Genomic DNA, 56,855 nt, shown 5'->3' on the forward strand with positions numbered 1-56,855 from the left:
ACCCGGAGCCAAGCCTGCGTCACCGGCGAGCGATCGGTCGATCACGATCTCGCCGACCGCGGTCGGTGGTCGCCCGCTCGTGAGCCGGAACGGATTGAGCGCCGGGTCGGTGACCCAGTTGCGACCGACATCGCTCGCCGTACCGGTTCCGACTGATGATCCGTCGACGACCAGCTTCGCGAAGCCGACCCATTGCGCCGCGGCGCCGTCGACGCCATCGACCGTAGCCACCCGCTCGGTGATGTCGGGATCCAGTGATCGCCGAACCGACCTTTCCGGATCTCCCGGCCCTCCGCCAGGCTCGCCGAGGACGACGCCCTGCACGACGGCATCCGTCCCGGCCAACGCCTCGGCGATGTCACCGGCCGCTCGGCCACGCATCGAGTCGGACAGCACCAGCGTCGCGACGAGAAACGCCACCGACAGCATGATCGCCGTGCCCGTCAGCACGAAACGGCCCCGACTCGCGAGCACGCTGCGAGCCGCACTCCGCATCATCTGGCTCATCGCCCCAGGCCCTTCATCACGTCGATCACCGAATCGACCGAGGGGTGATCCATCACGTCGTGCACTCGGCCGTCGACGACGAACACGACGTGGTCGGCCCAGGCAGCGGCGTTGGGATCGTGCGTGACCATCACGATCGACTGGTGATGCAGATCGACTGCTGATCGCAGGAATCCGAGGATCTCCTGTCCGGACCGGGTGTCGAGGTTGCCGGTGGGCTCGTCGGCGAAAACCACCTGCGGCTGGGCGACCAGCGCCCGGGCGACCGCAACTCGCTGTTGCTGGCCACCCGAGAGCTCCGTCGGCCGATGATGCAGGCGATCACCGAGGCGCAGCAGCGACACGACCTGATCGAGCACTGCGACACTCGGCCGACGACCCGACAACGTCATCGGCAGGCAGATGTTTTCCTCGGCCGTGAGCGTCGCCACGAGATTGAATGCCTGGAACACGAACCCGATCCGTTCTCGGCGCAGTCTGGTCAACTCGCGATCGTTGAGCGTCGACAGATCGGTGTTGCCGACGAATGCGCGGCCCGACGTCAGTTGATCCAGCCCGGCGGCACAATGCATCATCGTCGACTTTCCCGAACCCGACGGGCCCATCACAGCCGTGAACTTCCCCGCCGGGAACGCGATGGTGACGTCGTCGAGCGCGACGACGGCCGACCGATCGGAGCCGAATCGCTTTACGGCGCCGACCAGCATGGCCGCGGCGTCATCAGCGTTTGCTGACAGCGCGCTCCCGGACTGCCGATCGACGACCGTGGAACCTGGACGTGCGGACACGAGACCTCCGATGAGTGGTTGATCAGGGTTCTGCCGGATGCGGCAGCTATCGGCCTACCAACCGGGCGGCACCTCCCCGGACGGCGCTACGTTGGCCGCCATCACTACGTAGCTCCTACATACGGATTACATCGCTTGTCTGATGCCAACTTTCATACCGAGCGAACCTGAGACGACCGTTAGAACGGCGGTCGGTCCGGTTGGCCGAACAGGGCCCAGGCGACACAGAGCACCAAGCCCTGCTGGTGCCGGTGGGAAGATCGTCCCGGTCCACCCAGACATATGGGAGTACGACGTCGGCGGCATGCGCACCGTACGTCACGGGTTTTAACAGTCGTCTCAGGTTCGCTCGGTATGAAGGGCGACGCGGGTCTCGGCCTCGCCGGCATGGCCGAACGCCGCCCTCTACGACGGCACGGTCAGCGCCGGCCCCGCACCGGACGGCGGCTGGACCGCCCACGCGCCCCTGAAAGGCAGCAATTCATGATCACTGTGCTCGTGGCGGACGCCCAGCCGCTGCAGCGCTTCGGGTTTCGCATGCTGCTGGAGAGCACTCCCGACACCGAGATCGTCGGCGAGGCCGAGAACGGCGCCGAGGTCGTTCGTCGGATCACCGAGCTGCATCCCGACGTGGTGCTGATGGACACCCGCATGCCGGGCGTCGACGGGATCGAGGCCACCCGGCGCATCGTCGCCGCCGGTGGGCGTTCGCGGATCCTGATGCTGACGACGTTCGACTCGGACCGGTACGCGCTCGCCGCGCTGCGGGCCGGGGCGAGCGGTTTCCTGCTCAAGGACACCCGCCCGGAGGAACTGCTCGCCGGCATCCGGGCCGTCGCCGCCGGGGACTCGGTGATCGCACCGACGCTGACTCGGCGGCTGCTCGACGCGTTCGCCGACCAGCTCGACGTTGACCTCTGCGGGCCCGCGCGGGAGGATCCCCGGCTGGACTCCCTGACCGGCCGCGAGCGCGAGATCCTCGTCGCCATCGGCCACGGCCTCACCAACGGCGAGATCGCGCAACGGTTCACGCTGTCGGAGTCGACGGTGAAGACCCACGTCGGGCGGGTCCTCGCCAAGATCGGCGCACGGGACCGGATCCAGGCCGTCATCTTCGCCTACGACCTGAGGCTCACCCGGCCGATTTAGCGCTTCGTCTCGCGCGTCCGTCGGGGACTCGATCGTGTTCTCCGCCCGCGTCACCGCCGGTCCGACCGCCACCACGCTCGCACGGGTGTGAGTTCAGTGCGGACGTGTGTGAGTTCAGAGCTGTTTCTCGGCTTCTCAGGTAGCTCACACACGTTCGGCGCTTCGTCAGGACTTGCGGGGAGAGACCGTCATGATGCCAATGCACATCTCGTCGCTGGTGCCGTCGCCCCACACCACGTAGCGCGGCGGCAGCTTGCTCAGTTGCGGCAGACGTTTGCGCAGCCCCGCGTCGTGCCTACACGTCACCCGCAGCGTGTCCCCCGGACCGATCTCCACCGGCGACGGCAGCTTCATCAGCCGCTGGTTGTCGAAATCGAACTGCGGCACGTCCAGCACGACCTTGGCGTTCGGCGTGCCCGGGTTGAGTTCGACCTTCATGGCCCGCCCGAGCATGTGCATGTGGCCGAAACCGGCGAACAACGTCATCGGCGCCGCCACCTTGTGGTCGCAGGTCTGGGTGTCACCGGGCTTCGGCGCGCCGCCCTGGTTGCACTCCTCCACCTGGCGGTCCGCCATCTCGCCGACCTCCGCCCCGAACCGCTTTGTCACGTCCGCGATCGAGGCCGCCCGGTCACAGAGCGGACCCGACTCGTCTGCGGCGCAGGGCAGGTCGGTCGGCGCGTCGAGCGACCACGTCTCGAGTTCCCGGGTCTGCGGCGTGCCGTCCGTCAGCCGCAGCCGCACCGCCGATCGGTCCGACCCCGCCGGCTTGCCGTCGGTCGCGAGCAGGTTGTAGTGAATCTGGAGGACAAGCAGGCTGCCTGGCTCCAGCTTGTGGCCGGCGTCCTGGTCGAGCAGCGTCTCCGTGGCACCCGGCGCCCAGGTGTCCACCCACGCCGCGTCCCCCTCTTCCACCTCGGCGCCGGCCACGCCGGTCCCGCCGAAACACTGCCAGCCGAGACCAGGGGTCTTCGCGTCCTGCTCGCGCACTGCGGCAGCGCCGCCCGGCGGCACCGCGTACACGATGGCGTGGTGCGCGATGGCGACGTTCTCCGGCGTGAACTGGGCCCCGGTCAGGAACGCCGGCTTGGTCAGGCCCGGATCGATCATCTGGCACCGGTACTCGTCGGTGCCGCCCTCCGGCGGCGCGGGCGTGTACGCCTCGGCCATCTTCAGGTCGACGAACCGCTCGCCGACGCGCAGCGGCTGCGGTGGAGCCGACGACCCGCCGACGTGCGCGCCGTGCGATCCGGTCGCGGCGGGCGCCGAACTGTTGTCGGCGTCTGACCCGCAGGCGACGACTGCGCTCGCTGTCGCCAGCGCCACGGCGGCCGTCCCGACCCTCCACAGTGGGCGTTCAGGTTTCCTCATGGCCTGAGGCTAGGCCTGATTCTGTCGCATTTCGTCGTACTGCGGTCTTCATTCTCGGCAGAGAGGCGGTACCACGGTGCCACTTCACCTTCGCTGCCCGCACGTCCATTTAATCCTCGTCCAAGATTCGCTCGGTACGAAGTCGGCATCGGACAAGCGATGCAGCTCGTACCTGGAGGCCATTGGTGGCAGTCAACGCGGCGCCGTCCCGGGAGTCGCCGCCCGGTCGGCTGGTCGGTCGGTGGGTGCCGCTGCTGGTCGTCGCGATCGGGCTCGGGTTCGGGCTGCTGGTGCTCCTCGTCCGGTTGCACCTGGAGCCGGTGACGAACGTCGACCGCGGTGTCGCCCGGGAGCTCAACGAGGTCGTGTCGCCCCGGCCGTACCTGGTGAACGCGCTCAATGGGACAACCCGGCTGGGCGGGCGGACGGTAATGCTCTGGCTGGTCGGCGTCGCCGCGCTGCTGCTGCTGGTACGCCGGCGGGTCCGCCTCGCCGTCTACCTGCTGGCCACCACCGTCGGCGCGCTGCTGCTCGACCCGTCGGTGAAGTCGCTGGTCGGCCGATTGCGCCCGGTGGTCGAGGCACCGGTGGCGATCGCGGCCGGCAACAGCTTCCCGAGCGGGCACGCGCTCGGGTCGATGGTGGTCTACGGCGCGCTGCTGCTCGTGTTCCTGCCTGCGGCGCGCTACCGGAAGCTCTTCACGGCGGCTGTCGCGCTGCTGGTGGCCGCGATCGGGGTCACCCGGATCGCGCTCGGCGTGCACTACCTGACAGACGTGCTGGCCGGCTGGCTGCTCGGCGCGCTGTGGCTGAGCGTCACGGCGTACGCGTTCCGGCTGTGGCGGCGCGAGGCGGGGCACCCGGTGGCGCCGCTCGACGACGGCCCGGAGCCGGAGGCCGCCAAGGCGATCGAACCGGCGCCGGAGTCCAGCCGCCCGATCCCGCACCGGTGGGTCGAGGCCACCGAGATCCTGACCGGCTGGGTGTTCACGTTCGGCATCCTGTACGTGGTCGGCTACCTGTTGACGAACCACACCGAGGGCACCTGGCTGGGACGTTTCGACGACGGCGTGGTCCGGTGGCTGCAGACGCTGCGCACACCCACCCTGGACCACCTGAGCTGGGTGTGGAGCAAGGCCGGCGACACCCGCGCCATCCTGGCCATCTCGCTGGTGTGCTGCCCGATCGCGTTGGCCGTGTGGCGGCAGTGGCGACCGGTGGTGTTCCTGGTGCTCACCATGGTCGGCGAGCACGCCCTGTTCCTGTGTACCGCGGTCAGCGTCCAGCGGGACCGCCCGCCGGTGCCGCAGCTCGACAGCCCGATACCCACGTCGTCGTTCCCGTCGGGGCACAGCGCCACGACGATGTGCATCTGGGTGGCGATCGCGGTCCTGATCATGAACTGGGTGAGCAGCCGGTGGCGCTGGTTGGCCGTGGTGCTCGCGGTGGTCATGCCGGCTGGTGTCGCGCTGTCCCAGATGTACCGCGGCATGCACCACCCGACCGACCTGCTCGGCGCCGCGATCCTGACCGCGCTCTGGGTCAGCCTGCTGTGGTGGGTGCTACGGCCGAACGTGCGGGCGGCGCCGGCCGAGGTGCGTACCTGACGCTGCGCTTCGGCCTTGTCTGCCGGGCAGGATCTCGGCGCCACCACGCTGGCGCGTGCGCTGGGCACCTGGTCGGGCCACCCCGCCTGGGCGCCGCATTAATGGTCACCTCAGGTTCGCTCCGTAGAACTAGGCCTCAGACAAGCGACGTAACCCGCATGTAGGGGGCTAGTGATGGCAGTCAACGCAGCGCCGGCCGGTCGGTTGGCAGGCCGGTGGGTGCCATGGTCGGTGGTCGGACTCCATACCACGGAGCTACATCGGTGCGCCCCGCAGCGGGACGATCGGTGCGGAACCTTCGGCCGAAGCTTCCCGCCATGGATCTGACACAGGCCGTGCTCGAGCACCCCTACCTGGTGCTCGGTCTCTTCGTGCTCGTCGAGGGGCCGGCCGCGACGATCACCGCGGGCACCCTGGTCGGCGCCGGCGCTGCGGCGTTCTGGCCGATCTGGGTGATCGTCGCGCTGGCCGAGATGGTGGGCGACAGCCTGCTCTACCTCGTCGGCCGGTCGGCCCGGCGGCCCTGGGTGGCGACCCTGCTGAGCAGGCTCAAGGCGACGTCGCTGCTCGACCGGCTGGCCGGGATGTCACTGCCTCGGCTGGTGATCACCGCCAAGCTCGTCGACGTCGTCGCCCTCCCGGCGTTCGTGTTGGCGGGGCTCGCCGGGCTCCCGTACCGCAGATTCGCCGCCTGGGTGGGTGCCACCGCCGCCGTACGCGGCCTGGTGCTGATCGGTCTCGGCGCTCTGCTCGGCAGCCAGCTGTCCGGTCTGCTCGCGCTACCCGGCGGCATCTTCCTGCTCACCGCGGCCGTCGCCGTGCCGGTCGCTGTCTTCCACCTCGTCATGAAGCGATACCACCGACGAAAGGTAGTTGTCCCATGCGCATCCTCATCGGTGCCGACACCTACGCCCCGCACGTCAACGGGGCGTCCTACTTCGCCCAGCGCCTGGCCGTGGCACTGACCGCCCGGCACGAGGTGCACGTGGTCGCGCCGTCGAGGGACACCCGCAACCATGCCGGCATGTCCAGCGACGGCGTCATCGAGCACCGGGTGCGGTCCATGCCGGTGCCCGGCCACTCACGTTTCCGGTTCTGCCCGCCACTGGGGCTACGCGCGGCAGCGCGCCGGATCCTCGACGAGGTCCAGCCCGACGTGGTGCACGTGCAGAGCCACTTCCCGCTGTGCCGGGCGCTGGTCGACGCGGCGCACGAGCGCGGCCTGTTCGTCATCGCCACCAACCACTTCATGCCCGAGAACCTGATCCACTACCTGCCCATCGGCAAGGCCGGCCGAACGAGGGCGCACGAGTGGGCATGGCGCGACGCCGCCCGGGTGTTCGCCAAAGCAGACATCGTCACGGCTCCGACCCCGTACGCCGCCACGCTCGCCGTCGTCTCCGGTGTGTCCGGGCCGGTCCTGCCCATCTCGTGCGGCATCGACCTCACCCGCTTCCGCGAGCAGGCGCCCGCGGCCGAATTCCGATCGGCCTACCGCCTCGCGCACAAGCCCACCGTCACGTACGTGGGCCGGCTCGACGTCGAGAAGAACCTCGACGTCGTGATGCGGGCGTTCGCGCTGGCGCGGCGCTCCCTCGACGTCCAGTTGCTCCTGGTCGGCACCGGGACCGAGGACCGGGCGCTGCGGTCGCTCGCCGGGGAACTGGGCGTCGCCGAGCATGTCACGTTCACCGGCTTCATCCCTGACGAGGACCTTCCCTCCGCATACGCAGCGTCGACGGTCTTCGTCAACGCGGGCACCGCCGAGCTGCAGAGCCTGGTCACGCTCGAGGCGATGGCCAGCGGAAGGCCCGTGGTCGGCGCCGATGCCGCAGCCCTGCCCCACCTCGTACGGGACGAGGAGACCGGCTACCTGTTCCCGCCCGGCGACGTTGTCGTGCTCGCCGAGCGACTGCTCACCGTGCTCTGCGACCCGAAGCACGCGGAGGAGCTGGGGCACCGGGCGCGTGCCGTGGCCGAGCAGCACGACCAGACCCGCACGGTGTGCGCGTTCGAGCAGCTCTACCGGATCCGTCCGGCCCGTGAGGCGCCCGCGCCCGCCGAGGTCGCCGCATGACAGCGACGATCGTCCGAGCGGGCACCTCCCGCTGGTACCGCAACGTCCAGCTGAGCCTGGGCCTGGGTACGGCGGCCGGGACGGGCCTGCTGCTGGTCGGCGACGTCGACCCGGTGGACCAGATGGTCAGCGAATCGATCCGGACCGTGCCGGGCGCCGTCCTGCTGGCCCTGGCGGCGTGCGGGCTCGCGGCAGCCGGCGCATGGCTCCTGGCCGGCGCCCGGCGCGTGCTGCCACCGGCCTGGCCCCTCACCGTGCTGCTGTCGGTGTGGTGCGTGTCCCTGGTCGCGGTGGTGGTGTTCCCCACGAACCTGCCGGGGACCGAACCGGGCGTCGCCGCCGGGGTGCATCGCCTCGGCGCGGCGCTGATGGCGGCGCTGCCACCGCTGTTCGCCCTGCTCATCGCCAAGCGTGCCGGGCGCGAAGTCGACCCGCCCCGGGTCCGCTGGCTGCGCGCGGCCGGGTGGTCCGGGTTCGCCGCGTGCGTCGTGTTCGCTGCGGTGAACGGGCCGGCGGTGCTGCTCGGCCAAGGCCTCCCCCCGTTCGCGGGCCTGGCCGAACGGGTTCTACTGGCGCTCATGCTCGTCGTAGTCGGGCTCTGCGCCTGGGTGCTCGAAGGCGAGGAGCGGTCCAGATGGACCTGATGGCCATGATCGAGAACGCGATGACCTCTCCGGTCATCTATGCGGCGATCCTCGCGCTGGCGATCCTCGACGCGTTCCTGCCGTTCCTGCCGTCGGAGTCGGTCGTCATCACGGCGGCGGTCTTCGCCGTGTCGGGCATCCCGTCGCTTCCGCTGATCATCGTGCTCGCCGCGCTGGGCGCCTTCGTCGGTGATCACATCGGCTTCCTCATCGGGCGCTTGTTGCGCGAGCGCCATTCGGGCGGCCGCCTGATCCGCGCCGCCGACAGGATCGCCCCGCACCTGCACCGCCGGGGCGGCGCCCTGATCATCGCGGGCCGGTTCGTCCCCGGCGGCCGCACCGCGGTCGTGACCGCCAGCGGTGCCACCGGCTACCCGCTTGCCCGGTTCACCCCGTTCACCGCCATCGCCGCCGTCACCTGGGCCGGCTACTCCGGCCTGATCGGCTACCTCGGCGGCGCCGCCGTCGAATCCAATCCGACACTGGGCCTGGCGGTCGGCCTCGGTCTCGCCCTGTCCATCACCGCGCTCGGCGAACTGGTCCGCTACGTGTTGCGCCGCCGCCGAGCGGCGACCGCGGCCGGATGACGTCGCCGGGCATCGGCCGCCGTCCCTCGTCCTACGCCGCGCCGCCGGAACGAGGGGCGGGTCAGCGCACCGTGTCCTCCCCGGCGGCGCGGCGCGCGATCGGGGCGGGCGGCGTCGCGGCCGGAAGGTCGACCCGGAGCAGCGCGCCACCGCGCGCGGAGCGGGCGACGGTGGCCCGGCCGCCGTGGGCGTCGACGACCCGCTGCACGATCGACAGCCCGAGACCGGATCCCGGCAACGCCCGGGCGCTGTCGGCACGGTAGAACCGGTCGAACACCCGCGGTACGTCGGCGGCGTCGATTCCCGGCCCGGCGTCGTCGACCTCGAGCACCGCCGACGCGCCCTCGGCACGGAGCCGGACCTGGACCGGCTGGTCCGCGGGAGACCACTTGCCGGCGTTGTCGATGAGGTTGAGCACCGCCCGCTGGAGCGCAGCCGGACGGCCGCTCACCCACACGGAGGTGACATCGAGCGCGATCTCGATGTCGGGCACGCGGGAACGCGCTCGGGTCGTGGCGGCCACCACCACGTCGGCGAGGTCGAGCAGCTCGGTGTTCTCGTCGCTGACGTCACCGCGGGCCAGGTCGGTCAGCTCGGCGGCAAGGGTGCTCAACTCGGCCACCTGGGCGCCGAGATCGTTGAGCAGCCGGGTCAGGCTCTCCGCCGGCAGTGCGCCGTCCAGGGTGCCGCGCCGATCGAGCCGGATCAGCAGCTCGACGTTGAGGCGCAGGCTGGTGAGCGGGGTCTTGAGCTCGTGGGCGGCGTCCTCGGCGAGCAGCCGCTGGGCCTGCCGGGAGTCCCGAAGCGCGGCGAGCATGTCGTTGATCGACTGGATCAGCCGCCGGATCTCCCCACCGCCTTCATCCGGAATGTGGGCGTCGAGGCTCCGGGTGTGCGCGACACGTTCCGCGGCGGCGGTCAGCCGGTCGATCGGTGCCAGCCCGGTCCGCGCCACGGTCCGCCCGACAAGGGCACCGCCGACCACGCAGAGCAGCCCGATCAGCAGCATCCCGAACCCGAACTGGTTGATCGGGCTGTCGTCGACGACGCGGGCCGCCTGGACTGCGCCGTCGCCCACCCGGAGCGTGTAGATGAGGTAGCCGTCCTCGTCGCTGTCCTTCGACTCCATCAGGTCGGCCAAGCCGCCCTGCGCCACGCGCCCGGCGTGCTCGCTGACCGGAGGCAGCGCGGGTTGGCCGGCCGGCGTCCGGGCCGAGCCGTCGGGCAGGATGACCCGCACCAGCGGACCGGATCCCGGATACGGCGGTAGCGGAACCTGCGCCAGACCGGCACGCTCCGCGGTCGCCGCCAGGACGCGGGAGTCGGCGCGCAGCTGATTCTCAGCGGTGTCCCGCAGCTGCCAGTCCAGCAGCTCACTTGACACCTGGAAGGCCATGAACACGCTGACGGCGATGGCCGTTGCCGCGATCACCGTCAGCCTGGTCCGAAGGGACCGCCGGCGCCACCATCGGGTCAGCCGGCGCGGTTCCCGGCCGGCGGGCCTGCTCACGGAGGAGTCTCCCGCAACGTGTATCCCAGGCCGCGCAGCGTGTAGATCAATCGTGGCTCACCCTCGGCCTCCATCTTGCGGCGCAGGTAGCTCACATACACCTGAAGGTTGTTGGCGGTGGCGCTCATGTCGAACCCCCAGATCGCCTCGAACAGCGCGTCGCGGGTCAACACCCGCGTCGCGTTGCGCACGAGGACCTCCAGCAGGGAGAACTCGGTCCGGGTCAGGCGCAGCGGTCGCCCGCCCCGCCACGCCTCGAACCTGTCGGGATCGAGCCGGACATCGGCGAACGACAGGACCTGCGAGTCGCCGTCCCCCGGCGCACGCCGGCGCAGCAGGGCCCGCACCCGGGCCAGCAACTCCTCGGTGGCGAACGGCTTGGGCAGGTAGTCGTCGGCACCCGCGTCCAGCCCCGCGACCCGGTCGGACACCTGGTCACGGGCGGTCAGCATCAGCACCGGCAGATCCCGACCCGCGGCCCGCAACCGCCGACACGTCTCCAACCCGCCGAGGCGGGGCATCATCACGTCGAGGATCAGCAGATCCAGCGTGTCACCGCCGGCCCCACCGACCTCGTCGAGCACGGCGAGGCCGTTGGCGACGGTGCTGGTGTGGTAACCCTCGACCTGGAGCACCCGCTCCAGCGACTCACGGATGGCCGCGTCATCATCCGCGATCATGATCCGCACGCCGGCCCGCCCCCTTCCGGTCGATGCCTTGTTGCTCATTGTTCCCGACCAAGCTGAGACCAGGATTAGGCTTCGTAGCCACCCGCCGTGAAGCAGATCAAAACCGCCGCCAGACTCCGCCCGGCCTCAAGGGTTAAAGATCAAGTTAGGGCCGGCGTCGTCGAGGCTTATGCCACGTTCGGCAGCAAGGAGCAGTTGTTCGAGCGTGCCTTCGCCCGCTACCGCGAGACCCAGCCGACCGCGCCGCAAACGAGCAGGCCGTCGAGCAGCGGCTGTCCCGCGCGGCGCAGGACGGGGACCTTCCCCCCGACGTCGACCACCGGGCACTGGCACGGTTCGCGATGGCGCTGAGCGAGGGACTAGTCGTCCATGCCGCAGCCGGCGCCAGCCGCGAAGACCTTCAAGCCCCCGTCACCGTCGCCCTACGAGTCCTCGCCCGGGACGATTGAGAAGCAGCGCCACGGAACGATTCTTCCGTGGGGTAAATGGATCGGGGCGCTCGTGCGTAAACCTCGCGTGGAACGAGAACGGAAGGACTTCGCGGACTTCTATCAGCGCTTCCGAGACAACTGCCTGCGTGCCGTACTAGCTGGTACGGGCGATCGCACGCTGGCCGAGGATCTGGTTGCTGAGGCGTTCGCGCGAGCCTGGGCCTCCTGGCCACAGCTGAGCCAGCATCCGGCACCGGCGGCGTGGGTGGTGCGTACCGCCCTCAACATCCGGGTCTCCTGGTGGCGGCGACGCCGGCGGGAGGTGGCCCTCGACGGCCACGAGCGGGCGTCCCTCATCGAGGACGACCTCGACATGAACGACGCTCTGCTGGCTGCCGTCCGCCGGCTGCCGCAGCGGCAGCGTGAGGTCGTCGTGTTGCGGATCTGGCTCGACCTGGACACCAGGTCCGTGGCTGCAGTGCTGGGCATCTCCGCCCAGACCGTAGCCGTCCATCTGTTCCGTGCCACCGCAACCCTGCGGGCGCAGCTCGCGCCCGCAGCCCGTTAGGAGACTCGACAATGGACGACGATGAGGTGTGGGACGCGGTGAAGCAGACCCTTTCCGACGTACAGATGGATCGCCCGGTCGAGGCGATCGAGCAGCGCGGCCGAGCTCGGCGGCGCAACCGCAATCTGCTCGGCCTGGCCGCCGGCGGTGGCGTCGCGGCCGTGGCCGCGCTGGCGCTGGCCCTGCCGATGGCCACGGGAGCCGGCACGGCCCCGGCTCCGAGCGGTCCGGACATTCAGGCCGGGGCCGCCTCTCCGGCATTGGCCGGCAATACCAGGCTCGTGTCCCTGGCAGCCAACCTGACCGCCGACAACGCCTCGCTGCCGGGTGATGCGTCACTGGTCATCGAGAAGGTCGATGTCCGTCGGGGCACGGTGCCGTCTCGTACCCGGTACCACCTGTACACCGACAGCGGCGAGTACTACTACACGGAGGCCAGGAACGAACTCCCACGGGTGATCGCTCGTGGCGAGAACCTCGGCAACGGCTTCCACACCCGTGGGGTGACGGCGGCACGCTACGCGGCAGCCGGTGACCTCGCCAAGGCCCGCGAGCAAATGATCAACTCTGTCTACGACGACGGAAAGCCCCCCACCGATGCCGAGCAGGACCTACCGGGGAGCCTTCGGCAGAAGGGGATCGAAAGTCCGTCGCCGCTCACCGATGAGGACCGGGAGAACATCGCCGACAACCACCTCTGGGTCACCAGCGTCGATGTGCTCTCCGCGGGGGGAGGCGACCCGAAGGTACGGGCGGGCGTGCTTCGCCTGATCTCCACCATCGGCGATGTCACCGTGGCGGATTCGACGACCGGTGGGCAGCCCACCCTGACCATCACGGCGACGGTGTTCGGGGATGACACCGAACACGTGCTGACCATAAACGCTCAGAACGGGGTGCCGGTCAGTTCCAAGGTGAACTCCCCGGAGACGGGAGCCTCCTTTGCGGGAACCTTCGAGGTCTCTCGGGTGACGGTGGCCGACGTCGGCGCCGGCAGGTTCTGACCCTCGATCCGCCGCCGTGGGCGCCGCCCACGATAGTGCCGGGTCCGAGCTGCGGAAACGCGGTTCGGACCCGGTACTTGTTCCGGCTGGCCTCCGCACTCCTGCGGCGGACTTGACCTGCCGCTGAGTGGTGACCGCAGGTGCTCAGGCACGTGGTTGGACCAGGCCGTTGTCGTACGCGAAGATGACTGCCTGGACGCGGTCTCGCGCTCCGATCTTGGCTAGGACGCGACCGACGTGCTTCTTCACGGTGGATTCGGTGAGGGCGAAGCGTTCGGCGATCTCCGTGTTGGTGGCGCCGTGGCCGATTGCTTCGAGGACCTCTCGCTCGCGTTCGCTCAGGCTGCTCAGGCGGGGGTCCGCAGGTGCGGTCGGTGCTGGCTCCTGGAGGTAGGCGTCCATCAGCTTGCGGGTGAGGCTGGGGGCTACCACCGAGTCTCCGCTCGCGACGGCGCGGATGCCGGCGATCAGTTCCTCGGGGCGGGCGTCCTTGAGCAGGAAGCCGCTCGCTCCGGCGCGCAGTCCGGCGTAGACGTATTCGTCCAGGTCGAATGTGGTCAGGATCAGGACGTGGGTGCGGGAGCCGGCCGCAGTGATGCGGCGGGTGGCTTCGATGCCGTCCATGCCGGGCATGCGTACGTCCATCAGCACCACGTCGGGCCGGGTCTGGTCGACTTTCCGTACTGCCTCGGCGCCGTTTGCGGCCTCGCCCACCACGGTCATGCCGGGCGTGCCGTCGAGCAGCATCTTGAAGCCCATCCGTTGCAACTGCTGGTCGTCGGCGATCAGAACGGTGGTCATGCGGGCTCCTTGAGGACTACGTCGACGAGCCAGCCGTGCTCCGTCGGGCCGGCGGTCACCACCCCGCTGTACATGGCGGCGCGTTCGCGGATGCCGAGCAGGCCATGGCTTGGGGCGGCCGGTGTGGCGACCCCGTTGTCGCGGACGTGTACTCGTACCTCTCCGTTGTCTGCGGCGAGGGTGACTGTCGCTGCCGCGCCGCGTCCCGCGTGTTTGAGGGTGTTGGTGAGCGCCTCCTGAACGATCCGGTAGACCGCGAGCTGCACGCCCCGGCCGAGGGTGTGCAGCTCGCCCGAGGTGGAGTAGGTCACCGGCAGCCCGGCCGCCCGCACGCTCGGCAGCAGCCGGTCCAGATCGTCGATGCCCGGCTGCGGGCTCAGCTGCGGATCGTTGTCTCCTTCGCGCAGCACCCCCAGCACCCGGCGTAGCTCGGACAGCGCCTGCCGACCGGTGTCACCGATCAACCGGAGCGGTTCGGCGGTCTGCTCTGCCCGGGAGGTCGCGAGCGCGGCGCCGCCGTCGGCCAGGCCCACGATCACCGAGACGTGATGGCCGACGATGTCGTGCATCTCGCGGGCCACCCGGGCCCGCTCCTCGGCGACGGCGAGGCGGGCCCGCTGATCCCGCTCGACCTCCAGGCGGGCGGCGCGATCCTCGAGAGCGATGAGGTAAGCCCGGCGGGTGCGCACCGCGATGCCGGACGCGACCGCGGCAGTTGACGTGCCGATCACCAGGAACAGCGTGATGGTGCGGTTCTCCGTCACCGGAGCGATCACATAGATCTCGGCCACCAGCAGCGCGAGGGCGATCCCCGAGGCCCAGGCGAGCGCACGCCAAGAACCGCGGGAGGCCACGCCGAACAACATCACGAGCAGGATCACGCCGGCGCCGACGCCGACGCCCAATAGTCCCTCGATCAACTCGATGGCCGCGGTGACCAGGAAAGCCGGGAACGGGTACCGCCGTCGCCAGTACAGCGGCGGTAGCAGAACCAGGGTCGCGATCGTCGCCGACCAGGGTTCCTCGATGAGATTGGGGATGCTGAAGAGCACGATCGGGATGGCCACCAGGGTGTCCATCACCCACGGGTGGTGCCGGTCGAAGGCTCGTAACCGTGCCTGCCGGTCCACCAGCCATCCCTGGTTGCTCATCACCAGATTCTCCCGCTACCCGCTCACGCGTCGGTCGTCTTCAGCCGGTACGCCGCCGCGGCGAGCGTCACGACCACGTACCCGGTGAAGACCGCGAGGCCGGCCCACGGGGCCAGGATGCCGTCCGCGTGGGTAAGCGTCATCACGGCGCTGCCGGCATTGCTGGGCAGGTACGGGGTGATGGCCTCGGAGATCGAGTCCGGCAGCAGAGCGGCCAGACCGGGCACGATCAGCAGCAGGCCGGCCAGGATCGTGATGGCGCCGGCGCTGGAGCGGACGAGCATGCCGAGCGCGACCCCGAGCACCGCGACCAGGCCGAGATAGAGGCCGGCGCCGAGCAGGGCGCGCAGCACGCCGTCGTCGCCGAGGCCCAGGCCGCCGATGTCGTCGTTGAGTACGGCCGACCCCGCCACGAAAGCGGCGAAGGCACCGGCGGTCATCGTGACTAGGGCAGCCGACCCCGCCACGAGGCTCTTCGACCAGAGCACCGGCATCCGGCGCGGCACCGTGGCGAGGGTCGCCCGGATCATGCCAGTGGTGTATTCGCCGGCACCCAGCAGCGCACCGAGCACGCCGACGGAGAGCGCGGCCAGGGCGCTGCCGGACAGAGCCAGGTCGATCGAGGTCATGTTGTCGCCCGAGAAGGAAGCCGAGGCGATCATGCCGAAGGCGATCAGGAGGAAGACGGAGATGCCGGTCGTGATCCAGGTGGAGCGCAGCGAGGAGAACTTGGTCCATTCGGCGGCGACGACGCCACCAGGGGTGATCTTCATCGGGATGCCTCGTATTCGACAGCGTCGCGGGTCAGGTCCATGAACGCCGCTTCGAGCGAGGCGTTCTGCGGGGTGAGTTCGAACAGCGGGATGCCGCGGGCAGCCGCGGCCAGCCCGATCACGCGAGCGGAGGCGCCGGCGACGACCAGTTCCTCCGCACCGGTCGAGGTGACCGTGACACCCGGGCCGGCGATCGTCGTGCGCAGCGCGTCAGGGACGGGAGTGACGACCCGGACCCCCTCGGCCGTCACGAGGTCGGCCACGGTGGTGTCGGCCAGCAGCCTGCCCCGGCCCACGATGACCAGATGGTCCGCTATCAGCGAGACCTCGCTCATCAGGTGCGAGGACAACATCACGGTGCGGCCCTCGGCGGCCAGGCCGGTGAGCAGCTTGCGCACCCAGAGGACACCCTCGGGGTCGAGGCCGTTGACCGGCTCGTCGAGCATCACCACGGCCGGGTCGCCGAGCAGGGCGGCGGCGATGCCGAGCCGCTGGCCCATGCCGAGGGAGAACGCGCCGACCCGCTTGTGGGCGACGGCCGTGAGGCCGGCCAGGTCGAGCACCTCGTCGACGCGAGAGCGTGGGATGCCGTGCGTACGGGCCAGAGCCAGTAGGTGGCTGACCGCTGTCCGGCCGGGGTGCGCAGCCTTCGCCTCGAGCAGCACGCCGATCTCGCGCAGCGGCGCCTTCGACGACGCGTACGGCTTGCCGTTGACCAGAACGTCGCCGGAGTTCGGCGCGTCGAGGCCGACGATCATCCGCATGGTCGTCGACTTGCCGGCACCGTTGGGGCCGAGGAAGCCGGTGACCTGTCCGGGCTTCGCGGTGAACGACAGACGGTCGACGACCGTCTTCGCTCCGTACCGCTTGGTTACTTCGCGTACTTGAATCATGCTCACAACGCTAGGTGTGGCCGGCGCCAGGATCGTGGTACCGCAGTCGACGCTTCCCGGCCGCCCCTGGTACCCAGGTACCACCGGCAATCCTTCAGCCGGCGCCTCAGTTGAGGACAGCGGTTGCCTCGATCTCCACGACGAGCTCGGGGGCGAAGAGCGCTTGGACGCCGATGACGGTGAGGGGCGGAGTCGCGGGCAGACCCTCGTCCTGCTGCGCCCGCGTGATGCCGGCGAGCACCTCGTCCCACTTCTCCGGTCCGCCGCCGCCTTCGCCCGCAGGCAGGTCGTCGATCGCGACTGTCGTCGCCATGCTGGCCGGGCCGGCCCGGGGAAACCGTCCTGGCGGATATTCGGCCGCCAGCCTGTCTGGTGAGCGGCACGGCACTGCCTCAGGTGCCGCCAAGCGAACCGCCGATACCACCGACACTGAAGTACTTGTTGAGCGTGGCGAACACGATGACCGGCGGCAGCAGCATGACCACCGCCAGCGCCATGACCGAGCCCCAGTCGGTGCCGTTTTGCTGGAAGAACGACTGAATGCCGATCGGCAAGGTGAACCGCTCCTGCGAGCGCAGGAACACGATGGCGACCAGGTAGTCGTTCCAGGAGACGAGGAACGTGAAGATCGCGGTGGACAGCAGCCCTGGCAGCGAGTTGCGCAGCACTATCCGGGTGAAGCCGGTGAACAGCGACGCCCCGTCGATCCAGGCCGCCTCCTCCAGCGCCACCGGGATCGAGTCGATGTACGCAGCCATCATCCAGATCGCCACTGACATCGACGCGCCGACGTAGACGATGCCCAGGCCGACCAGGTTGTCGACCAGCCCGACCCGGGCGAACAGGATGAACAGCGGGATCACGGCCGTGATCACCGGCAGCGACTGGACGAAGAACAACAGCAACGAGTACGTGGAGACCGCCCGGCTGCGGCCGCGCGAGAGCACGTACCCGGCCGGAGCGGCGACCGCGACCGAGACGGCGACCGTGGCCAGCGTGACGCCCAGGCTGTTGGCTAGCCAGGTCAGGGTCGGGATGTCGCTGAAGATATGGACGAAGTTGGCGAGGCCGAAGGCGGCGGTGCTGCCCGAGGCCACGCCGGGGCGCAGGGACAGGATCAGCACGGCCGCCACCGGCACGAGAACGATGCCGGTGATGAGCAGGACCGCTGTGAAGCGCCACCACTGGCCGCGGGTGCCCTCGGACGTCATACGTGCGCCTTTCTGATCTGCCGGTACAGTGCCACGGACACCACAACCAGGCTGACGGTCATCAGGAAGGCGATAGCCACGCCCGGGCCGACCTGGAAGTTCTGGAACACCGTGCGGTAGGACAGCACGACCAGCGAGGTGGTGGCGTCGACCGGGCCGCCACCGGTGAGCAGGAAGATGGTCGGGAAGTCGTTCACGCAGAAGATCGTCATGAGGATCCACGAGATGTACGTCGACCGGGAGATCATCGGCAGCGTGATGTGCCGGAACTGCTGCCACTTGGTGGCTCCATCGACGCCTGCGGCTTCATAGACGGTGTGGTCGACGCCGGCCAGGGCCGCACCGATCAGCATCATCATGAACGGCACGCTGATCCACACTTTGAACACGCACACCGTGATCTTGGCGAGCGTGGGGTCAGCCAGGAATAGAGGTGTGCCGAACCCGAGCGCCTCGGCAAGACTGGGCAGCGGGCTCTGCGGGGTGGCGACCAGCCAGTTCCAGGCCGTGGAGGAGACCACCACCGGCACCACCCACGGCAGCAGAAGCAGAGTCTTGAAGACCGTACGGCCGGGAATGCGAGTGCGCAGCAGCAGCGCCAGTCCCAGGCCGCCCAGCCAGCTGCCGAACACCCCGACCACGGTGAAGATCAGCGTGAATTCGACCGCTCGCCAGAAGGCGGGGCTGGTCAGCGTCGCCCGGTAGTTCTCGAGGCCGACGTACTCCCCCGCGTTGATCAGTGTGCCGTCGCGGACCGACTGGAGCGCGGCGTAGACCAGCGGGTAGGCGTTGATCAGGAGCAGCAGCACCAACGACGGCGCCACCAGAAGCAACAGGGTCCGCCGGGCCCGGCGAGATTTCCGCGTACGGGAAATCTCGCTCAGTGGCGAAGCGCCCCGCCGGAGCGTGTCCCGCTCGGAGGTGACCGTCACTTGACGATCGCCTCGAGCGCCTGCTGCAGGGTGGTCAACGCTGGCCGTGGGTCCTTACCGGCCAGCACGGTCTGCGCGAACTGGGTGATCGGCTGGCTGGAGTCCACCGAGGCCAGTCCACCGAACAGGCTCTTCGAGTTGGCCGCGAAGGTCCTGGCCACCGGCGCCCACTCGGCGATGATCTTCGCCTTCTGCTGCTGCGCCTGGAACTCGGGCAGGGCGACGATCGACTTCAGCACCGGCAGGCCCGCCACCACGTTCTGCTGCCAGAAGGTCTTCATGTTGCGGATGTAGTACGACAGGAACGCCTCGGATCCCTCCTGGGACGGGGTATTGGCGTACATCATGATGTTGTTCTGGAACACCAGGCCTGCCTTGGCGCCGCCGGGGCCGGTAAGCGGGCCCATCACCCGCAGGTCGCCGTCGGTCTCGCCGGTGTCGGTGTCCAGCCCGGCGGTGTGGATGCCCATCGCGACCTTCTTGTTCTTCCACTGCGTGATCAGGTTGTCGGTGGTGTAGCTGATCGACGCCGGGTCGACCGCCTTCGCCCTGACCAACTCCTGCACGAATCGCATCGCCTCGAGGTTGGCCTCGGTGACGACGTCGACCTTGCCGTCGGGGTCGAACAGGCCGCCACCGTTGTTCAGCATCATCAGGTGCAGGCCCTGGCTGCCGAGGTTGTTGCCAGCGCCCGCACCGGTGCCGAACCCGAACAGGCCCCGCCCGGACAGTGTCCGGCAGGCGGTCAGCAGCTCGTCCCACGTGGCCGGCACCTTGACGCCGGCCGCGTCGAGCAGGGACTTGCGGTACCACCACACCCGGAAGTCGAGCTGCCACGGCACCGCCGCGTAGCCGTTGGCGGTCTTCATCGCGTCCAGCTGACCAGGCAAGAAGTCGTCGGCCGTGCCGTCCTGGCGGAATTGGTTGATCACACCGTCGGCGTACGCGATCGCCCCCTGCTCGGCGAACTGGAAGGCCTGGAAACCACCGCCGGTGCTGACCGCCGGACCGGTCTTGGAGGCGATGGCCGATGAGAAGGTCTGGCTGAAGTTGGCCCACTGGATGCCCTGGTAAGTCGCCCTCGGTAGGTCGCCAGCCGGCCGGTAGCCCTCGGTGAGCTTCTTCGCGGCGGCCGTGTAGTTCGATTGGCCCCACGGCATGTCCCAGAACTTGAGACTGCCCCCGCCCGAGGCGGACCCGCCACCGCACGCCGACAACAACATTCCGCCGCCGACAGCGGCGCCCAGACCGAGGAAGCCACGGCGAGAGAAACGGCCAGGCACGGACGGGTCGATCGTGTTCATGGTTGCTCCTTCGATCCCAGACCAGCTGGGAGATGACCGCTCAGTGGCAACGGCCGGTCGGCAGCGCCGCGCGACGGACCGGAGGGTCGGACGAGGACGACGCTAGGTGGCGGCGCGATGTCCAGGTTCGGGGCCAAGCGCTGAACAACAAAAGCCGAACACCGCCGCCCGACGGCACGAGGGACAACGCGGCTGGAATGCGTCGGATATACAGCAGATTGGTAAACCACGATGGGAGGTACGGTGCCCAGACGGGAACAACCACTGGCATCCGAGGACTCGCCATTGCTGCGATTCGCCGGCGATCTGCGGCGGCTGCGCCGGCGCGCCGGCGAGCCGACGTACCGGGAGCTCGGGCGGCGGACCAACTATTCGCCGGCCGCGCTGTCGGAGGCGGTGTCCGGGCGCCGGCTGCCCAGCCTCGCCGTCACCGTGGCCTTCGTCCGGGCCTGTGACGGTGACGCCGACGAATGGACCGAACGGTGGCGCGGCCTAGCCGTCGGTCAGCCCGGCGCCCCCGGCGCCGCGCCGCCACCGTACATCGGACTGGCGGCCTACCAGGTCGAGGACGCCGACCGCTTCTTCGGCCGCGAGGCCCTGACCGACACGTTACTGACGCTGGTCGACGAGCGGCCGTTCGCCGGGGTCTTCGGCGCCTCCGGCGCCGGCAAGTCGTCGCTGCTGCGCGCCGGGCTGGCCGCCCGCACCCGGCGGACCCCGATGATCGTCACGCCGGGGGCCGACCCGATCGCCGAGCTGGCCGTGGCCGTCGCCGGTCTGGCCGACGAGCCGGCCGACCGGGTCCGCGAGGAGCTGGCCGCCGACCCGCAGGCGTTGCGGGGCTGGCTGACCAGGGCCGCCGACGACCTTCTGCTGGTGGTCGACCAGTTCGAGGAATGCTTCACCCTGTGCGACGACGACGGCCGGCACTGGCTGGTCCGGGCGTTGACCTCGGCCGCCGGCGCGCACAGCCGGGTGGTGGTGGGTGTCCGGGCCGACTTCTATGGTCATTGCGCGCGCCATCCCGAGTTGGTGGCCGCCCTGCACCGCGCGCAGGTGCTGGTCGGGCCGATGTCGGCCGAGGAGTTCCGGGCGGCGGTCACCGAGCCGGCCACGCGGGCCGGGGCGGCACTCGAGACGGCTCTGGTGGCCCGGCTGGTCTCGGACGTCGCCGGCCAGTCGGCCGCGTTGCCGCTCGTGTCGCACATTCTCGCCGAGATGTGGCGCCGGCGGCGTGGCATGCTGCTCACGCTCACCGGTTACGAGGACGCCGGCGGCATCAAGCACGCGCTGGCGCGGACCGCTGAGCAGACGTTCGACGAACTCGGCGAGCCGGAGCGGGCGGCGGCCCGGCAGCTGTTCCTGCGGCTGGTGGCGCCCGGCGACGGCACCGAGGACACCAAACGACGCGTCCGGCGGGCTGACCTGGACGTGTCGGAAGCCCTGCTCGATCGGCTCGCCGCCGCCCGCCTGATCAGCATCGGCCGGGACAGCGTGGAACTGATCCACGAGGCGCTACTGCACGCCTGGCCCCGGTTGGTTGGCTGGATCGACCGCAGCCGCGACGACCTGCGCACCCAGCACCGGATCAGTGAGGCCACCACCGTCTGGGAGGCGCACGGCCACGACCCCGACACCCTCTACCGCGGCGCACGCCTCGAGCAGGCGGTCCGGCTGCGGGACCGGCTCAACCGACGAGAGCGCGCCTTCCTCGACGCCGCGTCGGCCGCCGCGCAGGCTCGGGCGGCGGCCGAGCAACGCACGACCCGCCGTCTGCGCCGGTTCGCCGCGGTGCTCACCGCCCTAACCGTCCTGCTGACCGGCGCGGTGGTCGTCGCGGTCACGGCTCAGCGTGAGGCCACCCGCCAGCGCAACGAGGCGATGTCACTACGGGCCATGGACGCCGCCCGCGGTCTGCTGGCCGCACGGCCGCGTGACGCCCAGGCGCTGGCCATGGCCGCCCACCGGGTCGCGCCGAGCGACGAGACGCGCAGCATGCTGGTGCTCGCGCACGCCGCCGCGACCGCCACCTCACTCGGCGGGGGCTACGTGACCACGCCCGGACGCTTCGCGACCACCAACGAAGCCGGCGGGGCCGGCGGCCAGCAGCTGTGGCGGCCGGACGGTGACTCGTGGCTGCAGGCGGCCGCACTGCCGACCGGTGACAGCTTCCGCTATCTGACCAGCGCTGACGAACGCCGGGCACTCTATCTGGACGGAACGCGCAGCGTCCTGTGGGACCTGGCCGACCTCGACCGGCCCCGCCGCCTCGCGGTTCCCGCCGAGCTGCCGCTGGCGGAGAGCATGGATCAGACCGGATCGCTCGTGTCCGGTGTCGCCGACGACCACACAGCCGTGCTGTGGCGGGTCGGCGACCACGCCGTTCGGCGCTTCCCAGCGTCCGATGTGGAAAGCACCGCCCTGCTCCGCGACGGCTCGGGCATCATTCTCTGCCGCCGTACCAGCGGCGGGTACACCCTGGAACAGTGGACGATCGGCGGCGCCCGGACGGCCACGATGCTGCGCACGTCGTACCGGATGTACCCGTTCGCCGGTCCGGACGGGCTGGTCGCCATCACGTCCGAGGTGGGCCAGGCCATGGTGCTCGACATCCGCGACCCGCTCACGGTCCGCACCCTGGTGCGCGCCGACGGCCTCAACCATCCGTCCGTGCCCTCCTTCGACCCGGCCGGACACACCGTGGCCCTGACCGACCCGGACCGGATCCAGCTGTGGGACCACAGTTCCGGCCGGATACTGATGTCCGTCGACGCTCATGGACTGCACCTGACCGCCCCGCGCGCCAGCGGCAAGCAGGTGGTCGTGCTCAGTCCCAGTGGCGCCGTATGGCGACTGGACAGTGTCCTACCGCGGCTGATCGACAAGATCTGCGCCGGTCCCGTCGCCGTGGACTGGGATCGCTACTTCCCCGGCACCACGTCGAAGCCACTCTGTCCGTGACTTCCTCCATCCGCAACGACTGGCCGCTGGGGAAGTGTTGCGGCTGCACCTCAAGGCTACGGCGCACGCGCGTGCCCGATCGCCCGAGCGCGACCGAGTGGTGAACCCCGCGGCGCACTGCGGTCCGAGATCGGCTAGGACGAGTCGGCGGGCCATACTTCGCGGTCGTAAACTGCAGCAGCCGCGCCATGACGCTCGTCACTCGCCTTATCCCACCGCCCGCCGCTGGATCACCACGCCCACTGCAACGGCCCCCGGTCGAGTGCTTGCCGTTCACGGCAGTGGTGATCTTACGATTCCGGGTATGGCGATGGCGGTCGGTGACGGCTGGCGGTGGTGGCTGAGCGCGGGCAGCGCGGGGTTGGTGGTGATGCCGTACTGGCACGGTGGGCCCTGGTCGGCGGTGGTGGCCGCGCTCTTCGGCGTGATCGTGGTCAGTGCGTGGGCGTGGGGCACCCGTAGCGGTCGTGGCGTGGGTGTGGTTGTCGGCGCCGGGTTCATCGTCGTGCTGGCCACGTTGTTTGCTGTCTCGCAGTGGCCTCGCGGCCTGCCGGTCGCGCCGTGGCTCGACTGGTTCGTGATGTGGTTGCTGGTCGGTGCGGTGTGCCTGGCGGCGTTGGTCACCGACCGCGTCTGGCACACCTCGATGGTGGAGTGGAACTGGCTGACGGTACGGTGGGTCGCCTCGGTGGTGCCGCTGGCCGGCGTGGTGCTGCTGTGCGGTGGCGGGCTCTGCATCGCTCAGATCGACGGCGACGGCAAATTCCGGGTACTTGTCAGCGACGATGAGATCCTTCCGCTGCCGACGTCGCTGCGCCTGCTCTCGGCTGACCCGTGTGCCTCTGGCGGCAGCAGTGGCAACTGTACGGCTGAGTTCGTGGTGACGGCCACCGACGGTGCCAGCCGGGAAACGACCGTGATCCGGCTCGTCGCGCACCTGCGCGAGCGCGGCTGGCCGCTGCAGCCCGAAAACGGCAGCTATTCCGGCAGCCGCGAGATCAGCGGACTCCTGCACTGGAGTCCACACCGAATATGGCTGTACACCGAACCCGAACCCGCAACGGTGCTACAACCGGCGACACCGCACGACGCCGTGAACGTATACATCGATAACCTCTGACACGGCCCCACGCGGATCTGCCGCCGAGTTTGCGTGCCAGCCAGCAGAGGCGGTCCTGCAACGTGAAATGCGGGCTGCCCACTGCGTGCGCTCGTGCTGATGAGTGCGCCCGGCGGTCGGCGTTGGCATGATCGTTGCGTGATCCAATGCCGAACGGAGTCAGCGCGAGTGCTGCCGGGTGCCGAGGTGTTTCTCGTGGGCCTGTTCTCGGCGAAGGACACCGAGATCGACACCAAACTGGACATCTTGGCCGCTGTTGTGCAGGCGTACGGTGCGCAGGCGCTTTTCGTTGGCACCACGCCGGTGGGGTCCTGCTCGCGGCTCTCTTGTGGCTGGCCATAATGCACTCGCCCCTGTACGTCGGTCGGCACGGAATCGTGCGGTTGCCTCATGCCTGTCTCGTCGTCATGGGAGGGACCATGCCTGCGTACATCCTCACCGGCGCACCCGGATCCGGAAAGACGGCCATCCTGCGCCAGCTGGAAATCGACGGCCATACCGTTGTTGAGGAGGCCGCGACCGACGTGATAGCGCTGCAGCAGGCGCTCGGCCGGCCGGAGCCGTGGCGAGAGCCCGGCTTCGCAGACCGAGTGCTGGATCTTCAGCGCAAGAGACAACTCGCGGCCCAGGCAATCACCCGGGACGTCGTCTTCGTCGATCGTTCACCGGTCTGCACCCTGGCCCTGTGCCGCTACCTCGATGTGACCGCACCACCTCACCTGTCCGACGAGATCGAACGCATGACTGCGGAGCGATGGTACGAGCCGACCGCTTTCTTCGTACGGCATCAGGGCTTCATCCAGGCCACCGCCGCACGTCGGATCAGCTTCGAAGACTCCCTCGCCTTCGAGAAGGTCCACGAAACGGCCTACCGCGAGGTCGGGTTCGATCTCATCGACGTTCCGGCAGCTCCGCTTCCGGTCCGGGTGGCCGCGGTCCAGCAGTCCGCCGATCGACTGGACCGCCAGCCGTAAGCGACGTCCGGACCTCCCGCGCACCACTCGTCGCGTCTGTGATCCGCGGTGAGCTGTCGACTTCCGATCACGCTGAGTGTGGCTACCGACGAAGATGTTGCAAGAGATGTCGAGAACGGCTTGACGGCTCCGTCTCAGGAGCGAGCGCGGCCACTGTCGCCATACGACACCTAGGAGACCCGGCATGATCCAGCGGATGGACAACGTCCTTGTCGTTGTCGACGATCTTGATGCTGTTATTTCGTTCTTCGTCGAGCTTGGCATGGAGCTGGAGGGCAAGGGGCCAATCGAGGGACGTTGGGTGGAGCGTGTCATCGGAGTCGACGACGTCCGGCAGGATGTCGCAATGCTGCGTACTCCGGACGGCCACGGCCGAATCGAGCTGGCGAGATTCCACACGCCACAGGCGATCAGCACCGAGCCCAAGGACGCGCCGGCGAACACGCTGGGTATCCGTCGCATCATGTTCGCCGTCGACGACATCGAGAACGTCGTTACCCGCCTGCGCGCCCACGGCGCCGAACTTGTCGGCGAGCTGGCGCAGTACGAGGACAGGTATCGGCTCTGCTACGTCCGAGGGCCCGAGGGCATCCTCGTCGGACTGGCCGAACAGCTCCGCTGAACGAACGCGGTCTTCATTTCTTCAGGATTGACGATCACATGCACTGTCATGCCGCCGTGCGCTCGTGACCAAAGGTGACGTCGACGCCTGTGCTGGCGTCCGGTGTGCCGATGCGGCGCGTCACGCAGTGACTCTCCTATCCAAAGAGTCGACCCGAATCGGCACAGCCGTGCCGGCTATAGAACCGACCAGCCGGACCAGCCTGCGAAACTGGACGGGCTGCAACCCGGATCACTAGGGTCGGCAAAGTCCAGTAGCCGTCTGCCCTCGTCGCAGAAATCTGACTCCTGTTGCCGGAACCCCTGGTACTTCTCCTCCGACTTCAAAGTGTATGCCAGGATGGATATAAGCCCTGTCCATGCTGTGAGAGCCGTCCTGAACAGAACGGCTCCTGGCTCATCTTTCTCAAACCGTTGAACGAGTACAGGCAAGCTGACACTTGATATCAGGTAGTCGGAGGTCATCGTGTTTGCGATGATCTCGGCATGTCGCAGAGGTGGTCGACGCTTCGGGAGATCGAGGATGCGCTGGTGCGATGTGAGCAGGATCTGGACTGGCAGCCGCACCGGCTCCACACGCCCACTCCCACTCATCCGCAGTGGTCGTCCGCAAGCCGATGCGCGCAAGCCCGGCCATCGCCTCGTCGTAGGAGACCTCCCGGGTCGCTCGTGCCCGCACCACCTGCCCGGTCTGGTCGAACTCGACCGTCAGCCCACCACCAGACCGCAAGGTGCTCACCCCGCCAAACCGATCCCCAACCGACGCGACCAACTCGAGTACCCGAGGGTCGTCCGCCGCCAGCGGAACCTCACACGGGTCGAACGCTTCCACAGCAATCAGCATCGCCGGCAGCTCGACGCTACGTATCGGCGAGGTCATCGCGTCGACGTACTCGGCCAACAGCGGGGAGACCGTACTCGCTGGCGCTGTCGGCGTAGCTGGCGATCTGGCCCGGAACGGGCTGGAATCGGTCCGCGTCGTAGCCGAGCGTCGACCGACCGCCGGGCACGAGAACGAACCGCATCCCGTCACGGTCGAAGAGCGCCACCCGGTGCGACCGCCCCCCCGTACACCGTATTCTTCAGCCCCACCACAGTCAGGTCGTGCTGGTCGGCAATGCCCTGCGCCATCCCGCGGGCAGCGCCCTCAGACAGGTCGTTCCACTGCTCGAAGCTGAAATCGGCGTACGGCACCGCGCAAGGATAGAGCCGCAGGCACCGATCGCATAGGAGCCAGCCTCGACACCTGAAAGGTGTACCGCTGGGATTGACCGGTCGCACCGTTCAAACCCGCCCACCCGTCGGCCGGGCGTCGATCCAGGTGCGTAGGAGCAGGCGTCGGCGGTCCGGCTCTTCACTGTCGACGAAGTCGGTGCGGCCGTGGACGAGCCGCCGGTTGTCGATCACCATGAGGTCGCCCCGGTGCAGACGGGCATGACGGTGGAGCGTGGTGTCCGCCAGGACTGCATCGACCGCGTCCAGTGCCCGTAGCTGGTCGCTGGTCAGCGGGGGCACGCCCGGTTCCGCGTGGCCGCTTTGGATGTACTCCCGGATGTAGTTGATCCGCATGCCTCCCTGCACCGGTTCCAGCACCGGCCGGCGCACCGTGCGCGGACCGATGCCGCTGGTGTCGCGGGAATCGAAATGGAACTCCTGCTGCAGCACATCGATGACACCGTCGTACGCGCGTAGCCGATCGACGATGTCGTCGACGTGGACGAACACGGAGTCGCCGCCTCGGACCGCAGCCCGGTAGCAGAAAAGGGTGAAGAAGTCCGGGATGTGTCCGGGCCGGTGCATGCCGTCCGTGTGCAGGTGGCCGCCGAAACGCGTGTCGGAGTATCGCGCGGATCGGCTGATGGTGATGTCGGCCCCCCGGTCCCGCACCTCGCGGATCTGTTCGCCGTGGTAGTCCTGCGGCATGACCGCGCCAAGCACGTGGGAGAGGGAGAGCACCAAGCGTTTGGCACCGTTAAGCGTCAGGTCCTCCGAGCAGCGGATGACGACGAAGCCGCGCCCTGTGGTGAGTTCGCCGGCGACCAGGGCTCGTATCGCGGTCACCACCTCGGCCGCGGGTGCGGAGGACATGGCCTGGCGGACGTGGGCAACGGTAAGTTCCAGGTCGGTAACGTGGCTGATGGTCACGAGCTCTCCTCCTGGGTTTCCCGCTTTCGTTCTCTGATGCCGAAGGCGGCGAAGGCGGCCAGCGCGGCCGGGATCGCCGCCCAGAGGAAGACGGTGCGCAGGGAGTCGCTGACCGCGGAGACGATGGCCGACGCGGTGGCCTCCGGCAGCGCGTCGAGTTCGGATGGCGTCACCGCGGCCGCGTCCGGCAGTCCCGGGATCGTCGCGGCGGTCGTGGTGTAGAGCACCGCGAACACGGTGCCCCAGACCGCCACGCCAAGGACTGCGCCGATCGAGCGGGCCAGCATGACCAGCCCGGTGCCGACTCCGAGGTCCTCCCGTGCCACCGCGTTCTGCGCGGCCACCACGACGAGCTGCATGGTCATGCCGAGGCCCAGGCCGAACACGACGACCGAGGCCACGGCCTGCGCGATGGGCGCGCCGTCCCCGATCAAGGAGAACGACAGCATGCCCAGGGCCGCCAGGACCGTGCCGGCGCGGGGGAAGTATCGGTACCGGTCCCAGCGGCTGGCGAGTGCGCCGGCCACCGACGAGACGGCGACCACGGTCAGCATGAAGGGAACCAGCAGCAGGCCGGCTCGGGTCGCGTCGAGGCGCAGTGCGTACTGGAAGAATGTCGGCAAGTAGGTCACGGCGACGAACAGCGTCATGGCCATGAGGCCGCCGACCGCCATCGGTGCGAGCAACCGCCGGTTCCTGAACAGCCGCAACGGCATCAGCGCGTCAGCGGAGCGGCGCTCCACCATCACGAACGCCACGGCGGCCAGGACGGAAACGGCGACCAGGGCGAGCGTCAGCGGGGACGTCCAGGAGTACCGGGTGCCGCCCCAGTCGAGGGTCAGCAGGATGCCGACCAGCGCGATGGCCATCGCCACGACGCCGGGCACGTCAAGGCGGGAGCTGGGACGGCGGGCCGTACGCGGGACGGCCGCACGGACCCCGACGACGATGAGGATGCAGAGCGGTACGTTGCCGAGGAAGGCCCAGCGCCAGGACGCGTGTTCGGTGAGGAACCCGCCGACCAGTGGGCCGATGATGGACGCGAGGCCGAAGACCGAGCCGAGGAATCCCTGGTACCGGGGTCGGTACCGGTCCGGCACGGATTCGGCCACGATCGCCAGCGCCACCGTCATCATCGCTCCTCCGCCCGCGCCCTGCACGGCACGCGCGCTGACGAGCTGCCACATGCTCTGCGCGAGCCCGCCGGCCAAGGAGCCCACGGCGAAGACCGTGATCGCCGCGATGAAGACGGACCGACGGCCGTACAGATCTCCGCACTTGCCCGCGATCGGGGTGGCGACGGCGCTGGCCACCAGGTAGGACGTGACGATGAGCGAGATGCCGGTGAGCCCACCGAGCTCACCGGCGATCGTCGGCAGGGCGGTCGCCACCACCGTCTGGTCGAGTGCGGCGATCAGGATGGCGGCGGCCAGAGCCACCATGATCGTGCGCACTTTACCCGTTCGCGCCTTCTCAACGGCCGGTGAGGTAGTCACGACGTCACTTTTCCTGGCCGGCCCGGACAAGACAACCGAGAAGGACCTGCCGCGTCAGGCCGAGCCGTTCCTTCCACGCGTCGTTGCGGCGGCCGCCTTCGAGCAACGCGCACCCGTTGTCGATCGCGGCCCGCACGGTGGCGTGGAGCATGACCTGGTACGGGCTGAAGCCGAGTTCGCCGGGTCGCTGCGTCCCGGCGGCCCAGTTGTGGAACCGCTGCCCGTCGACCAGGGAGATCGATGCCGCCACGATCTCGCTGTTGCGACGGATGGTGACGAGGTTGACGTGCCGGCGCAGCTCTGTGCCGAACTTGGTGAGCCGCTCGGGGTCGTACCATCCGGGATTGCCGTGCTTGGCGGACGTGACTTGGCAGAGCCGCGCGGCCGCGGCCATGTCCTCCGGCTCCGGCGGTCCGGCGGTGAGCCGGTAGCCGCCCGCCTCCATCAGCCGGATGTGCCGGCGCATTTCCTGACGCGGGCGTGGGCGGAGGCGGGCCAGGTAGTCGTCAGCCGACCGCAACCCTCGCACATCAAGGAGGTAACGGGCGTCGATCCGGCGGACAGCGGTGCCGCTGTCGGCGAGCAGACCGGCGAGCGCGCCGCCCTCGGGCATGTTCATGAAGCCGTACGCCTGCGCACCGGTCCGCTCCGCCAGTCCCCGCAGCCCCCGGCGGACCGCGTTCAGCACCTCCGCGTCCAAGCGGTAGGCAGGCAGACAGGTGTCGTACCAGTGCCACATGTGGCTGAGCAGCAGCGGCCCGTCGGCAGCACGGAAGCCGGGCAGCATTGCCGGGCAGACGCCGAGCGGATCGTCGGGGGGCAGCAGAAAGGTGGGCAGCACCGCGCGCAGTCGGCCGGTCGCGCGGTCGTACACGCGCATGAAGTGCATCGCGAGGGTGGTGCGCAGCGGGAAGCGCCAGTAGGCGCGCAACACGTCGGATCGGTAGAACAGCGGCGCATCGCTGCGGTCGACCAGCAGGTCCCAGTCGACATCGTCCGGCGGATTCTCGCCGATCTCGACGCTGATGCTCGGCGCGGCCCTCATGCGTGGCCGGCGAGCCGGGATGCCAGTGCGAGGCTGGTGGGATGCACCTCGCCCCATACGGTCGGCACGAATATCTCGTCCCCGGCCCGGAGCACCGTGCCCGGCCCCTGGGTGATCAGGGTCAGGCCCGACTCCCACGGCCTCTCGGCGATCGGGACATCGTCGGCTCGGTCGAGCGCGATGTTCGCTGCGAGTGGCTCCCAGGTGCTCGTCGGCAGCAGCCGGCAACACGTTTGCCTGTTGCGCGCCGGCACCGGCTCTCCGGGCGGCGCAACTCGTGGCCGCAGGTCGGCGGAGTAGTAGCGGCGGGCCTCCTCGGCGACCACGGTCGCGGTGTCGTCATCGGCTCCGCGAGCACGCTCGTCGCGGTAGGCGGAGCGCGCCGCCCGGTCGGCGCGCTCCGCCGGGGTCAGGCTCAGCGCCAACGGGCCGTTCACGTCACCGACCGGTAGGCCCAGCTCCGGGTAGATCTCACCCGTCACCGCCAGCAGCTGAGCAAGGACGTCGACCGCCAGGGCGCCGCGACACAGTTCCTCTACCGTGGCCCAGTCGGTACGGGCCTCGCCCACAAGAAGCTCGTGCAGGTCATTGATGTCCTTCATGGACAGCACGCCGTCGTTGAGCGCGTGGGCGGCGATCAACGCCAGCGTGGTCTCCCGGTCGGGCTCCTGGGCTGGCACGCCGAGCACCTCGGTGTCACGCCAGCCGGCGAGCGGCATGTTTCCCGCGTGGCCCACCGAATACGGGCCGATGTGCAGATCCACCCGGCTGATCGGATCCTCGTTGTCCGGTAGGACGAGGGTCAGCTGCCCGTAGAGGTGTCCCCCGTCGGTGCACTTCAGCCACGAAAACTCGGTCGTGTCACACACCCACCCGCGCTGCCGCAGCCAGCGGCTCGTCGCGAGCGCGGCGTGCCACTCCGGGACGTGCAGGTCGATGTCCCCTTCGTGCCGCAGCTCCGGACGGCGATGGTGCTCCCGCAGCGCCAGGCCCTTCATGACCCGCGCGCCGAGTGCCGGCGCCTCGGTCAGGATCGCGGTCAGCTCCGGCCGGGCCGCCGCACATCGCAACCGTTCGGCGGTGATGAGCTGATCGAGGCGTTTCTGGACGGTCCCCACCTGCTCGGTCGGTGGCAGCTGTCCCAAGGTCTCACGGGCTGGCAGATAGACCCGGGAGGCCACGATCCGCGCGTACACCTCCTCGGGGTCGAGCACCTCGAGCAGTTCGGCGGCACGGGCTCGGTGCTCGGCAGCGGGTTCGAGACGCGCCAACAGCGTGATGCACGTCCAGTAGGCGTCGGCATTGTCAACCATGGGTGGTTCCTCTCTGGTCCGTGCTTGGCGCGTGGGCTGCCACCAGCCCCGTACCGTGCAGGTAGCCGTCGATGCGGCCGGCAGCGATCAGTGTGTCCGCCTCGTCGTCGGTCAGGCCGGGTGCCCACAACAGGACGGTCGCGGCGTACGTGTTGCGGAGGTGCTCGGCCAGGCCGGTGCGTTCCACCCGCGAGCCGGCGTCGGTCGCCCGGACGACAACGAAGTCGGCCACCAGGCGCAGGAGTTCCGCGTCTTCGGCCCGCCAGCCCACGGCGTCGACAACTGCTCCCACCCCATGGCCGATCCGGGCGCGCCGACCGAGAAGGTGCGCGCGGACGACCGGCCACGTGTCCACCAGCAGCACGCAGGACGACGTGGATTCCTCGGGGTCGTCCCGGCACGCCACGGCCAGCCCGGACGGCACGGAGCCGTACCCGGCGTCGTCCGCCCGACCGAAGACGATGCCCACCGGGGTACGGCCGGAAGGCGGCCGGCCGGGCGACATCAGGGCCAACCGGCTGGCGGTGGTGACCGGGCCCAGCCGCAGCGGCAGCAGGCGCGGTGCGGTGACCGTGGACCCCGCCACCGCTCGCCGGTCGGCAGCCACCGTTTGCAGCACATCCCGCACGAACGCGGGGTCGCGGCGTTCGAGCCAGCTGTAGGTGTTCACGTCCCGGCGGGTGCGCAGCGCGAAAGCGAGCTGCCGACCTGGCAGCTGGACATGCCGGTCGATCTGCTCGAACCACTGCTGGCTGCTCCGGCCGTCGCGCTGCACCGCCTCGACTTCGGGACGCCGCCGTTTCTCGTACGCCGCCAGCGATCCGGCGCTCGGGTCGGCGCAGAGCTCGTCGCCCAGCGCGACGGCGTCCTCGATGGCGAGCCGGGTGCCGGAGCCGACGGTGAAGTGGGTGGTGTGCGCAGCGTCGCCGATCAGGACCTGGCTGCCGGCGTGCCACCGCTGGTTGACCACGGTGCGGAACGCGCGCCAGGGAAAGACGCTGCACCGCAGGCGGGCGCCACCCAGTTCGCCGGCGAAGAGACCGGCCAGCCGCTCCTCCAGCCGGCGCTGGTCGACGACGTCCAGACCGGATTCCCGTAGCGTCTGGAGGGTGCACTCGACGATCACCGCGCTCGCTTGCTCCTCGTACGGGTAGACGTGGGCCACCAACGCGCCCCAACGCGAACGCCGGAACCAGAAGCCCGGCGCGAACGCACGGTCCGCACACATCCAGAGGTAGCGGGTGGCGCCGGTGGTGACGGTCGGGCCGTACACATCCGCCCGCGCCCGCCGTACGGCGCTCCCCGCACCGTCCGCCCCGACGAGCAGATCGTTCGGACCGACCGCGCGGGTCGGATCGAAGCGCCGGCGGTGCACCACGGCGCCGAGCTCGCGAGCCCTGTCCCGAAGGATCTCCAGCAGACGTCCGCGCCCGATGCCGAGGATGAGGTGCCCGCCGGTCAGCACCTCGATGTCGTCCGTGCGCAGCCGCACGGTGTCCCATCGTCGTGCCGCCCGCCGGATCTCGGTTCCGCTGAGCGGGTCTCGCTCGGCCAGCGTCTCGACGAACTCGGCGTCCAGAACGATGCCGGTGCCGTCCGGTGCCGGCTGGTCGTAAACCTCGACGTCGAGGCCGGCGCCACGCCGCAACACCTCGACGGCCAGGGCCAGACCAGCCGGCCCGCCGCCCGCGATGACGCACCGCCGGTACCTCACGCGGCACCGACCAGGGCGGGAGCCATCAGGGCCGACCGGGCGACCACGTCACCGAACCGCTCACCCACGGCAGCGTCGGCGCCGGCGAAGCTGGCACGCAGGGTCCCGGCCGCGAAGAAGTCCGATCCGGGGTTGAGCCGGTAGGACCGGTCGGCGAGATACGCGAGGGCAGCCGCCTCGTCCGTGCCGGAACGCACGGTGAGCAACGCGTGCGGCGCCCCGGAATTCGGCACGGACAGCCGGTGGTGGAAGGCCGCTGCCGCGTCGAGCGCCGGCACCACGTTCTGCTCGATCAGCAAGCCGGCACCGCCGTCGCGCAGAAACAGGCCCCAGGCGCGCTGCCAGACCGGTGACGGTGGAGTGCCGATCAGCTCAGCCGTCGCCCGGTCGAAGAAGTCCGCACTCACGACCCACCCGAGACGGGCACCATGTCCGACGATCTTGTGGAGCGAGCCCAGGTGATCCGCGTTGGGCACCCGTGGACTGTCGCCGAACCACCCGTACGCGCCGTTGACGATGACCCGGCGGCCGGTGGCGGTGAGCTGGGCCAGGACGGCGTGTTCGGCTGCGGACAGGCTGCGGCCGTCCGGGTTGCGGAACGGTGAGGTGAGCCAGATGGCCGTGTCCGCAGGTGTGCCGGGGAGCTCGGCCCAGTCGTACAGCGACACGTCCGCGCCTGCGGCGCGCATCGTCCGCACCGCACCGGGGAAGGTCGGCCGTTCGACGGCGAGGCGGGATTCGGTCCGCGCGTAGGTGAGGGCGGCCGCCCTGATACCCGCCGTGATGGTGAGCAGGTCGGCGCTGGCGCCCAGGATGCGCGCGAGTTGCTCGCGCAGGACGTCGTCGCCCCTTGGCGCGGGTGCCTGCCACAGGTGCGGCGATTTCGACGCGGCGGTGAGGCACGCAGCGAACAACTCCCGGGCCAGCGGTGGCCAGGTCGGTGGCGTACCCGTCAGGTCGGTGGTCATCGGTTTCGGGTGGTGTCGGGCGGAAAGACCGCAGAGGTGGTCAGGACCGCCTGTTCCCAGGGGTCGAGGGCTAGACCGTGCCAGGCGAGCACCCGGGTGACCGTGTCCATGTCCGGCCGGGGGACGGTGCCGTCGAACGGCCAGGCGATCACCTCGCCGGCCTCGGCGGGCCGGATGCGCTGGCCCAGCAACACGTCGGCCAGCGCCTTGCCGCTGGTCGGCTCACCCAGTACACCGTCGCGGATCAGGTCCATGGTGCGCTCGCGGGCGGGCTCGGTGACATCACCCCAGATCGCAGCGATCAGCCGGCCACGGACGGCACCCAGGACGTCGGCGAAGCCGCGGGTCTCCGGGGGCCACGATGCCAGCAGATCGAGCAGTTGATCGAGTTCGGCGTCCGAGAACAGGCACGGATCGGTGCCCAGCAAGGTGGCGCACTCAGCCGCCGCCTCGGCCGGGCTGTCGGAGATGTGCACCAGGTTGAGGACCGTGTTGATCGCGCCGAGGTCGTGCCGGATGCTGCCGGGCAGCGCGTGTGCCGGGTCGGCATCGCCTTTGAGCGCCTTCGCCGCCGCGTAGGACACCTCAGCGGGGCGCTCCTGCTCATCCCGCAGCGACACCATCAGCGCGGGACCCAGTGCGAAGAGCGCGTCCAGGGCGCGGTACCGGTGCACCCGGGCCGCGGTGACCTGCTGCAGCTCGCTCATCCGGTCGATGCGGTGGGGTGTGACCCGGGTGAGCCGCCAGCCGTCCGGGCGCAGGCCGATCCCGGCGAGACGGTCGAGCACGGCCCGGGTCAGGCCCCGGACCAGGCAGTCGGGACTGATCATGACGAAGATCCGGTGTTGCCAGGCGGCGGGATCGTCAAGCATTCGGGGCCACACCTTTCGGCACAGGGGACGGACGTGGCGCCACGGCCAACCGTGCACCGGCCGCCCACACGGGTTCACTGCGGCAACCGCGCTGCCTCTTCGCCTCCCAGGAGCCGAATCCGTAGTGGATGCGGCGGATGCCCGCAGCCGGGACGAGTGCCGCCGGGTGGTAGAAGCCGGTCGCGAAGTAGGCGAAGCGCGCGGCGTCGCTGTCGTAGTCGGTGCCGGTCAGAAACGCACTCCACTCGTCGCCCTCGCGGATGAAGAGCATGAAGTTCACCAGCCGGCCCGCCGCCCGCGCGGTCACCAGGCACAGCTCGGACGGATGGAACGTCTCGCGTACCTGATGCACCAGACGTTCCTCCTTCGCCCGGTCGGGGTTGCCGCCGTACCGGGCGACCAGCGCACAGCGCAGGCCGACCAGCTCCGGGCCGACCCCGTCGAGGTCCTCCTCGGCGATCCGCACCCCGCGCTCCGCCAGCCACCGCAGCTCGCGCCGGATCGCGGTGCGGCGCTTGTAGCTGAAGCGGCTCAGATAGCCGTCGACATCGGTCCAGTCCACATCCAGGACACAGGATGTGGAGAGCGGGACGACCGCCGCGCCGGTGATCGCGGCGAACGAGGTCAGCAGCGGGGTCGCGGCCACCGTCTGGTACAGCAGGGACACCGCCCGGCAGCCGTGGTCGCCGGCCCAGCTCAGCAGCGCGTCGACGAAGCCGTCCAGCGTCGCCGGGTCGGACGCGCGGGGACCTATCGGCCGGGTGTCGTAGTGCGGGTGCATGACCATCAGCCCGGGGAAGACGTCCGCGGTGTCGAGCCCCGACCACGGATGCGGACCGTCGACGGCCAGCCCTGCGTCCACCGACCGGCCGCTGAGGACGGCGTACGGGTCGACACGGCGGCTCGACATGGGAGCACTCAGCAGCGTGCCGCCGACGGCGACCAGCGGCCGCGAACCGTCGCACCAGGCGAAGGTGTGGTAGCCGTTGCCGAACCGGTCGATGGTGAGCCGCATCGACCGCTGCGAGGTCCCGACCCTGTCATCGGCCACCCACCGGTCCCAGTCGGACGGGATTCCCTGCCAGACCTTCAGGCGCCTCGGCATGTTGTCCCCCCTGTACGTGCGCCGCGAAACGGCGGGCGAGCTGGTCCACACTGACGGAACCGCTGGCCCGTGAACCGGCGGCCGGGCTCCTGGGCGCGATCCGGAGGTGGGCCAACACGGACCCCGGCGCCTGTAGCACCCGGGCCGCGGCACGCAGTTCCTCCGCCGTACCGACCGAGATCGCCCGCCGGTAGCCGCAGGCGGTGGCGATCTCCGTGAACGCGGTCGAGGCCGCAGTGGTGGCCTGTCCGCCGGTCGACTCGTAGGTGCCGTTGTCGAGCACGGCGTGGACGAGGTTCGGCGAGATCCGCCCGACAGTGGACATCGCGCCCAGGTGCATCAGCGCGCTGCCGTCACCGTCGATCACGACCACCCGATGGTCCGGCCGGGACAACGCGATCCCGGCGGCGACCGCCGAAGCGTGCCCCATCGAGCCCTGAAGGTAGAGGTTCTCCGCAGCGTCACCCTGCTGGAACAGGTCCCGGGAGATGTAGCCGGTCGTGCTGACCCACAGCGAGTCCGGCAGGAGGCGTCGCAGCTCCGCGATCGCCTCGCCGCGGGTGAACTCCGGTTCTGTGGCCGGCGACACGGCAGCGGACAGCCGCTCCCCCGGGATGCGCCCCGGTACCAGCACGAAACTCGGCCAGCCGGCCCGGCGTTCCTCCTGGACGCGCGCCAGCATCTCCCGCGCACCCTCGACCGTCTCGGGCAGCACATGGTGCGGCACCCCGAGTTCGGCCAGCAGGGGCACCGTGGCACGACCCATCACTTCGTGCTGCGGTTCCTCCGGGTCGGCGGCCGGCCACCCGCGCATCGTCATGAACGTGAGCACCGGCAACCGGTACGGCATCGCCAGCGACGTGAGCGGGTTGACCAGGTTCCCCAGCCCGGAGTTCTGCACCAGCAGCGCTGATTCCGTTCCGCCCAGCATCATCCCGGCCACCAGCGCGAACGCCGTTCCCTCGTTGGCCGCCGGCACATAGGTGTAGCGCTCGTCGGCGTCGAGGCGCTCGTACAACCGGCTCAGGAACGAGCAGGGCACGCCGGACAGGTGTCGGCATCCGATCTGTTCGAGCAGATCGAGAAACTCGGACGCCGTGATCACCGGCATCCCCCGGCCGGATTCGTGCAGACGGTCAGGTCGCCCGGCTGCCGTGCGCCCAGTAACGTCATGATGTGCGCGAGCTCCTCCGTGAAGCCGCGCAGCAGCGCAGCGACGTCCTCGGCCCGGCAACCGGACAGCGCGGTCAGCACGGGCCGACCCAGCAACACGGCCCGGGCGCCCAGCGCCAGTGCGGTGGCGACGTGCGCCGGCCGCCGGATCCCGGAGTCGAAATAGACCGGCACCCCGCTGCCGACAGCCGCGACGACGGCCGGCAGGACCTCGACGCTGCTCACCGAGCGGTCGAACTGGCGGCCACCATGATTGGACACGACGACTCCCGCCGCGCCGATGTCGAGCGCCCGCCGCGCGTCCTCGGGATGCATGATCCCCTTCAGCAACACCGGCAGGTGCGTCCGGGCGATCACGTCCGCCACGTCCGCCCAGGTCGTGAACGGATTGGGAAAGATCTCGGCGAGCACCTCCCGGTCCTCAAGGCCGCGTTCGGCCATCAGCCGGCGGAACGGTTCGCTGCGCACCAGCGCGGGCGGGGCCACGGCGAATCGGTCCATGCCGTTCGCCAGGTCGCGGTTGCGCCGGCCGACGACCGGCACGTCCACCGTGACGACGAGCGCCTCGAATCCCAACTGCTCGGCTTCCTCGACCAGATACCGGGTCAGGCGTGGTTCCCGGGTCAGGTACACCTGCCGCCAGCGAAGGCCCGGCGCGGTGGCCGCGACGTCCGCCGCGCAGGCCGACGAGAACGCGGAGAGACAGAACCCGAGGCCGGCTTCGGCGGCGGCCCGGGCGGCCACCGTCTCGGCCCGTGGATCCAGCAGGCCCTGCAATCCCATGGGGGCGACCAGCAACGGCGCCGCGATCACCCCGCCGGTGACCGTAACGGACGCATCCGCCGGCCCGCCCGCCAGGACGCGGGGCACGAGGATCGGACGGTCCAGCATCGCTTCGTTACGGGCCATGGTCGCCTCGTCGCCGGCCGCGCCGAAGCAGTAGTCGAGCGCCGCGGCCGAGGGCCGCTCCGTGACACCGGCCGTGACACCGGCCGGTGCCGCCGCGTCCGCTCCGACGGCGTTCACTGCCGGTTCCACTCCTGGGCGCCGGTGAGGGCGAAGATCTCGTCCAGCCCCGAGATGTCAGCCGTGACGCTGTCCAGGGAGCGAGCCTCCCGCAGCGTGGCCAGCATCCGCGACACGCTGCGTACGGCGGCCCGGGACACCACGTTCGCGTAGATCACCACGTTGGCGCCCATGTCGAAGAACTGGTCCACGGCGACCTCCGGCAGGGCCGTCGGCGCCAGCACGATCGGGATCCGGCCCGCCGTCCGATCCAGCACTTCGCCGAGCTGATCGGCGTGCCGCGTGTTGGCCTGCACGAATAGGCCGTCGACGCCCGTGTCCGCGTACCGATCGAGGCGCCGCACCGCTTCCTCCGGGCCGAGGCCGGCGACCAACGCCTCCGTACGGGCGATGATCCGCACACCGGTCTTCTTGCCGACCAGTCGGGCCAAGCGCCTGCTGAACGCCTCGGGATCCTCCAGCGCCCGCTCCTGTGTGGAGTAGAGCGAGTTGCGCTTCGGGAAGGCGTTGTCCTCAAGGCACATGGCGTCGGCACCGGCGGCGGCGAACTGGTCGAGCGCCCGGGCCGCCGCATCATCCGTGCCGTAACCGTTGTCGGCGTCGACGAACACCGGGAGGTCACAGCCGGTACGGACGGCGCGCACCGAGTCGGCCATCTCCGTGCTGGTGATCACGTTGATGTCCGGCATGCGCCGATAGGTCGACGCCTCGAAGCTGCCGACCCAGGCGACGTCGAACCCGCTGCGTTGCACCAGCGATGCGGTGAGTGCGTCGTGGGCGCCGACTCCGATGAGCCTGGCGTCGGTGGACAGGAATGTCTCCGTTGGCTGCTTCGGCAAAGTTGTCCCTTCGTCGTCGGGCAAACCCGTGACGCCTGAGTCGAGGATCCAAGAGAGTGCGGCCGCATTCCCGAACCACATCGCTACGGCAATAAGTCCCGCCGCGCTCCGATCGAACCTAGCACTGCCCGCCAAGCGACCACCAAGCGTCCACCAAGGACGGTCGCGTAATAGCGACGGCCTTTATGAGTGGACGCTCGTCATCGCCGGTGCTAGATTTTGACGTTGTCATGGTCATTTTCCGCACCGCCGTGCGGCAACAGGAAAACGGCCGCGGATGATCACCCGTCGACGGGAGGTCGAGCTTGTCGCCCCAGTTTGCGCCAGCCGAGGCCGCCCAGCTCTCGATGGCCGCGACGTCGTGGGAACGGATCGACTGGCCGGCGCTGAGCGCCGGCGTACGGCACACGGTCAGTGCCGCCTGGCTCGGTGTGGCCGAGGGCCGCCTCGCCGGCTGCGAGGGCTTCACACTGGTGGACGACGGCGGCGGCGCTCACGTGGCGATGATGGGCCGGGTGGTCCCGTCCGCAACGAACAACCAGTTCACAGACCCGTACCTGCCGGTTCGGGGCCACATCACCGCACCCGACGGCCTCTTCCCCGCATTGTCCTTCATGTACCCGAACTATGACACCTACCCGGTCGGGCCGGGCGCCGGAGACTCCGCGCGGCTGGCCAGGTTCGTCGACGAGATCTGCCGGCACGCCCGCGAGCGCGGCCTGCGCAGCGTGGTGTTCCAGTACCTCGACCCCGTGGCGGACCCGTTCACCGAGACGCTGCGCGCGGCCGGCTTCACCGTCGTGACCGCGGCACACCGAGCGGAACTGGCCATCGACTTCAAACGGCCGGATCAGTATCTCTCGCGGATGTCGAGTCATCGCCGGCGAAGGATTCGAGCCGAGATGCGGGCCCTTTCGGCAGCCCGCATCGAGTACACAAGACGCCCTTTGCGTGACGATGACGAAATACTTGTCTCATTGCGTATCAGGCTGGCAGAGAAATACCGCGGCGCCGGCGATCCGGAAAAGGAGAGACGGTGGTTCGACAATGTCCGCCGGTGTTTCCCGGCGGAAGACGTCTTCGTGATCTGCGCCGACATCGACGGGCGGACGGTGGGTTTCACGCTGTTCGTGCGTACCGGTGACCGGCTCACCGCGCTGCTCACAGGAACGGACTACGGCCATCCGCACGCCCGGTACATCTACTTCGGCACCTGCTTCTACGCCGCGGTGCCGCTCGCGCTCGACCTCGGCATCCGGGTCATCGAGTACGGCATGGGCTCGGAGCAGGCGAAGACCGCGCGCGGCTGCAACCTGCGCCCGCTGCGCTGGGCCGTCCGCGATCTGGCCGCCGACCCGCCCGTGGGACCGGACCACCTGAATGGGAGCGACTGACATGGCGGACCAGCAGGAACCTACCGACCACGACCTCTTCGCAGACGGGACACCCGACCCGTACCAGGCCTATGCCGCATTCCGAGAGCAGGCACCTGTCCGGCGGGTGATCCAGCCCGACGGCTTGCCGGTGTACTACATCAGCGGCTACGCCGAGGCCCGCGCCGCCCTCAACGACGATCGCCTGGCCCACCACCTCAGGCATGCCGCGCCGGCCATGGCGGCAGCGGGCATGCCGCTCGATCCGCAACGCATCAATTTCGGCGGGGCGCACATGCTGCACGCCGACCCGCCCGAACACCCACGCCTGCGGAAGTTGGTCAGCCGCGCGTTCACGGCGGCTCGCGTCGAAGCCCTGCGGCCGGCGGTGCAGCGACTCGTCGACGAGTTGATCGACGCGATGCCGCAGCACGGCGAGGCGGACCTCGTCACCGCGCTCGCCGACCCGCTTCCGGTACTGGTCATTTGCGAATTGCTCGGCGTCCCCACGGCCGACCGGACCGACTTCCGGCGGTGGTCGAACGCAACGCTCGGCTCGGACTTCGCCACAGACCTACCCATGTCGAGGGCCGAAGGCAAACGGCTGCTGCGCGAGTACATGACCGATCTCGTCGTGGCCAAACGCAAGGACCTCGACCCGGCCGATCCCGATGGCGCGCCGGATCTGATCAGTGCCCTGATCCAGCTACGCCTGCGGGACGGCGACGACGCGCTGACCGAGGAGGAACTGGTCGCCACGTCGTTCATCCTGCTGATCGCCGGACAGGAGAGCACCGTCAATTTCCTCAGCCTGGCGATGCTCGGCATCACGACGGATCCGGCGCTCCAGCGTGGACTGCGCGAACGACCGGAGAGCGTGCGCCACCTCTTCGAGGAACTCCTGCGGTACGACGGACCGGTGCAGCGCTCCGTGATCCGTACCGCGCTTTCCGACATCCAGCTCGGCGGGGTGACCATTCCCGCGGGCCACGTCGTGTGCGTCGGCCTCGCCGCAGCGAACCGCGACGAGTGCCGGTTCCCGGAGGCCGCCAAGGTCGACCCCGAGCGCACCGACAACGCCCACCTCGGATTCGGGCACGGACGGCACTTCTGCCTGGGCGCACCGCTCGCGCGGCTGGAGGGCCACGTGGCGCTGACCGCCCTGGCTCAGCGTTTCGACGTGCTGGAACTGGCAGTCGCCGCCGCCGACCTGCGCTGGCGCCGCAGCTTCCAGCGCGGGCTCGAAAGCCTGCCGGTACGGCTCTCGGCCGCCGACGCCTTCGGAGGACGCCGCCCGACCACATAGTTGGCAGAGACAACGGGGGGAACAAGTGGGTACGAACTCGATGGACGACCCCGCGCGTAGTGATCGGGGAGCAAAGCTGGAGTTCCGGCTGCTCGGGCCGGTTGAGCTACTGGTAAACGGACGATCCGCACCGCTGAACGGCGGCATGCAACGCGGACTGCTCGCGGTGCTACTGCTGCACGCGAATCGAACGGTGTCAGCCGACCACCTGCGGGACGTGTTGTGGGGCGGCCACCCGCCCCGGACGGCTAAGGCCAGCCTGCAATGGCAGATCTCGCAGCTGCGCAAGCTACTGGACCGCGCCGATCCGGGAGCGGATCGCCTGCTGTTCCGCCAGCCGGGGTACGTGCTCCGGGTCGAGCCCGGAGAGCTCGACATCGACCGATTCGTCGCCCTCGCCGACGAAGGCCGGGCCAGCCTGGCCGACGGTGACCTCGTCCAGGCGGACAAGCTGCTGAGCGCGGTCGTCGGCCTGTGGCGCGGCGAGGCGTTGGAGGACGCCGAGGTGCCTGGGCTCTGCCGAGAACGGTCGCACTGGAACACCAGTTACATGAGCGTCGTCGAGGACCGCCTGGATGTCGATCTGCGGCTCGGCCGTCACCACAGCCGCCTGCGGGAACTCAACGATCTCGTGGCGGCCAACCCCCTGCGCGAGCGACTGCGGGAGATGCAGATGCTCGCGCTCTATCGAGCCGGCGATCCGTCCGGGGCCGTGCAGTCGTTCCACGACGGCCGGGCCGCGCTCGCCGAGGAACTGGGCCTGGAGCCTGGTGAGCAACTCCAGCGGTTGTTCCGGGCGGTGCTGGCCCGCGATCCGGCGCTGGATGTCCCCGCTCCGGCCGTCGCCGCGCCGCCGGCCGTCCCCGCGGAGTTGCCCGCCGATGTGCCCGATTTCGTCGGTCGCCGGGCAGAACTAGCTGCCCTTACCGCAGCTCGGGACAGCGGCAACGGCCGCGACACACCGATCGTGCTGACCGGGCCCGCCGGCTGCGGCAAGACCGCCCTGCTCGTCCACTGGGCCCGGGCCAACTCGGACCTCTTCCCGCACGGGCAGTTCTTCGCCGACATGAGAGGCCACTCGGACGAACCACCGGCGGAACCGCTGCGGGTTCTCGGCCGGTTCCTCCGCGCGCTGGGCGTGGCCGCCAGCGACCTCCCGGATCGGGTGGACGAGGCCGCCGGGCACTACCGATCCCTGCTCAGCGGTCGCCGGATGCTCATCGTGCTCGACGACGTGCGGTCGCCCGAGCAGGTCCGTCCACTGTTCCCGGGCAGCGACACATGCCTCCTGGTGATGACCAGCCGGAACCGGCTCAGCGGCCTCCGCGCGCGCGACGGCGCCCGGCACCTGGAGCTGGGTGGCATGACCGAGGCGGACGCGCGCGAGTTGCTGACACACACCGTCGGAGCCTCGCGGGTGACGGCTGAGCCGGAGGCCGCCGAAGAGTTGATCCGGCTGTGCAGCCGCCTACCGCTGGCGATACGGATCGCCGCCACCCGGATGGCCGACGACTCACCGCAACCGGTGGCCGACATCCTTGACGGCCTCCGCGGTGACGACGGCCTCTGCTTGCTGGAGGTGGAGGCGGACTCGCTGGCGTCGATGCGGCTGTCGCTCGACCACTCGTACTCCCGGCTAGAACCGTCGGAGCGACAGCTGTTGCGGCGTCTCGGAACCGACTTTTCCGGATTGGTTACCCCGTGGTCGGTCGCCGAGAGGTCGGAGGAGACCGAGGGCGCCAGCGCCCGGGCCCTGACCGCCCTCGCCGAGGCCAACCTGATCAAGCCGGTGGCGCCGGACCGGTACGAGGTCGGCTCCCTGATGCGCCTCTACGCCATGGAACAGAACCGCCGCGAACAGCAGGCGTCCTGCACCGACACCCGCCTTCCAGAAAGGGCCGACAATTGACGGAGACCGACGCGCCATCCGAGATCGAGTTCTTCTCGCTCTACCCCGACGTCCGTGAACCCGAGCTGGGCACGCCCGATCTGAAGGGTTCACTGTCGGCTCGCGCCGCGCGGGTCTGCTCCCCGATCACCACCGCCTCGGGCTTCGGCTGGCACATCTACCCCCCAGCCGACTTCGCCGTGCGCTGGGACGGGATGAGCAGTGAATGGTCCCTGCTCGACGGTAACGAGCCCATCGCCTGGCAGTCGCTAACCGGCGCCCGGGACGGTCTGCTGCCGGAGGCAAGAGGCGTCCGCGGTGCCATCGAGGCGGCCGGGCTCGATGGTGGGGACGTCTTCGACAAGTACGGCGGCGTGCCCCCGTTCATCCAGGCCGACCCCCGCAATCCGCACATGCTCGAGGTCATCACCGGCCTCCTCGCCCGTACCCCGGCGGACTGGTGGTTGCTGGTGCGCAGCGTTCCGAACTGGCCCAGTTCGGGGGAGTTCGAGATCCTCGAGGGCATCATCGAGACGGACTGGTACCGCTCGTACATCCCGACCATGGTGCGTCTCACCCAGCAGAACCGCATCGTCCGCTTCTACCGGCACATCCCGATCATGGCGGTACAGCCGGTGAGCCGAGCGACCGTCCGGATGGCGCGGCGGGCGGCCACCACCTACCGCGGCGTCCCCAGTTTCCCTGACGGAGTCTGGGACGAGTTCGTCACCTGGCGGACCCGGAAGCAGGATCCGAACACCGCCGCGACCTACGTCAAGGAACAGCGCTCCCGCAACAAGCGGACGGCTGAGCCGCGTTCCGGCGAACCGCGACAGCGGGTGTCCGGCGCCAGCGAGGAGGTCTGACGATGGCCCGCAAACATGTCATCAGCCGACACGGCAAGGTCATTCTGCTGGAGGAGGTCACCGAGGAGGGGTCGCTCGAGCTCGCCCGGCGGTTCTACCGCGAGATCGGCGGCGCCGACTTCTTCGATCGGCTCTGTACCGCCTTCTACAATCTGGTGATAGACGATCCGCTGCTAGGGCCCATGTTCACCGCCCGCTCGGCCGAGGAGCACGCGCGCCGCCTCAAGGGCCACTTCGAGCGGATGTATGGCACGCCGGACCTCACCGAGGGCTGGAACCCGGCGTTCATCGCCGCCCACATCCAATACGTGATCTCGAACCAGCACCGACGCCGCTGGCTCGACCTCTTCCGGGCGGCCGGTGAGCAGATCGGCGCGCCGGAACCCCGGTTCTCCGACTTCATGTCGACCATGACCAACGGAAGCGGCGCGGTGACCGCCGCCAGTCGCGGCGCCGCCATCACGCGGGGCCTGCGACTGGACCGTGAGGGCAACGTGATCGGCGAGCGGACGGCCCGCCCGCCAGACGGCGACGGCGGGGACAACGCGGACCCGGAGGGCACCCGATGACCGAGACCAGCACAGCGGGCGCGTACCAGCACTGGGACCAGCAGTGGCGCCGTACCGAGGGAATCACCACGTGGGCACAGCCGGACCCGGACGTGACAGCACTCGGCGAGAAGGTGCTGGCCGCTGGCGGCCGGCGCTGCCTCGACGTGGGGTGCGGCATCGGCCGCCATGCCCTGGCCCTCGCCGACCTGGGATTCGAGGCCCACGCGATCGACCGCAGCGAGGCGGGCCTGGCGCGGGTCGCCGTCGAGGCCGCCCGACGCAAGGTGGACGTCACGACGCGGATGGCCGACATGACATCGCTGCCGTATCCGGACGGCAGCTTCGACGTCGTCGTCGCCTGGAACGTGATCTATCACGGTACGCCAGCGGACGCCGCCACGGCGGCCCTGGAGATCACCCGCGTCCTCCGGCCCGGCGGGCAGTACCTGAGCACGATGCTGTCGAAGCACAACGCCCAGTACGGCCGGGGCGAGCAGATCGCCCCGGACGTGTTCGTGCAGCACGACGGGCCGGAGGACAAGGCGCATCCACACCTGTACACCGACATGGGGGACATCCTGCGTCTCCACCCGCACCTGCGTCTCGTCTCCGCCGCGGACCGGGAGCACGAGCAGCCGGGTTCCTTCCATTGGCACCTGGTCTTCGAGAAGCCTTTCAGTACCTGACGCAGACCGACCGCAACTCGGTGAAGAAGTCCATCGCCTCCGGCGAGCACTCGGGCGGACCGAACTGCGACATCTTGGTGCCCATGTGCGGCAGGTGCGCGTAGGCGCCGACGGTCGGGCGGTTGACGTGCAGCATCCCGGCCTGCAGCCGTTGCACGGCGTCCAGGGCGAGGGCGGTCTCGCGGGTGAAAACGGCCGCTGACATACCGTACGGAACGGAGTTGGCGATGGAGATGGCGTCGTCCAGGCTCTCGGCCACCAGGACCGAGACCACCGGCCCGAAGACCTCACCCGTCACCAGCTCCGAATCAGGCGGCACGTCGGACAGCACGGTGGGCCGCAGGAAGTTGCCGTCGGGCAGTCCGCCGGGCAACGGCTCGTCGCCGCACCAGATCCGGGCACCGCGTGCCCGCGCGTCCCCGATCGCGTCGAGGCACCGCCGGCGTGCCTCGGCAGTGATCACCGGCCCCATGTCCACGTCCGGATCGTCGCCGCGGCCGACCCGCAGGGCCGACACTCGTGCCGCGAGCGCCGGCAGGAACGCGGCGGCGAGACCGGTGTCCACGATCACGCGGCTGGTCGCGCTGCACCGCTGCCCGGCCTGGCCGAACGCGCCGGACAGCACGGCGCTGACGGCCGCGTCCAGGTCGGCGCCGGGCAGGACGAGGACCGCGTTGTTGCCGCCCAGCTCGAGCTGGGTGCGCAACAGCCGCGGCGCAGCCGCCTCGTGGATGGCGACACCGACCGGAACCGAACCGGTGAACGACACCCCCGCGACGTCCCGGTGCGCCACGATCGCCTCCGCGGGCTCTCGGCCACCCTGCACCAGGTTGAGCACCCCGGGCGGTACGCCGGCGTCAAGGAACAACTGCACCATCAGTGCCGCGGTCCAGGGGGCGAGCGGCGACGGCTTGAGGACCGCGGTGCAGCCGGCCACCAGCGCGGCCGCCGACTTCCACATCGGAATCGCGAGCGGAAAGTTCCACGGGGTGATGAGCCCGACCACGCCGATCGGCACCCGGAACGTGTACGCGAGGGTACGCGCGTCGTCGGCGGGTGCGGTGACACCAGTCAGCCGGCGGCCCTCGCCGGCCAGGAAGCGCAGCACCTCGCCGCTGCGGACCACCTCGGCGCGCGCCTCCAGCGGGCGTTTCCCCTGCTCGCGGACAATCGCCCCGGCGAACTCCCCAGCCCGTTCGGCGAGCAGCTCGGCTGCCCGGAAGAGCAGCGCCCCCCGCGCCGCCGGCCCGGTCTCGTGCCAGCAGGCACGCGCGGCAGCGGCGGCGGCTACCGCAGCCCGCGCGTCGTCCGCGGAGGAATCGGCGAACAGTCCGATCACGTCACCCGAGTCGGCAGGGTTGACGTTGGGACTGGCCCGTTCTCCTTCCGCAGCCAGCCATGCACCGCTGATGAGGTTGAGACAATGGCGCGGATCCATCCGCCCATTAGATCCATATCGGCATATTTCTGCAAGTAGGGGTATTCACGATGCAAACGATCGTCCTCCTTCACAGTCCGCTGCTAGGCCCGTACAGCTGGGACGCGGTCGCCCGCGCGCTGCGGGCTGAGGGCCACCGCGCGGTCGTGCCCGATCTCCGCCCGGCCCTGACCGGCCCGCCGCCCTTTCTGGATCGCCTGCGCGAAGCCGCGGTGGCCGCCGTCGAGCACCCGACGACGCTGGTCGCCCACAGCGCCGCCGGCCCCCTCGTACCCGCGATCGCCGAGGCCCTCGGCCCGGCTGCGGCAGCCACGATCTTCGTGGACGCCCGCCTGCCACATCCGGGCCTCAGTTGGCTGGAATCCCTCGACGGGGAACGGGCGACCCGGCTGCGCGAGATGGCCACCGACGGCGAGCTGCCGCCATGGAACACCTGGTTCCCGGCCGAGGCGCTGGCCGCCGAGATACCGGACGACGAGGTCCGCGAGAGGTTCACCGCCGACCTACGCCCGACGCCGTTCGCGCTCTGCGCGGAGAAGACTCCCTCACCGACCCCGATCTTCGACGGATTGCCGCACGCGTACGTCCGGCTCTCGCCGGCTTACGAAGGCGACGCGGACACTGCCGAACGCGCCGGCTGGCATGTCGTTCGACGGAACTCCGTCCATCTCGCGCCGCTCACCCGGGCCGACGAGGTCGTCAACGCGGTTCACGAGATATTCGACAGGCACCGTACATAGCTCCACGGTTGTCGCCCATGAAGGAGCGACCCGGGTCGGACCTACATCCGCACCTGGGAGGGGTGGCTGTATCTGGATAGGGCTGGTACAACACCCGCCGCGCGCGCCACGAGGGGGATGCGCCGTATCACCAGGGTGGAGGTAAAGACATCCAGGTGTGATCGGAGTGTCCGTAGGTTGTCGTGTCCGTTCCTAAATAGAGGGCCCATCCGGTGCATCACGGGGGTCGGGTTGCGGCTTTCCGGAAGGGTCGGTGGCCGGGCGAGCATTTACAGGTGCGGCTGTCCGGACATGATCAGCTGATTGGTACGCCGGACTTCGCCGGGCAACGTGAAGAGGTCGATCAACACACCGAAGCCGAGGCAGCCGAGCGTCAGGAGGTAGACGATTGCGCGTCTGGTCACGCCGAGGTAGAAGTAGTGGGCCCCGAACACGCCGAGGAAGAACAACAGCAGGTACGCGACGGCGAGAGACTTGGGCTGTGCCGGATGGGTCACTGTGTCTCCTGATCGGTGGGCTTTCCGGGCCGGTCAACAGGACGGACTGGGTGGCAAGGTCGAGTGCAGTAGGACAAGGCTACGATGCCCGCCGATTTCATGCGCCATCGATGCTTGGACCAGCGTTCGAGGCGCCGGCCGGAACGCTAGGGCAGGGCGCGGCGTGAATGGGCGGCAGCGTAACCGGGTCCAGTTGCCGCCGGCGAGTTTGGTCCACTTCACCGCGGTGGTGGGGTGGATGCCGAGGATTCCGGCGAGAATTGCTGGCGGGATTTCGGCGGCGAGGAGGTTCGCTGAGCCAGCGGCGGCTGCGGGGCAGCGACCGCGGAACCGAGTCGCACGCGCACGGCCGGCTCAACTGCCACGGCAGACAGCGACCGCGCTCAGCACCCGAAGCTAGCCGCAGTCCGCGTGCGCTGGCCGCCCGAGGAGCACAGGCCGCGCCGTAGTCGGAACTCGCTTGACCAGCCGTCTACGCTCGTTCGGGTGCAACGGGATCTGGTGCTACGCGGGCTGGCGGAGAACCCCGCAGTGCCAGTTGACGAGCTTGTCCGCCTGCTGTGCGGCTGGCCGGAACCGGTTGCCAAGGGACTTCAGGCCCGCGCTGCCCTGCCCGTGTCGTTGCAGGAGTTGATGGCCGACCACGAGCTGCGCCGGGTTCGGAGTGCCGCCGCCAGACGTGAGCGGTTGGACCCGGCGATTCGGGAACGACTGCTCAACGACCCCGATTGGCGGGTGCGCATGGCGGTTCTCACCAGGAGAGGGCAGCGCCCGCCGCTACCCGAAGAGACCGTGATCCGGCTGATGACGGAGCTGCTCGACCCGCCGGATGACATACCGTTCGCGAGCCATGAACTGTTCGACGAACTGTTCTTCGCCGACTGGGCCCGGGTCTTCGTCGCAGCCCGGCACCCTGATCCTCGGGTACGCCGATTTGCCGTGCCCTACGCTTGGCATGACGACCTGCGATTCCTGCTGACCGACCCAGACCCGCAAATCGCGGCGGCGGCAGCAGCATCGATCGCGGAACACGGCCGGCTCATGGAACCGGCCGACCTGCCGGAACACCACTGCCACGCATTCTGGTGGGTACTGCAGCGGCCACTCTCGCAGGCACTCGCCGAACAGGTGGCCGCCTCCGAGGATGTCGAGGCTGTGCAGTCGATCGCCGACAACCCAGCACTCCCGCCCACCATCATCGAGACCCTCGCGCATCACCCGGAAACCGAGATCCGGGCCCGAATCGCCGGCCGCGCGGACCTGACCGCCGAACAAGTGGCTGCCCTCGCCGCAGACCCAGACCCGGCCGTGCGTGCCGTGGTCGCCACCCGCGCCGGGCTCACCGGCGAGCAGATCGCCAACCTGTCCGCCGATCTCGATGATGCTGTCCGCCTGGCGATCACGACCCACGCCTACCTCACCGAAGAGGAACGGGCCATCCTCGACGGCAACGCCGACCTGGAGCCGATCGAGGCCGCCCGGTGGGCGCGTTCGAGAAATCCGCGGCTGCGCCGCCGGGCAGCGCAGCGCCCGGACCTGCCTCCCGAACTGGTCGCCCTTCTCGCCCTCGACACCGACGCGACCGTACGGGCGAACCTGGCCCTTAATCACCCCGGCGCTCCGGGCGAAGTGTTACTGAACAGCTTCCTTGATGGCCGGCACCGGACTGAGCTGCTCGCCCTACCACAGTTTCCGCGCAACAGCCTGTCCCATTACGCTAATCACACTGATCCCGACGTGCGACTTCTGGTCGCCCGCGACCCCGAGGTGGACCCGGCGGTGATCGCCCGCCTCGTCACCGACCCGCATCCCTGCGTTCGCAAGGCGATGGCCCGATGCCCACGCCTACCACGTGATCGGCTCAGCGCCTTGCTCGACGACGCGGAACTAGCCGCAGACGCCGCCGCCAACCCGACGCTCGACTGGGAAAAGATCATCCGCGCGCTGTAAACCTCGACCGAACTACCCGCTCATAGTCGCGTTCGCTGACCGCAACGCCCCATCGAGATCATCCGCAACCTCGCGGACCGGATCAGCGAGGCCAAGGCCAACAGATGGCACGGCGAGGTCGAAGGCCTCACCGTCAGCCTCCATGCAGCGGAGAACAAGCTCACCGGCCTCGACCGGGCGGCCGGCAACCAACCAGGGCCGACGCCCCTGGGCTACCCAGCGTGCGATCCGACCAGAGTCAATGAGCCATCCCGTGCAAGCCCGCCAGCGGGTCACGAGGACGGGCCGACGAGGTCGGCTTGGTTGTCGGCGGCCCACTGGGCAAGCTGCGCGAGCGGTCCATTCGCAAACGATTCGCCCAACGACGACAGCTGATAGACGGCACCTTTCCGACGCGGGATCTGGTCGCCGGTGCTCAGCCTCGTGACAAGCCCTCCTGCCGACAGGCGTTGCAGCGATTGGGTGAGGACCTTGTCACTGATTCCCCCGATGCGGCCGAGCAGCGCGTTGCGGCGTGTCGGCCCCAGGCGCAGAGCCGAAAGGACGACTGGATCCCACGCGTGGTTGATCAGTTCGGCCGCCGCCCGGATGTGGCAGTCGGAGACGAACGTCTGGCAGGTCTTCTCGATCACCGTTCCAGTGTTACATCGCATTCCTACCAATCGGTAGGAACGGCTCCCCTAGCGTTTCGAGGGCACCGCATCCAGACAAAGGAGCACGTTGTGAACATCGGAATCCTGGGAACCGGCAATCTGGCCGTGACGCTCGGCTCTGCCTGGACCACCGCCGGGCACACCCTGCTGCTGTCAGGGCGTAACCCTCAGCACGCGAGTAAGGCTGCTGACCAGATCGGTCAGACCGCGGAGGCTGTTGACCCGGCTGACTTCGCGGCCCGGGCCGACGTTGTCGTGGTCGCAGTCCCGTGGGACGGGTTGGAGGGGGCGCTGTCTCTCGTAGGTGCGCCCGAAGGCTCGTTCGACGGCAAGACCGTGATCGACTGCACAAACCCAGTCAATTACGCGACCGGGGACCTGATTCCCGCGTCCGGCTCGGCAGCCGAACTCGTCGCTCGCACGGCTCGGGGTGCGCACGTGGTCAAGGCGCTCCACCTGTTCGCGGGAGCCTCATGGCCGTTCACCGGCCCACAGGAGTCGGCGCCGGTGGTGGCGATCTGCGGTGACGAGGCGAGCGCGCTCGACCGCGCCGCAGTGCTGATCAGGGGCCTTGGCGGCCAAACCGCGGTGGTCGGTGGGCTCACCAGCGCCCGACAGCTTGAGGAAGCCGCTGGATTCGTCATGAAGATCGTTGCAGCCGGGTTCAACCCGAGGCTCGCCGTCCCCGACGTGGACCCAGCGCTCCTTCGGGCATCGCAGCCTACGGACAACTGAGCTAACCGACCGTTGTGAGAGGGCCGCGACAATGCCGCGCCCCTCTCACAACCCGCCCGGTGCCTCACCCTGAAACGCCACAAGGACCATCTCCTCGCCACCGCCGCACTGCAATGCGGGTTCGTGCGATGCAGGGCGACGGACGCCAACCCACCCGCCGCCTGGCCCTACGCGGCGACGACATCGTCGTGACCCTGGACGACACCACCACCGAAGTGAACCCGGACGCACTCGCCGCCACCCTGCACTCCCCGCGGCGGGAAGCATGGTCGCCGGTCACCATCACCATGCACGAACGCTCTTCCTTCGAGTCGCTGCACCTGTGGCTGGCCAGCCAAGCCCGCCCCTTCGGCACTCTCGCCGCAGACCGCGAGCACGCCGCCGGCTTGGTCGACCCGCAAGACCGGTTCGTCTGCCCGACCCTGCTCACCACCGACAGTCTCGCCTACCTCGCAATGCGCAAGCTCGAAGACACCACCTGGCAGTTCGGCACCCACGGCTTCGGACCCGATGCCGACACCCTCACCACCGACATGCTCAAACCTCATCACGACCTGGGAACACCACCACCGGCACGGACCCGATCCGACAATCACCGTGCACCCCACCGGCACCCACCCGCCCACACCCGACGGACCCCAGCTGCTCGTTACCCGCCGCCACGCCACGATCACCGTCACCTGGCCCACCTCGGGGGAGCCACAATGACCCGCGATGCGTCGCGTACCGAACGGTTCTCCCCGGGCTCTATTGGGAGAGTTGGATATCAGAAGGTGCGCAATGCTGCGGCTATCGACGGACGATGGGACGACCGGGGCACGTCCGACGCATCAACCTTTGCGAGCCGGCCAGCGGACTCAGCTAGACCCCAGGACCGGGTCGACGACCGTCGTATCGATCCGTCACCAGCCCCCTCTCAGGGGTCCAGGCTGGCAGGGATGCGACGGCGTAGCACCCAGGCCCTGGATGAGCAGGAGGTGAGCCTCGGCGCGCCGGGCGCGGGTGCGCCGCGTGAGTGCAGTGTCGACCGCCGCCGGCTCGACCACCGGCGCGGCGAGCTCTGGCTCAGGGGTCGGGGCGAGGGGTTGTAGGGATCCGAGCGCCCGTGCTTTCGGCGGCGCTGGAGTCGCGGACCGGCGGGCGTTCGCTGGCCTCGCGTACGGCCGGTTCGTGCCGGGTGGCCTTCTGCGGCCCCTGACGGGAAGTCTCCGCTAGATCCAGGCCAGGTGACGGCGTCGCAATCGTGGTACAGCCGACGTGGGCGTGGGCCGAGGCACGGTTCGAGCAGGTCACCGCCTCACCGTCGAGGAATCTCGACGCCGGCAGCGCGCAACCGCGCTTCGATGAGCGCGGTCAACCGAGCCAAGGTCGGCGCCTCGTCAGCCCGGTGATCGTTGACCACGTCGTAGCGGGTGGCGGCGTCGGGGCTGGCGAAGAAGGCGTCCGCGTGTATCTGCATCATCGCCCGTTCGGTCAGCAGGTTGTCGGCCATCTCAGCTGCGAGCTCGTCGAGGCGCGGGTCGTCCGGCTCCCAGGACAACGCGTCCCAGGTTCGCTTCCACAGCCTCACATACTCGGGATCGTCGAGCCGGCGCTCGAGCTGGGTCACGAAAACGTCGAAGAACGCCGGGGCCAACGCGCGTGCCAGGACCAGGGCCTCCCGTTGCGAGGCCACGACGTCGGGACCGAAACCCAGCGCGGTCAACCGGTCCAGGACGGCGCAGGCGCGGTCGGGAAGCAGGGCCCGGTCGCCGTCGGCGAGCCGACGCAGCGTGTCGCGGCGGGCGATGAGCTCCGTGATCCGTTCGGTGAGCCGTCGCTCGACGTCAACCACGGCGGCGGCGAAGCGCTCGGAATCAGCGTCGAGCAGTTCACCGATCTCGGCAAGCGGCACGCCCGCCTCGGCCAGGGTACGGACCTGGACCAGCCGGAGCAGGTCTGTGGAGGTGTAACGGCGGTAACCAGAGGTGTCGCGGCGGGGCTCGTCGAGCAGGCCGAGACGGTGGTAATGCCGCACCGTCTTGACCGTGACACCGGCGAATGCGGCCGCCTGCCCGATCGTGAGCCCTCCTGCCACCGGTTCAATCCGTCGTCCGGGCGCGGGTAGGCGCGAGTTCACGCACCGCCCGGGCGACGGCGGGAAAGTCCTTGCGCAGGATCGTGCTGTGGTTGCTCGCAACCTTCGCGCTGATCGCGAGGTTCGGGTTGCGGGCGAGAATCGGATCGAGTGCGGCGCGTCCCTGTTCCATCTCGTCGCCCTGGTTCCCGAGGCTGGCTCCGGTCGCCAGGACGAACCGCAGCGGGCAGGCGATGCGTTCCAGGACCGGCACACTGGCGGCGCCAATCTCGTTGAGTTCGATGTTGACCTCGGCGTGCTGGTCTGCGCTCATCCGGGCGCCCATGCCGAACCGACTGGCGATCGGCAACAGCAACCGCACCCGGCGAAACTCCTTGCGGATGCGTTCCCGTCCGGCGACGCCGGTGAGACCGACCGGGAAAGCGTCCACGGTGACTACGCCGAGAACACTATCCGGGTTCCGGTCGGCCCAGTGCCACGACAGGATCCCGCCGTAGGACCACCCCACCAGCAGCGGCCGATCGACTCCCCGGGCTGCAAGGACGGCGTCCAGATCCCGCAGGCACGCCTCGAAGGAGTAGTCGGCGGAACGCTTCGACCGGCCGCGGGCGCGCTCGTCGTAGGTGATGTGGCGGTAGTCGCCGCCGAGTTCGGCGATGACCCGCCGCCAATGCGACTGGTCGGCGTAGGCGCCGTTCAGGTACACGATGGGCGTGCCCGAGCCGCCGGTGTCGGTGACCGCAAGGGCTGTGTCGTCAACGGGAAGCATGCCCCTCCAGGGCGAACTAGCCATGCGATGAGCCTATGGATTGACCTTAGGTCAAGGTCAACCGTCGTACGAGCGAGTCGATGCCGCATCGACTCGTGGCCGCTGGATCGCCGATGAACGTGAGGCGCCGCGAGTTCCCTCGGTAGTTGCGTTGACAATGGTTCTCACGTCTGCGTCGTCGACCGATCGGGGCGTGTGGATCTAACGGCACCTCTCTGTGTCAAGGCGTTGGCAATAGAGAGGTCTCCGTGTCTTTGATCATGGTGCGATAGACGACGTCGGCGAGGCGGCGCTTGAGGCAGCGCATGGCCTCTTTGTGGGTCTTGCCGGCGGCTCGTTTCCGCTGGTAGTAGTCCTGGCCCGGGGTCGCTCGCTTGATCTGGGCCATGGCCATGACATGCAGGGCGTAGTTGAGCTGCCGGTCGCCGGCGCGCGATAGGCGATGCCGTTGGATGTCACCGGAGGAGACTTCTATCGGCGCGACGCCGCAGTAGGAGGCGAAGGCGAACTCCGACCGGAACTACTGACGGCGCCGGCGCGGGCCAGGATCTTCGCAGCGGTCACGTCTCCGATGCCGTGCAGCTCAGTCAGGGTGGTGCCTGAGGCGGTGACGGCGGCGGACAGGGTTGCTGTTGCCTCGGTGATGCGCCGGTCGAGGCGGGGGACCTCGCTGAGCAGGTCCACGGCGACCTGTCGCAGAGTACGGGCCAGCGCGGCGCGGGGCCGGATGCTGCGCAGCGCCGCGGCTGCCGTCTCGGCGGTCAGCGCCCGCGGGGAAGGCGTCCGATCGTGCCGAGTCGCGGAGGCCGTACGGTTACAGGTGCCCGGTGTCGTTGAAGCTGATTAAGGTCGGCGGCCGATCGGAATTCCACTGCACGATGGTGATCGCGCAGTTGGCCTGGTTGAGGCCGATCCAGCGCCACACCGGGGCCTCAAGCATGTGGCGGACGAACCACCCGATCACGAAGTTGTGCGTGATCAGCAGTTCGTGGCGGTCCTTGTCGCCGGTGACACCGAGGTGTTCGACAGCGGCCTGCAGGGCCGATGCGTCTTCGTCGCGCTCGTCGTCGGGCACGCCGTCGAGCCAGGCATGCCACCGGTCCGGATATCGGCCACGTTGTCCCGCGGAGGGCACCGGTGTGCGGTCCGCCATGAGGTCGCACGCGTGTCTCGGCACCTGTGGGAGATGGCCGGCGACGACGTCGGCGGTCTGGACCGCCCGGGCCAACGGGCTGTAGTGAATCGCCGAGAAGGGCACTGTACGGAGCCGTCGGCCCAGCCGGTCCGCCTGCTCGCGACCGAGTTGTGAAAGACCACCGTCCGGGGCGTGAGCGGACGCAGGATCCTGTTCGCCGTGGCGGACGAGGTACAGCCGTGTACGAGCCATTGACACGTACCCTCCCGTCTTTACTCGGCGACGAGCACGATAGATCACGAAAGCACGGATGAACCGGCCCAGAACAAGGCCAGCTCACTCGGCTGCCGCCGACCGGCTGTCACGTGGCGTGACAGACGCGCGATCTTGCCGATGAGCGCCCACCCGTCTCCCATCACGCCTCTGGTTGTCGGATCAGCGATTCGTGACTCGTCCGACCTGCGCCTGCAGTGCGGTCCGGCAGGCCGGCCATTCCGAATTGATGATCGAGTACATGGCAGAGTCTCGCAGCAGGCCCGCCTCGCCCGGTGCCCAAGACCGCGACCAGCACCGTAGGACACCTTCGAGCCGGGCCCCCGTACGCTCGATCGCTTTGCGGGAGACCGTGTTGCGGGCATCGGTCTTGAGGTCGACACGGGCCACGTTCCACACCTCGAAAGCGTTCGCGAAGAGCAGGAGCTTCGCCTCCGTGTTCACTCCAGTGCGCTGCGCCGACGCTGCCAGCCAGGTGAAGCCCACCTCCACCGCGTAGGGCGCATCGCGGTCGGGCAAGAACCGCGGATCCCAGTAGGCCGTCACGCC

At 69.4% G+C, this 56,855-nt stretch carries 55 protein-coding genes and 1 pseudogene (1 of these 56 only partly in view); 22 read left to right on the top strand and 34 right to left on the bottom strand.

The annotated features are described in order from the left end of the window. Positions 1 to 503: 503 nt before the first annotated feature. Positions 504 to 1,214 carry an ABC transporter ATP-binding protein gene (locus KBX00_RS05905; protein WP_210824196.1) on the bottom strand — a complete coding sequence of 237 codons (711 nt, stop codon included), beginning with the start codon at positions 1,212 to 1,214 and terminating at the stop codon, positions 504 to 506. A 564-nt stretch (positions 1,215 to 1,778) separates the two neighbouring features. On the opposite strand from KBX00_RS05905, the gene KBX00_RS05910 reads away from it, so the two are divergent. Next, positions 1,779 to 2,444 (top strand): response regulator transcription factor, encoded by a 666-nt coding sequence (locus KBX00_RS05910; protein WP_210824023.1) that lies wholly within the window; start codon positions 1,779 to 1,781, stop codon positions 2,442 to 2,444. A gap of 165 nt (positions 2,445 to 2,609) precedes the next feature. Here KBX00_RS05910 and KBX00_RS05915 read toward each other — a convergent pair whose 3' ends face one another. Then, entirely contained in the window at positions 2,610 to 3,815 is a 1,206-nt protein-coding gene (locus KBX00_RS05915) for a monooxygenase (RefSeq protein WP_210824025.1), read from the bottom strand. Between the two features lie 185 nt (positions 3,816 to 4,000). Between KBX00_RS05915 and KBX00_RS05920 the strand changes: the two genes are divergently transcribed. The 5 genes from KBX00_RS05920 (at position 4,001) to KBX00_RS05940 (ending at position 8,730) form a co-directional block, all read left to right on the top strand. Next, positions 4,001 to 5,422 carry a phosphatase PAP2 family protein gene (locus tag KBX00_RS05920; RefSeq protein ID WP_307868141.1) on the top strand — a complete coding sequence of 474 codons (1,422 nt, stop codon included), beginning with the start codon at positions 4,001 to 4,003 and terminating at the stop codon, positions 5,420 to 5,422. A 317-nt stretch (positions 5,423 to 5,739) separates the two neighbouring features. Continuing rightward, complete coding sequence (locus tag KBX00_RS05925) at positions 5,740 to 6,387, top strand: DedA family protein (protein ID WP_210824029.1); 648 nt, start codon at positions 5,740 to 5,742, stop codon at positions 6,385 to 6,387. Further along, a complete protein-coding gene (locus KBX00_RS05930; protein ID WP_210824031.1) occupies positions 6,303 to 7,499 on the top strand; it encodes a glycosyltransferase in 1,197 nt (398 codons plus the stop codon). Before KBX00_RS05925 ends, KBX00_RS05930 begins: the two co-directional genes overlap by 85 nt. After that, positions 7,496 to 8,143: a DUF998 domain-containing protein gene (locus KBX00_RS05935; RefSeq protein ID WP_210824034.1), complete on the top strand. Its 648-nt coding sequence runs from the start codon at positions 7,496 to 7,498 to the stop codon at positions 8,141 to 8,143. Before KBX00_RS05930 ends, KBX00_RS05935 begins: the two co-directional genes overlap by 4 nt. Beyond that, positions 8,134 to 8,730: a DedA family protein gene (locus KBX00_RS05940; RefSeq protein WP_301547399.1), complete on the top strand. Its 597-nt coding sequence runs from the start codon at positions 8,134 to 8,136 to the stop codon at positions 8,728 to 8,730. Before KBX00_RS05935 ends, KBX00_RS05940 begins: the two co-directional genes overlap by 10 nt. Positions 8,731 to 8,791: 61 nt before the next feature. On the opposite strand, the gene KBX00_RS05945 is transcribed toward KBX00_RS05940, so the two are convergent. Together KBX00_RS05945 and KBX00_RS05950 are read right to left on the bottom strand one after the other, a co-directional pair. Continuing rightward, entirely contained in the window at positions 8,792 to 10,162 is a 1,371-nt protein-coding gene (locus tag KBX00_RS05945; protein WP_307868143.1) for a HAMP domain-containing sensor histidine kinase, read from the bottom strand. Between the two features lie 74 nt (positions 10,163 to 10,236). Further along, positions 10,237 to 10,920: a response regulator transcription factor gene (locus KBX00_RS05950; protein ID WP_301547400.1), complete on the bottom strand. Its 684-nt coding sequence runs from the start codon at positions 10,918 to 10,920 to the stop codon at positions 10,237 to 10,239. Positions 10,921 to 11,445: 525 nt separating this feature from the next. Here KBX00_RS05950 and KBX00_RS05955 point away from each other — a divergent pair. Then, the gene (locus tag KBX00_RS05955) at positions 11,446 to 11,928 is read left to right on the top strand and encodes a sigma-70 family RNA polymerase sigma factor (protein WP_307868144.1); all 483 of its coding nucleotides are present in this window, start codon (positions 11,446 to 11,448) and stop codon (positions 11,926 to 11,928) included. A gap of 11 nt (positions 11,929 to 11,939) precedes the next feature. Continuing rightward, positions 11,940 to 12,932 (top strand): hypothetical protein, encoded by a 993-nt coding sequence (locus tag KBX00_RS05960; RefSeq protein ID WP_210824042.1) that lies wholly within the window; start codon positions 11,940 to 11,942, stop codon positions 12,930 to 12,932. Between the two features lie 144 nt (positions 12,933 to 13,076). Here the strand turns inward: KBX00_RS05960 and KBX00_RS05965 are convergent, their stop codons facing one another. The 8 genes from KBX00_RS05965 to KBX00_RS06000 form a co-directional block, all read right to left on the bottom strand. Further along, positions 13,077 to 13,733 (bottom strand): response regulator transcription factor, encoded by a 657-nt coding sequence (locus tag KBX00_RS05965; protein WP_210824044.1) that lies wholly within the window; start codon positions 13,731 to 13,733, stop codon positions 13,077 to 13,079. Beyond that, positions 13,730 to 14,884, bottom strand: coding sequence for a sensor histidine kinase (locus KBX00_RS05970; protein ID WP_210824046.1), 1,155 nt, complete (start codon positions 14,882 to 14,884; stop codon positions 13,730 to 13,732). The genes KBX00_RS05965 and KBX00_RS05970 overlap by 4 nt, the downstream gene beginning before the upstream one ends. Before the next feature lie 23 nt (positions 14,885 to 14,907). After that, positions 14,908 to 15,657, bottom strand: coding sequence for an ABC transporter permease (locus KBX00_RS05975; RefSeq protein WP_210824048.1), 750 nt, complete (start codon positions 15,655 to 15,657; stop codon positions 14,908 to 14,910). Further along, a complete protein-coding gene (locus KBX00_RS05980; protein WP_210824050.1) occupies positions 15,654 to 16,550 on the bottom strand; it encodes an ABC transporter ATP-binding protein in 897 nt (298 codons plus the stop codon). The genes KBX00_RS05975 and KBX00_RS05980 overlap by 4 nt, the downstream gene beginning before the upstream one ends. A gap of 106 nt (positions 16,551 to 16,656) precedes the next feature. Beyond that, complete coding sequence (locus KBX00_RS05985; protein ID WP_210824052.1) at positions 16,657 to 16,863, bottom strand: hypothetical protein; 207 nt, start codon at positions 16,861 to 16,863, stop codon at positions 16,657 to 16,659. 79 nt (positions 16,864 to 16,942) lie between these two features. After that, positions 16,943 to 17,761 (bottom strand): carbohydrate ABC transporter permease, encoded by an 819-nt coding sequence (locus KBX00_RS05990; protein ID WP_210824053.1) that lies wholly within the window; start codon positions 17,759 to 17,761, stop codon positions 16,943 to 16,945. Beyond that, positions 17,758 to 18,585 (bottom strand): carbohydrate ABC transporter permease, encoded by an 828-nt coding sequence (locus KBX00_RS05995; RefSeq protein ID WP_210824056.1) that lies wholly within the window; start codon positions 18,583 to 18,585, stop codon positions 17,758 to 17,760. Before KBX00_RS05995 ends, KBX00_RS05990 begins: the two co-directional genes overlap by 4 nt. A 104-nt stretch (positions 18,586 to 18,689) precedes the next feature. Then, positions 18,690 to 19,997: an ABC transporter substrate-binding protein gene (locus KBX00_RS06000; RefSeq protein ID WP_210824058.1), complete on the bottom strand. Its 1,308-nt coding sequence runs from the start codon at positions 19,995 to 19,997 to the stop codon at positions 18,690 to 18,692. Positions 19,998 to 20,240: 243 nt separating this feature from the next. Between KBX00_RS06000 and KBX00_RS06005 the strand changes: the two genes are divergently transcribed. The 4 genes from KBX00_RS06005 to KBX00_RS06020 all read left to right on the top strand — a co-directional run bounded on the left by KBX00_RS06005 (position 20,241) and on the right by KBX00_RS06020 (position 25,674). Beyond that, complete coding sequence (locus KBX00_RS06005) at positions 20,241 to 22,958, top strand: XRE family transcriptional regulator (RefSeq protein WP_210824060.1); 2,718 nt, start codon at positions 20,241 to 20,243, stop codon at positions 22,956 to 22,958. 406 nt (positions 22,959 to 23,364) lie between these two features. After that, a complete protein-coding gene (locus tag KBX00_RS06010; RefSeq protein WP_210824063.1) occupies positions 23,365 to 24,078 on the top strand; it encodes a hypothetical protein in 714 nt (237 codons plus the stop codon). 341 nt (positions 24,079 to 24,419) lie between these two features. Beyond that, positions 24,420 to 25,052 (top strand): AAA family ATPase, encoded by a 633-nt coding sequence (locus KBX00_RS06015; protein WP_301547402.1) that lies wholly within the window; start codon positions 24,420 to 24,422, stop codon positions 25,050 to 25,052. A 184-nt stretch (positions 25,053 to 25,236) separates the two neighbouring features. Beyond that, positions 25,237 to 25,674, top strand: a complete 438-nt coding sequence (locus KBX00_RS06020) for a VOC family protein (RefSeq protein WP_301547403.1) — start codon at positions 25,237 to 25,239, stop codon at positions 25,672 to 25,674. Positions 25,675 to 26,079: 405 nt separating this feature from the next. Here the strand turns inward: KBX00_RS06020 and KBX00_RS29110 are convergent, their stop codons facing one another. From KBX00_RS29110 to KBX00_RS06080, 13 genes are all read right to left on the bottom strand, one after another. Continuing rightward, positions 26,080 to 26,574 (bottom strand): hypothetical protein, encoded by a 495-nt coding sequence (locus KBX00_RS29110; protein WP_301547404.1) that lies wholly within the window; start codon positions 26,572 to 26,574, stop codon positions 26,080 to 26,082. Positions 26,575 to 26,702: 128 nt separating this feature from the next. Then, positions 26,703 to 26,867 carry a hypothetical protein gene (locus tag KBX00_RS29115; RefSeq protein ID WP_301547405.1) on the bottom strand — a complete coding sequence of 55 codons (165 nt, stop codon included), beginning with the start codon at positions 26,865 to 26,867 and terminating at the stop codon, positions 26,703 to 26,705. Positions 26,868 to 26,957: 90 nt separating this feature from the next. After that, a complete protein-coding gene (locus KBX00_RS06030) occupies positions 26,958 to 27,818 on the bottom strand; it encodes a TauD/TfdA family dioxygenase (protein WP_210824065.1) in 861 nt (286 codons plus the stop codon). After that, the gene (locus KBX00_RS06035; RefSeq protein ID WP_210824067.1) at positions 27,815 to 29,260 is read right to left on the bottom strand and encodes an MDR family MFS transporter; all 1,446 of its coding nucleotides are present in this window, start codon (positions 29,258 to 29,260) and stop codon (positions 27,815 to 27,817) included. Before KBX00_RS06035 ends, KBX00_RS06030 begins: the two co-directional genes overlap by 4 nt. 58 nt (positions 29,261 to 29,318) lie before the next feature. After that, positions 29,319 to 30,359 (bottom strand): GNAT family N-acetyltransferase, encoded by a 1,041-nt coding sequence (locus tag KBX00_RS06040; RefSeq protein WP_210824069.1) that lies wholly within the window; start codon positions 30,357 to 30,359, stop codon positions 29,319 to 29,321. Continuing rightward, positions 30,356 to 31,672, bottom strand: coding sequence for a nucleotidyltransferase family protein (locus KBX00_RS06045; protein WP_210824071.1), 1,317 nt, complete (start codon positions 31,670 to 31,672; stop codon positions 30,356 to 30,358). Before KBX00_RS06045 ends, KBX00_RS06040 begins: the two co-directional genes overlap by 4 nt. Further along, the gene (locus KBX00_RS06050) at positions 31,665 to 33,386 is read right to left on the bottom strand and encodes an FAD-dependent monooxygenase (RefSeq protein WP_210824073.1); all 1,722 of its coding nucleotides are present in this window, start codon (positions 33,384 to 33,386) and stop codon (positions 31,665 to 31,667) included. The genes KBX00_RS06045 and KBX00_RS06050 overlap by 8 nt, the downstream gene beginning before the upstream one ends. Further along, positions 33,383 to 34,354, bottom strand: a complete 972-nt coding sequence (locus KBX00_RS06055) for a hypothetical protein (RefSeq protein WP_210824075.1) — start codon at positions 34,352 to 34,354, stop codon at positions 33,383 to 33,385. The genes KBX00_RS06050 and KBX00_RS06055 overlap by 4 nt, the downstream gene beginning before the upstream one ends. Further along, a complete protein-coding gene (locus KBX00_RS06060; RefSeq protein WP_210824077.1) occupies positions 34,351 to 35,226 on the bottom strand; it encodes a nucleoside-diphosphate kinase in 876 nt (291 codons plus the stop codon). Before KBX00_RS06060 ends, KBX00_RS06055 begins: the two co-directional genes overlap by 4 nt. Continuing rightward, positions 35,219 to 36,277: a GNAT family N-acetyltransferase gene (locus KBX00_RS06065; RefSeq protein WP_210824079.1), complete on the bottom strand. Its 1,059-nt coding sequence runs from the start codon at positions 36,275 to 36,277 to the stop codon at positions 35,219 to 35,221. Before KBX00_RS06065 ends, KBX00_RS06060 begins: the two co-directional genes overlap by 8 nt. Continuing rightward, positions 36,267 to 37,436, bottom strand: a complete 1,170-nt coding sequence (gene aepY, locus KBX00_RS06070) for a phosphonopyruvate decarboxylase (RefSeq protein WP_210824081.1) — start codon at positions 37,434 to 37,436, stop codon at positions 36,267 to 36,269. The genes KBX00_RS06065 and aepY overlap by 11 nt, the downstream gene beginning before the upstream one ends. Next, a complete protein-coding gene (locus KBX00_RS06075) occupies positions 37,433 to 38,530 on the bottom strand; it encodes an alpha-hydroxy acid oxidase (RefSeq protein ID WP_210824082.1) in 1,098 nt (365 codons plus the stop codon). Before KBX00_RS06075 ends, aepY begins: the two co-directional genes overlap by 4 nt. Continuing rightward, positions 38,527 to 39,369 carry an isocitrate lyase/PEP mutase family protein gene (locus KBX00_RS06080; protein ID WP_210824084.1) on the bottom strand — a complete coding sequence of 281 codons (843 nt, stop codon included), beginning with the start codon at positions 39,367 to 39,369 and terminating at the stop codon, positions 38,527 to 38,529. Before KBX00_RS06080 ends, KBX00_RS06075 begins: the two co-directional genes overlap by 4 nt. A 431-nt stretch (positions 39,370 to 39,800) precedes the next feature. Between KBX00_RS06080 and KBX00_RS06085 the strand changes: the two genes are divergently transcribed. Genes KBX00_RS06085 through KBX00_RS06110 form a run of 6 tightly spaced genes read left to right on the top strand, consistent with a single transcriptional unit; the run spans position 39,801 to position 46,039 of the window. Next, complete coding sequence (locus KBX00_RS06085; RefSeq protein WP_210824087.1) at positions 39,801 to 40,763, top strand: GNAT family N-acetyltransferase; 963 nt, start codon at positions 39,801 to 39,803, stop codon at positions 40,761 to 40,763. A gap of 1 nt (position 40,764) precedes the next feature. Further along, entirely contained in the window at positions 40,765 to 42,048 is a 1,284-nt protein-coding gene (locus KBX00_RS06090; protein ID WP_210824089.1) for a cytochrome P450, read from the top strand. 40 nt (positions 42,049 to 42,088) lie between these two features. Beyond that, positions 42,089 to 43,957, top strand: coding sequence for an AfsR/SARP family transcriptional regulator (locus tag KBX00_RS06095; protein ID WP_210824091.1), 1,869 nt, complete (start codon positions 42,089 to 42,091; stop codon positions 43,955 to 43,957). Further along, positions 43,954 to 44,802, top strand: a complete 849-nt coding sequence (locus tag KBX00_RS06100; protein WP_210824093.1) for a DUF6065 family protein — start codon at positions 43,954 to 43,956, stop codon at positions 44,800 to 44,802. The genes KBX00_RS06095 and KBX00_RS06100 overlap by 4 nt, the downstream gene beginning before the upstream one ends. Before the next feature lie 2 nt (positions 44,803 to 44,804). Then, positions 44,805 to 45,371, top strand: a complete 567-nt coding sequence (locus tag KBX00_RS06105) for a truncated hemoglobin (protein WP_210824095.1) — start codon at positions 44,805 to 44,807, stop codon at positions 45,369 to 45,371. After that, the gene (locus KBX00_RS06110; protein WP_210824097.1) at positions 45,368 to 46,039 is read left to right on the top strand and encodes a class I SAM-dependent methyltransferase; all 672 of its coding nucleotides are present in this window, start codon (positions 45,368 to 45,370) and stop codon (positions 46,037 to 46,039) included. Before KBX00_RS06105 ends, KBX00_RS06110 begins: the two co-directional genes overlap by 4 nt. Here the strand turns inward: KBX00_RS06110 and KBX00_RS06115 are convergent. Then, positions 46,029 to 47,477, bottom strand: a complete 1,449-nt coding sequence (locus KBX00_RS06115; protein ID WP_210824099.1) for an aldehyde dehydrogenase — start codon at positions 47,475 to 47,477, stop codon at positions 46,029 to 46,031. The two genes, KBX00_RS06110 and KBX00_RS06115, sit on opposite strands and share 11 nt — an antisense overlap. Before the next feature lie 50 nt (positions 47,478 to 47,527). On the opposite strand from KBX00_RS06115, the gene KBX00_RS06120 reads away from it, so the two are divergent. Further along, on the top strand, positions 47,528 to 48,217 hold the full coding sequence (locus KBX00_RS06120; RefSeq protein ID WP_210824101.1) for a hypothetical protein: 690 nt from the start codon (positions 47,528 to 47,530) through the stop codon (positions 48,215 to 48,217). A gap of 269 nt (positions 48,218 to 48,486) precedes the next feature. Here the strand turns inward: KBX00_RS06120 and KBX00_RS06125 are convergent, their stop codons facing one another. Then, a complete protein-coding gene (locus KBX00_RS06125) occupies positions 48,487 to 48,714 on the bottom strand; it encodes a TM2 domain-containing protein (protein WP_210824103.1) in 228 nt (75 codons plus the stop codon). Positions 48,715 to 49,200: 486 nt separating this feature from the next. Here KBX00_RS06125 and KBX00_RS06130 point away from each other — a divergent pair, with 486 nt between their 5' ends. Further along, positions 49,201 to 50,664, top strand: coding sequence for a hypothetical protein (locus KBX00_RS06130; protein ID WP_210824105.1), 1,464 nt, complete (start codon positions 49,201 to 49,203; stop codon positions 50,662 to 50,664). A 272-nt stretch (positions 50,665 to 50,936) separates the two neighbouring features. Here the strand turns inward: KBX00_RS06130 and KBX00_RS06135 are convergent, their stop codons facing one another. Further along, positions 50,937 to 51,296 carry a helix-turn-helix domain-containing protein gene (locus KBX00_RS06135; protein ID WP_210824107.1) on the bottom strand — a complete coding sequence of 120 codons (360 nt, stop codon included), beginning with the start codon at positions 51,294 to 51,296 and terminating at the stop codon, positions 50,937 to 50,939. 90 nt (positions 51,297 to 51,386) lie between these two features. Between KBX00_RS06135 and KBX00_RS06140 the strand changes: the two genes are divergently transcribed. Both KBX00_RS06140 and KBX00_RS06145 read left to right on the top strand, forming a co-directional pair. Next, positions 51,387 to 52,052: an NADPH-dependent F420 reductase gene (locus tag KBX00_RS06140; protein WP_210824110.1), complete on the top strand. Its 666-nt coding sequence runs from the start codon at positions 51,387 to 51,389 to the stop codon at positions 52,050 to 52,052. Positions 52,053 to 52,240: 188 nt separating this feature from the next. Continuing rightward, the gene (locus tag KBX00_RS06145; RefSeq protein WP_210824111.1) at positions 52,241 to 53,143 is read left to right on the top strand and encodes a hypothetical protein; all 903 of its coding nucleotides are present in this window, start codon (positions 52,241 to 52,243) and stop codon (positions 53,141 to 53,143) included. A gap of 206 nt (positions 53,144 to 53,349) precedes the next feature. Here KBX00_RS06145 and KBX00_RS06150 read toward each other — a convergent pair whose 3' ends face one another. The 6 genes and pseudogenes from KBX00_RS06150 to KBX00_RS06170 all read right to left on the bottom strand — a co-directional run. Beyond that, complete coding sequence (locus tag KBX00_RS06150; protein ID WP_210824112.1) at positions 53,350 to 54,129, bottom strand: MerR family transcriptional regulator; 780 nt, start codon at positions 54,127 to 54,129, stop codon at positions 53,350 to 53,352. A 4-nt stretch (positions 54,130 to 54,133) separates the two neighbouring features. Beyond that, complete coding sequence (locus KBX00_RS06155; RefSeq protein ID WP_301547409.1) at positions 54,134 to 54,898, bottom strand: alpha/beta fold hydrolase; 765 nt, start codon at positions 54,896 to 54,898, stop codon at positions 54,134 to 54,136. A gap of 220 nt (positions 54,899 to 55,118) precedes the next feature. Then, positions 55,119 to 55,292: a hypothetical protein gene (locus KBX00_RS06160; protein WP_301547410.1), complete on the bottom strand. Its 174-nt coding sequence runs from the start codon at positions 55,290 to 55,292 to the stop codon at positions 55,119 to 55,121. Positions 55,293 to 55,301: 9 nt separating this feature from the next. Beyond that, positions 55,302 to 55,373: pseudogene (locus tag KBX00_RS29785) on the bottom strand (hypothetical protein); the annotation flags it as partial. A 339-nt stretch (positions 55,374 to 55,712) separates the two neighbouring features. Further along, positions 55,713 to 56,285 (bottom strand): histidine phosphatase family protein, encoded by a 573-nt coding sequence (locus tag KBX00_RS06165; protein WP_210824207.1) that lies wholly within the window; start codon positions 56,283 to 56,285, stop codon positions 55,713 to 55,715. Positions 56,286 to 56,468: 183 nt separating this feature from the next. Next, positions 56,469 to 56,855, bottom strand: the 3' portion of a protein-coding gene (locus KBX00_RS06170) for a GNAT family N-acetyltransferase (RefSeq protein WP_301547459.1). It continues 297 nt past the right edge of the window; 387 of the gene's 684 nt are visible here — the last part of the coding sequence; its start codon lies beyond the right edge, outside the window; its stop codon occupies positions 56,469 to 56,471.

Origin of the sequence: Micromonospora sp. C95 (assembly GCF_018070465.1) — a bacterium.
Classification (GTDB): domain Bacteria; phylum Actinomycetota; class Actinomycetes; order Mycobacteriales; family Micromonosporaceae; genus Micromonospora.

Bases quoted from the DNA above. Each gene is read 5' to 3' on its own strand.
- KBX00_RS05905 (WP_210824196.1), bottom strand. From the start codon at position 1,214: ATGCTGGTCGGCGCCGTAAAGCGATTCGGCTCCGATCGGTCGGCCGTC.
- KBX00_RS05910 (WP_210824023.1), top strand. From the start codon at position 1,779: ATGATCACTGTGCTCGTGGCGGACGCCCAGCCGCTGCAGCGCTTCGGG.
- KBX00_RS05915 (WP_210824025.1), bottom strand. From the start codon at position 3,815: ATGAGGAAACCTGAACGCCCACTGTGGAGGGTCGGGACGGCCGCCGTG.
- KBX00_RS05925 (WP_210824029.1), top strand. From the start codon at position 5,740: ATGGATCTGACACAGGCCGTGCTCGAGCACCCCTACCTGGTGCTCGGT.
- KBX00_RS05930 (WP_210824031.1), top strand. From the start codon at position 6,303: ATGCGCATCCTCATCGGTGCCGACACCTACGCCCCGCACGTCAACGGG.
- KBX00_RS05935 (WP_210824034.1), top strand. From the start codon at position 7,496: ATGACAGCGACGATCGTCCGAGCGGGCACCTCCCGCTGGTACCGCAAC.
- KBX00_RS05940 (WP_301547399.1), top strand. From the start codon at position 8,134: ATGGACCTGATGGCCATGATCGAGAACGCGATGACCTCTCCGGTCATC.
- KBX00_RS05950 (WP_301547400.1), bottom strand. From the start codon at position 10,920: ATGATCGCGGATGATGACGCGGCCATCCGTGAGTCGCTGGAGCGGGTG.
- KBX00_RS05960 (WP_210824042.1), top strand. From the start codon at position 11,940: ATGGACGACGATGAGGTGTGGGACGCGGTGAAGCAGACCCTTTCCGAC.
- KBX00_RS05965 (WP_210824044.1), bottom strand. From the start codon at position 13,733: ATGACCACCGTTCTGATCGCCGACGACCAGCAGTTGCAACGGATGGGC.
- KBX00_RS05970 (WP_210824046.1), bottom strand. From the start codon at position 14,884: ATGAGCAACCAGGGATGGCTGGTGGACCGGCAGGCACGGTTACGAGCC.
- KBX00_RS05975 (WP_210824048.1), bottom strand. From the start codon at position 15,657: ATGAAGATCACCCCTGGTGGCGTCGTCGCCGCCGAATGGACCAAGTTC.
- KBX00_RS05980 (WP_210824050.1), bottom strand. From the start codon at position 16,550: ATGATTCAAGTACGCGAAGTAACCAAGCGGTACGGAGCGAAGACGGTC.
- KBX00_RS05985 (WP_210824052.1), bottom strand. From the start codon at position 16,863: ATGGCGACGACAGTCGCGATCGACGACCTGCCTGCGGGCGAAGGCGGC.
- KBX00_RS05990 (WP_210824053.1), bottom strand. From the start codon at position 17,761: ATGACGTCCGAGGGCACCCGCGGCCAGTGGTGGCGCTTCACAGCGGTC.
- KBX00_RS06000 (WP_210824058.1), bottom strand. From the start codon at position 19,997: ATGAACACGATCGACCCGTCCGTGCCTGGCCGTTTCTCTCGCCGTGGC.
- KBX00_RS06015 (WP_301547402.1), top strand. From the start codon at position 24,420: ATGCACTCGCCCCTGTACGTCGGTCGGCACGGAATCGTGCGGTTGCCT.
- KBX00_RS06020 (WP_301547403.1), top strand. From the start codon at position 25,237: ATGATCCAGCGGATGGACAACGTCCTTGTCGTTGTCGACGATCTTGAT.
- KBX00_RS06035 (WP_210824067.1), bottom strand. From the start codon at position 29,260: ATGGTGGCTCTGGCCGCCGCCATCCTGATCGCCGCACTCGACCAGACG.
- KBX00_RS06040 (WP_210824069.1), bottom strand. From the start codon at position 30,359: ATGAGGGCCGCGCCGAGCATCAGCGTCGAGATCGGCGAGAATCCGCCG.
- KBX00_RS06045 (WP_210824071.1), bottom strand. From the start codon at position 31,672: ATGGTTGACAATGCCGACGCCTACTGGACGTGCATCACGCTGTTGGCG.
- KBX00_RS06055 (WP_210824075.1), bottom strand. From the start codon at position 34,354: ATGACCACCGACCTGACGGGTACGCCACCGACCTGGCCACCGCTGGCC.
- KBX00_RS06060 (WP_210824077.1), bottom strand. From the start codon at position 35,226: ATGCTTGACGATCCCGCCGCCTGGCAACACCGGATCTTCGTCATGATC.
- KBX00_RS06090 (WP_210824089.1), top strand. From the start codon at position 40,765: ATGGCGGACCAGCAGGAACCTACCGACCACGACCTCTTCGCAGACGGG.
- KBX00_RS06095 (WP_210824091.1), top strand. From the start codon at position 42,089: ATGGACGACCCCGCGCGTAGTGATCGGGGAGCAAAGCTGGAGTTCCGG.
- KBX00_RS06105 (WP_210824095.1), top strand. From the start codon at position 44,805: ATGGCCCGCAAACATGTCATCAGCCGACACGGCAAGGTCATTCTGCTG.
- KBX00_RS06110 (WP_210824097.1), top strand. From the start codon at position 45,368: ATGACCGAGACCAGCACAGCGGGCGCGTACCAGCACTGGGACCAGCAG.
- KBX00_RS06115 (WP_210824099.1), bottom strand. From the start codon at position 47,477: ATGGATCCGCGCCATTGTCTCAACCTCATCAGCGGTGCATGGCTGGCT.
- KBX00_RS06120 (WP_210824101.1), top strand. From the start codon at position 47,528: ATGCAAACGATCGTCCTCCTTCACAGTCCGCTGCTAGGCCCGTACAGC.
- KBX00_RS06155 (WP_301547409.1), bottom strand. From the start codon at position 54,898: ATGCTTCCCGTTGACGACACAGCCCTTGCGGTCACCGACACCGGCGGC.
- KBX00_RS06160 (WP_301547410.1), bottom strand. From the start codon at position 55,292: ATGGCCATGGCCCAGATCAAGCGAGCGACCCCGGGCCAGGACTACTAC.
- KBX00_RS06165 (WP_210824207.1), bottom strand. From the start codon at position 56,285: ATGGCTCGTACACGGCTGTACCTCGTCCGCCACGGCGAACAGGATCCT.